Genomic DNA, 57,671 nt, shown 5'->3' with positions numbered 1-57,671 from the left:
ATGAGCCGTGAAGAAAGCCGAAGATGGTCGGCGCATTATGTCTACGATATGTGGCTGCTGTTCTGCATGGAAGCGGAAGCGCTCGCCCAATTCGGCAACGTCGTTAACGATCCGCTGATGAAAGAAGCGAAGGAAATGATCGAGCGCCACGCTTTCCGCGATGTCCAGATGAAAGATATTGTGGAATATATGGGGATCCATCCGGTGCAGTTTACGCGCCGGTTCCAAGCGGTGTACGCCATGCCGCCGTCCCAGTATTTGTACTCGATCCGGATGGAGAAGGCCAAATCGCTGCTCGTGCAGACGAGCTATTCGATCGACCGGATCGCGCGGCAGTGCGGCTACGAGAACGGGTTGTATTTCAGCCGGATGTTTACGAAATATTTCAAAATGAATCCTTCGAAGTACCGGAAAATGCATTCGTTTCCATCGCCGTAAGCAAGCAATATAGCATGTTAACCGCCAGGCGCTGCAGCCCTTTCGATTAGGGCCGCAGCGCTTTTTTGGCGATTTCGGCGATTCGGGGTTTTCCTTCGAAGGATAGCGCTTTTTGAGGTGCGCATGGCGTACGTCGCTAGCTGATATTCTAATGAACCGGACCATGATCCGGCTCATTGAAACGTTGCGCTTCACGTAACTGGAATACATGCCGTTATTTTATCGACTATTCGTCTCTTCGGATCGTTTAACTGGAAAACAGAGTCTGTCGATTAACTGGTGAGTAAAGGAGTGGAAAGTGAAAAGGATACCTTCTGGCGAGTTTTGGATTTAAATTCCAACCGCTAAATCTTTGATAAATCAAGGAGTTTAAAACAAGCTGTCTGAGTAAAAGAAGGTATCTTTTCACTTGGAACGGCGTGCTTTCGCTTCGCTTTCAGTTAATCGACAGTCTCAAACCTGCAGTACATTTTATCGAATTTGCTTGTTGGGCCCGGTTATGACGAATTTAGATGGAGGTTTTCCAGTATGGCTCGGTATTTGCTCTTTCTTGTTGCATATACTGCATGATTTCCATTTAGCGGATCGAAGCGATACTTTACTGCATGATTTCTTAATATTTTTCCGCTCATTTGGGAATATTACTCAAATCACTGCTTGTATGATCTACCGATCCAAGGGGGACTCATGATTCCAACAGTCGAGCAATTGGAACAACAAGCGCGCGAGCTTGCTCTCACTCATATTCCCGGTCGAGCTTCATCCTTATCGGCCGCGTCGGTGTGGCGAACGTTCCGCCGGAATATGGAATCGCTCCGAAATTTCGCGGCTGCGCTCAAGCGGGTAGAACCGTCCGGTCTGCAGCCCGCCGAGCAGTGGCTGCTCGATCATGCCGATTTCATCGAAGCGGAAGCGTTAACCGTCCGAACGCTGCTTACGAAGCGGATGTCCCATGCGCTGCCCCGCCTTCTTCCGGGGACGGAACCGCGCATTATGGCGATATGCTCGGAGTATGCGGAGCGAACGGACGGCGCGATCGACGTAGAAGCATTCGTGCGATACATAAATGCCTATCAGGAAGTAGCCGTTCTCTCGATCGCCGAAGCAGGTGCGATTGCCGCGGTTTTGCGCATGTCCGTAATCGGCCGGCTGGCCGAATTAATGAAAGAAATCCGGGAACGGCGCTCGGCTTACGCCGAAGTGGACAAGCTGCTTGCGCCGTTCGAGGACGGCAAGGCGAAGCCGGACTCCGTCCGGATCAAAGAAGCGCTCGAAGCGGCCGGGCAATCGATGCCGCTGTCGGCCCCGGTTGTCGTGCATTTGGTAAGCCGGTTGAACGAATGGGCCGAGGAAGCGGGTGAAGTCCGCGATTGGCTGCTATGCAAGCTGGATAACGGTGCGGAAAGCTTGAACCGCCTGATCGTCTACGAGCATCAGCTGCAAGCGTCGTACGAATGGATGGCGGGCAACCTGATCCAGTCGCTGCGCGCGCTGTCGCGTTCCCGATGGGATTCGTTGTTCGAGCGGATGTGTGTCGTGGAGCGGACATTGCGCGAGGAGAAGGCGGGCACTTACCCTCTCATGGACCAAAAGAGCCGGGGGACGCTCAGACATCAAGTCGAAAGGTTGTCCCGGAGATACCGTATGCCGGAAAACGTCGTCGCCGAGCAAGCCGTCGAATTGGCCGGACGGGTGTCCGGCGAGAAGACCGATCTCCGGCGGGGCCACTCCGTAAATGGCGGGAACGGCATATCAGCCGGTGAGCTGCCGCCGCGACAAGCTTATGCCGCTTACTATTTGCTCGAACCGGACGGGCACCGGAAGCTGCTCGATTCGCTGCGCGAATGTGGTGATCCGAAGAGAGCGTCGGCACCGGTTCTATCGCGCGCCGAGACGAGAACGTATTTGGCCGTACTGTCGATCGTATACGCGGTGCTGCTGGCTTTGTCGCTATGGGCCGTATATGCCGCGAACGGGACCGTTCTGGGTATTGGCGCTTCTATTGCGGCTGTGGCCGTTCTGGCTATCCCCGTAAGCGAATGGGCCATTGCGGCCGTTCACGGCATGATAGGAAGGCTGTTCGCAGGCTACCCGCTTCTCCGTTACGATTATGCCGGAGGTATTCCCGAAGATGCCGCCACGATTACGGTTATTCCGGTCATCTGGTCGAATCCCCGGGAAGTCGATCGCATGGCGGACAGGCTGGAGCTTCATTATTTGGCCGCGATGGACCGGAATATCGGCTATGCCCTGCTAGGCGATTTCATCGATGCGTCCTCCGAGCACGACGAAGCGGATGAACGGATCATCGGGGCGGCCCGCGGGCGGATCGAGGAACTGAACCGTACATACGGCGATCCCGAAACCGGGAAAGGCCCGTTCTATTTGTTCCAGCGCAGCCGGAAATGGAACGAATCGGAGAAGACGTGGATGGGCTGGGAGCGCAAACGGGGGAAGCTCGTCGAGTTCGTCGAGCTGCTGCGCGGGCGGAACGATACGAGCTATTCGTGCCAAGTCGGCGATTGCGGCTCGCTTTCCCGTTTCCGGTACGTTCTTACGCTGGACGCCGATACGGAGCTGCCGATCGGCGCCGCCCAGCGGATGATCGGAACGATGCATCTTCCTTACAACCGGGCGCGCTTGAACGCCGAGTGTACGCGGGTTGTCGAAGGCTATGGGGTATTGCAGCCGCGGGTCGGCATCAGCTACGAATCGGTCGCCACCTCCAGACTGGCGAAACTGTGGTCGGGCAAACCGGGTATAGACCCGTATTCATTCGCGATATCGGATCCTTACCAGAACGCCTTCGGCCAAGGCATTTTTACGGGGAAAGGCATATTCGACATCGCCGCTTTCGCGCAGGTGCTGAACGACAGAATCCCGGATAATCGCGTGCTCAGCCACGATTTGCTGGAGGGCGGGTTTCTCCGGGGCGGACTTCTGTCCGACATCGAGGTGGTGGACGGTCATCCCGCATCGTTTCTGTCCTACCAGCGGCGCTTGCACCGCTGGGTGCGGGGCGACTGGCAATTGCTATGCTGGCTCGCTCCCCGCGTGTCCGACCGGTGCGGCGAGTCGCAGCCGGTCGACTTGTCGATGCTGACGCGCTGGCAAATCGTCGACAATTTGCGGCGAAGCCTCGTCCAGCCGGCGATTTTCCTGCTGCTCTCGGCAAGCCTGCTCTTCTCCGGAGGCGCCGGCATCGCGCTTATGGCTGCCGGCTTGCTCGTACTCGGCTTGACGGTGATCCGCTCCTTGTGCGCCCCGGTCCGTCTCGTCCGCAACCCGGGAGCGCTTCTGACGGCTCTCGGCCAGGCGCTCGTCCAGTTTGTCGCGTTGCCTTATCAGACGGTCGTGATGGCCGATGCGATCATCCGCACGTTGTTCAGGCTGTCCGTAAGCAAGCGGAAGCTGCTGGAATGGACCAGCTCGGCCGAGGTGGACCGTCGCAGCAAAAGTGCGTCGCAGTCGGCCATGATGGGCGAATGGGCCGGCCGTCTGCTGACGGTTATGTTCGCGGTCGCCGCCGTCTACGCCTATCCAATCTGGCTGCGCGCCGTCGGCTTGACGATTGCCGGTGCATGGCTGCTTGCGCCGTTGGCGGTTCGCTGGCTTAACGGCGAGCCCGCCGTCAGGCCCGCCGGGCTCGCGGAGCCGGAGCGGGATAAGCTTCACCGGCTCGCCTCGCAAATTTGGGCATATTATGAAGATTTCGCCGGCGAAGAAGACAACTGGCTGCCGCCGGACAACGTACAAATGGAGCCGCCGGTCGGCGTCGCCCACCGGACGTCCCCGACGAATATCGGCCTGATGCTCGCCTGTACGGTCGCCGCCCGCGATTTCGGATTTATCGATACGCGCGGGATGCTGGAGCGAATCGGACGGACGATCGGCACGATCGAGAAGATGGAGAAATGGTCCGGACATTTGTACAACTGGTACGATACGCGGACGCTCGAAGCTTTGCCTCCGGCTTACGTATCGACGGTCGACTCGGGCAACTTTATCGCCTATTTGGTCGTGGTGAAGCAGGGTTTGCTGGAATGGGCCCGGAACGATGAACATGACGGGGAAGATTCGGTCCGGCAGCAGGCAGGGGCCGAGGCCGAGGCATTAGCCGACCGCATCGAATCGATCGTGAAGGGAACCGACTTTCGTCCGCTGTATGACGAGGGGGCGGAGCTGTTCAGCCTCGGTTATCATGCCGGCCTGGACCGCAGGGAGGCGATTTTGTACGACCTGCTGGCTTCCGAGGCCAGGCAGGCAAGCTTTCTCGCGATTGCGTTCGGCCAAGTGCCCGTATCGCATTGGTTCAAGCTCGGCAGGGCGATGGTCCGGTCGGTCCGTCAGCCGACGCTGTTGTCCTGGTCGGGTACGATGTTCGAATATTTAATGCCGTCTCTGCTCATGAGGACGTACCGGAACACGGTGTGGGATGCGACTTACCGGGGAGTGGTCGGCAGGCAGATCGAATACGGCCGGCAAAGGGGCGTGCCGTTCGGCATTTCCGAATCCGGCTATTACGCTTTCGATTATCAGATGAACTACCAATACCGTGCATTCGGCGTTCCCGGTCTCGGATTCCAACGCGGACTCGAGAACGATCTCGTTCTCGCCCCCTACGCCGCCATTATGGCGCTGCCGTTCCGGCTGCGGGATTCGCTCGATTCGCTGAACCGGATGGAGGGGATGGACGCGGTAGGGAAATACGGGTTCTACGAGGCGATCGACTGCACCGCCGGCAGAATGCCCGCCGACCGAAGCCATGTCGTCATCCGAAGCTTCATGGCGCACCATCTGGGGATGAGCTTGCTTACGATCGGCAATATGCTGTTGTCCCGCACGATGATCGACCGGTTCCATGCGGACAAACGGGTGCAGGCCGCCGAGCTGCTGCTGCAGGAGAGAATTCCCGAACGGCCGGCGATCGTCAAAGACACCGCGGCGCCCGCGATGGAGCGGACACGGGAGCCGCTTCTCGGGACCCGCATACCGCTGCGAGAGTTTACGAAGCCGTCGGAAGTTCCCGAGGTGTGCGTACTGTCCAACGGTTCTTATACGGCGGTCGTGTCCGATAACGGCGGAGGCTTCAGCCGGTGCGAAGGACTGGCGGTGTCGCGCTGGCACGAGGATCCGGTCGCGGAGCCGCCGGGAAGCTGCATGTACATCCGGGACGTTGCGACGGACGCCGTATGGTCGCCCGCCTTTGAACCGTGCCGCTCCGAGGCGGAAGAGCAACGAGTCCAGTTCGCTTTGGACAAAGCGTCTTTCAAGCGGAAAGGCGGGGAAATCGATACGGAGCTGGAAATATGCGTGCCTCCCGACCGGAACGCGGAGCTGCGCCGTCTCGTTCTCACGAATACGGGCCGGGATACGCGGGTAATCGAGGTGACTTCCTATATGGAAATCGCCCTCGCCCATCCGGCCGCGGACGAATCGCATCCCGCATTCAGCAAGCTGTTCGTCCAAACCGAATATGACGAGCCAAAAGAGTGCCTGCTCGCTTACCGGCGCCCCCGGGATGCGAAGGAGCGGACGAAATGGGCGGTGCACAGCTTGGCGGTCGGCTGCCACACGCTCGGGCCGGCCGAATATGAATCCGACCGCGCTTGCTTTATCGGCCGGGGGCATACGATTGCGAGCCCGGCCGGTCTCGAATGCCGGCTTTCCGGTACGGTAGGCGCCGTGCTTGACCCCGCATTCGTCATGCGTCGGCGCATCTCGATCGGTCCCGGCGAGACGGTGAAGCTGTTCGCGGTGACCGGAGCAGCCGACAGCCGGGAGGAGGCGCTGGAGACGGTCGCCGCCTTATGCGGCGAGCAGCAGGCGGAGCGCGCCTTTCAGCTGGCTTGGACGCACAGCCGAATCGACCTGCGGCATCAGCACATCAGCGCGATGGAGGCGGCGGAATTTCACCGGATGGCGAGCCGGCTGCTGTACCAAACCCCGCTGCGCAAAGAACGGCGGCAGAGCATAATGTCGAATCGGGCCGGCCAATCCGGTCTATGGCCGATGGGCATATCGGGCGATTTGCCGATCGCACTCGTCAAAATACAAGACAAAAGCCAGATGCCGTTTGCGCTGAAGGTGATGACGGGTCATTCGTATTTGCGCAAAAAAGGGATGCCGTTCGATCTTGTTTATTTGGTCGAAACGGCCGGGGGTTACTACCAGGAAGTACAGGACGCGCTGCGGCGTGCCGCCGAGCACGCCATGGAGGGAGCAGCCGCGCCCGGCGGCATCTACCCGATTATGGCGGAGCGGCTGTCGCCGGAGCAGGCGGATTTGCTCGCCGCGGTCGCCCGATTGACGCTTCGTGCGGACGGGCCCAGCTTGAAGGCGCAGCTGGCGGTTCGACCGCTGCGCCGGAAACGGGCCGGCTCGCGGGAGGAGGCGAACGTGCCGGAGGAGCTTCCGACTATCGAGGGGCTTCCGCCGGAGTACAGGCTGCGTCCCGAGCCGGCTGCGGAAGAAGCCCGTTCCGACTACGGCGATGCGGCGGACGACGATTCCGGTTTCTTTACCGCACCGGAATCGCTCGCCCTGTATAACGGCTGGGGAGGCTTCGCCCAGGACGGGCGCGAATACCGGATCGCGATGCGCGGGGGCAAATATTTGCCCGCCCCATGGAGCAACGTGATGGCCAATCCGCATTTCGGAACGCTCGTCACCGAGCTGGGAACGGGCTACACTTGGTGGCGCAACAGCCGCGAGTTCAAGCTGACGCCGTGGTCGAACGACCCGGTGCTTGATACGCCCGGAGAAGCGTGCTATATCCGCGACGAGGCGACCGGCGACATCTGGTCGGGAGCGCCCGCTCCGGAGCTTGGCAAAGGGGCGTACGAGACGGCGCACGGCTTCGGGTATTCGCGTTTTACGCGGCGGTCAAAAGGAATCGGGCAAAGCATGACCGTATTCGTAGACCCAAAAGAGCCGGTGAAGTTCGTCGTTCTGGAGCTCGAGAACTTGGGCGGCTCGCCGCGCAGCCTGTCTGTCGCCTATTACTGCAATTGGGTGCTGGGGGTAAGGCGGCAGGCGAACGCGCCGTACATCGTTTCCGAGTGGGATGCCGCCACAAGCTCGCTGATCTCCCGCAATGCCTATCAAGAAACGTTCCGGGAATCGGTGGCTTTCCTTCATATGCATGCGGGAGAAACGGAGGAGACTACCTTTACCGCAGACCGCGCCGAGTTTATCGGACGCGGAGGCTCGCTGGCGGCGCCCGCCGGGATGCTTCGTCCGAAGCTGTCCAATGCGGAAGGCGCGTTCGCCGACAGCTGCGGCGCGATTCGGCTGAAGCTGCAGCTGCCTCCGCGATCCGTGCGCAAGATATACGTACTTGTCGGCGCGAACGAGTCCAAGGAAGCGGCGCTCGAGTTGGTGCGCCGCTATCATTCCGGGGAAAGCTGCGACAGGGCGCTCACGGAAGCGACGGATTTTTGGAGCGGGACGCTCGGACAGATCGAAGTCGCAACACCGAATCGCGAGCTGAATCTGATGCTGAACGGCTGGCTGCTCTATCAGGCGCTGTCGTGCCGGATGTGGGCGCGCACCGCCTTTTACCAAGCCGGGGGTGCATACGGCTTCCGCGATCAGCTGCAGGATTCGCTGTCCATGCTGCACACGGCGCCGGAATTGACGAGGCGGCAAATTTTGCTGCACGCGGCACATCAGTATAAAGAAGGCGACGTTCAGCATTGGTGGCACGAAGAGACGGGGCGGGGCATCCGTACGCGTTATTCGGACGACCTGCTCTGGCTCCCTTATGCCGTGTCGCGCTATATCGTCCATACCGGCGATTCGACTATTTTGAACGAGATCGCACCTTTCTTGACGAGTGAAGAACTGAACGACGATGAGCACGAGCGGTATGAGCCTACCGTCATCTCGACCGAATCGGCTTCGGTATACGAGCATTGCATCCGGGCCATCGAGCGGGCTTCCCGGTATGGCGAGCACGGCATCCCGCTAATGGGAATAGGCGACTGGAACGACGGGATGAACTCGCTCGGCGACGAGGGCAAAGGCGAGAGCGTCTGGTTAGGTTGGTTTTTATGCGAAGTGCTGCTGAATTTCGCCGTCACGTGCGAACGGAAAGGCGATCCGGAACGGGCGGCTCTGTACCGTTCCCGCATGGAGACGATCGCGGAGGCAGTGAACAAGCACGCTTGGGACGGCGAATGGTACCGCCGCGCTTTTACGGACGAAGGAAAGTGGATCGGCACGGTGAAGGGCGACGAATGCCGAATCGACGCGATCGCCCAGTCCTGGTCGGTTATTTCCGGGGGGGCTCCCCGGGAGCGGGCTCGGCAAGCGATGCAATCGTTCGACCGCGAGCTGGTCGACCGGGCACTCTCGGTCGCGCGGCTGCTCACTCCGCCGTTTGACCGGACGGAGCCGAACCCGGGATATATACAAGGCTACCCGCCGGGAATACGCGAGAACGGCGCCCAATATACGCATGGCGTCATATGGAGCATTATCGCCTGGTGCCTGCTGGGCGAAGGGGATAAAGCTTTGGAGCTGTTTCATATGCTGAATCCGGTCACGCATGCGCAAAGTCCGGCGGACGTACGCAAATACGCCGGGGAGCCTTATGTGATGGCAGCCGACGTGTATACAAGAGACCCGGTAAAGGGCCGCGCCGGATGGACATGGTACACGGGAGCGTCAGGCTGGATGTACCAGGCGGGGATCGAATGGATTCTCGGATTGCGCCGGGAAGCGGACAAGCTGTATGTGCGTCCGAGCGTTCCCGCCGATTGGCCCTCTTACTCGGTTCGGTACCGTTATGGCGGTTCGGTGTACCGGATTGCCGTACATACCGGTAAAGGCAAAGCCGCCGAGGGGAGCGACGGTACGGCCGGACCCGTGACGGTCGACGGCAAGCCGGTCTGGCAAGAGGATACCGGCGGCGTCTATGTTCCGCTCGTCGACGACGGGCAGGAGCACGATGTGGTCATAGGCGTTCCGCCCGTCGTCTCGGGGATGCAGGGCGTGAGGCCGTAGCAAAAAAGATGCTTATGTCCAAGTTGACATGCGGAATAACTGTAAATTCCGGTAAATTTTCATGGTGGAAGCCTCCTAAACCGCGGGTAAGCGGGATAGGGGGCTTTTTCTTTCGTACCTCCTATTTATGCGGAAAATTAGTTGCCGGGAAAGTTACTCATCACCACGTACGCCACAACCCTGCCTTACTCGCCCCTTTACTCGATCCCGACGAAACTAGTAATTCAAGGGAAACCGCTGGCGGAGCGCCTTCCGCCGCCAAATTTGCTATAATAGATCTACCGAATTAGACAGGAGTCGACAATGGGGATCAAGGAGCAATTACTGGCCTACTTGCAAACGTACAACAAAACGATGCTGTGGCTGGAACAACTGGAGCGATTGTTCGAACGTTCGTCCGTGCAGTACCGGGAATTTGCCGAAGCGGTAGCCGAGCTGGAGGCGGACGGATTGCTCCAGGCCGTCCGGTCGTCGGGCCGTAACGCCAAACAGCCGTCGCTCGCTTACCGGTACCGGGTCCATGCTTCGGCGCTTCGCCGCGACCATCGCGACCGCTTGCAGCAGCTGCGCCTGACGCTGCATCCGGCGATCGGCCTCGATGCGTATTTCGCGCTGGGCGAAGCCGCCTTCGAGGCGGACCTGCCCTGGATCGAGCGCATCGACCGCCGCATCAAGTCGCACGGGCTGCCCGCGGAGCCCGCTCCGGCGCCTGAGCGGAGCTTCGAGCTGGCCGGGGACGAGAAGTGGCTGACGGAAGGAAGCGGCAAGGCGCTGCTCGAGCGGATCGGACTGTGGGACAAGCTGCTCGTCCTGCCCGCACCTGACCCGTTGATGATGGCGATCAATCCGGGGCTGCCGGCCGGGAGCACCGTCCCGTACATCGAGCAGCCTTGCCTCCATCTGATCGTGGAAAACAAGACGACCTTTCACGCCCTGCTGCCCGTTTTGGACGAGAGCCCGTTCCATACGCTCATTTACGGCTGCGGCAACAAAATCGTCGGCAATATCGACATGTTCGGCCTTCAATATCCGGTGAAGGAGAGAACGCACGTCTTCTATTACTTCGGCGATATCGACCATACCGGCATTCAAATATGGCATGAAGTCGCGGCGAAATGCGGCGCCATACCCGCGCTGCCCTTCTACCGAAGCTGTCTCGGGAAGCCGTGGGCGGCAGGAAAGACGAACCAGAGAAAGAACGATAACGCGGTGCGGTCGTTTTTAGCCTTTTTTCCGGATGGGGAACGGGAACGGCTCGATGCCTGCTTGCGGGAGGGCGGCTATTATCCGCAGGAAACGTTATCGACGCAAGAGCTTAGAAGCATCTGGAGGAACGGCATATGGAAAGCATGGAAGCCTTTGAACTAAAGCACGTGTTGTCCGGGTTTCAGGAACGCATGGCGAAGATCGCCCTGTTCGACCCGCTGTTCGAGCTGCAGCGCAAAAAACAGACGGACCGAAGCGGCGCCGAGATCGATATGATGGAGCTCGGTCTGCTGACGCTGCTGTTTTTTTTCGAGCAGAAGCTGATGCGCAATACGAAGGCCGGGGTGAAGCAGCTGGCGCGGTTTCTCCACCAAACGGTCGAGGGCCGGCTGGCGCTCGGGCCGGAGGAGGCGGAGGAGCTGGCCCGGAGCATCGTGCAGACGTTCCGACCGGCATCGGGAAAAAAGCGGTCGTTCGCGTTCTATAACTGGGAGACGGGAAGGGAAGAGACGGTATATACGTCCATTCTGAAAGCAAGCTCGTTCGACGCGAAGGAAAACGCGCAATATTATGCGCTGGACGAGGACGGGCTCGAGCTCGTATTCGCCACGAAGGAATTTTACATGGAATTCCAACTGTCGATCCATCAGCTCCTGCTGCGCAAGCAGCTCGAGAAAGGGGAGTTCCAGGGCGCGCTTCGCCAAATCAACGAAATGCGGGTCGACGTGGAGGCGCTGCAGGAGCGCATGCTCAAGCTGGAGCACGAGATCAAGCGCAGCATCGTGTCCGAGGAGACGCTGAAGCGGTACGGCTCCCTGCTGGACGATATATACGTCCGCCTGCATCGGGAGAACGACGAGTTCGAGGAGCTGAGGCAGTTCGTGAAGGAGACGCGGGAACGGCTGCTCGCGGACTCGCTCAAGCCGACGCCCCATAACGCCTACGAGTACATATTGCGTATCGCCAATGAGCTCGAGAAGGTGCACGGAGAGCATACGGCTTTGCTGCAGCGGAGCATGGAGCTGAAAAACCAGGCGCTGCACGCGGCCAAAGAATCGCTGTACTATACCGGGATGGCCTCGTTCAACTTCGAGCAGGATATCGCGAGCCTCGTGATCGGCTCCCCGCTGCCGCTGGAGGCGATGAAAGGCGTGCTTGCGCCTTTTATAGGGCTCGAACGTACCCGGACTTGGTCTCCGCTGACCGTGTTTGCGGAGCAAAACATATCCCGCGACGGCGAAGGAGAAGAGCGGGAGGAAGCGTTCCCCGAGCTGACCGGCGATGATGAGAGAGACGGGTTCGTACGGAGCAGAGGGAAGCTGTTTCTCGCGCTGATGACCGATTTGCTGGAACGGCTCGAACGGGCCGAGTCGGTGGAGCTGACGGAAGTGGTGGAAGCGTATGGCGGCGAAGCGACCGCGCAGCTGCTGGACAGCCGCCCGTTCTACGATTTCTGGCTCATCCTGCACCAGCGCAGCCCGATCGGGTCGGCTATGACGGAGCGCGAGGAGGATGCCGGTCCGTCCGGCATGGAAGAAGCGCTTCGGCTGCTCGGGAGCCGGAGCTTGATCGTGGAGGAGAAGCCGGACGTGATTCGGGTAAGCGACCGGTTCCACATTCAGAATATGAGCGTCACATGGGGAGGGACGGGCAGTGGCTTACGATAACGAGGTCGTCATACGGGCGTTCCGGCTGTATGCGGAATTGTCGCTCGCGGGCGTCGCGGAGAAAGACCGGCTGCAGGAATATATGGCCGACGATGAGGTGCGCGGCCTTGTCGACCAGTTTGCTCGGGAAGTCGACTGCGTGACGCTTTCGGCCGGGGATCAGCTGTATATGATACCGCTCGTCAGGCTGTCGCCGTTTCACGTATCGAACGATTACTTGAAAAAGACGTATTTGCGCGCGCAGGCGGTCAATGCCGATCTGTACTTGCTGTATTTGACCGTCATCACGTTCGTGGGGGCGTTCTACGACAGCTACCAGAGCATGGAGCCGACGCGCAATTTCATTCCGCTGGACGAATGGACCGCGCTTGTCCACGAGCGGATCGAGACGCTGAAGGAGCATGACCCGGAGGAGCTGAAGGCGTACGAGCGCGAGTTTTCGTACAACTGGTCGGCGATTATCGAGAAATGGGACTCGATGGACGATATCAAGGAGACGGCGAAACGGCAAACGGGCAATACGATCAGCCGGCTCAGCTTCATGGATACGGCACGCCGGTTTCTGCTCGACATGCAGCTGGCCGAGGAGGTTGGCGCGGGGGAGCTGACGCTGACCGATAAAGCGAGAATCGTCGTGCAGCGCTACTATATGGAGCTGGAGTACAACCGGGGCATTTTGCAGTTTCTGTACAAGTTCGGCGACGAGAAGAAGGCGATCCGCGAGCGGAAGGAGGAAGAGGAAGCGTATGCCGGCGATAAGTAAAATCCGTTTCACTCACGTGCTGTACGAAGGCGGCAACAAGCGGTATAACGACGAAACGTTCTGGTTCGACGGCCATAACGGAGCGATCCTGCTCGAGAACGGCGGCGGCAAAACGGTTTTTATCCAGACCGCGATTCAGGCGGTGCTGCCCCATGCGGATTTGGCGGGGCGCAAGCTGAAAGATACGCTGCTCTTGGAAAACGGACCCGCGCACATCGCCGTGGAATGGATTCTGAACGACAAGCCGCGCCGCCGGTACGCGGTAACGTGCGTCAGCTTGTTCCAGAGCGGACACGGCGTCGATTCGTACAGGTACGCCTACGAGTACGGGGAGCGCGACGACCATGGCCTCGACCATATTCCGTTCGTCAAACCGTTCATGGGCAAAAACCGTCCGGCCGACAAAGGCGAAATTCAGGAGTACTACGCCTCCATGGCAGGCCGCTATCCGTTGAATGCGCGGCTGTTCGCCACGATCAAGGAGTACAAAACCCATCTGGAGGAGCAGTTTCAGATCATCCCTTCGGAATGGGAGGCGATCGTGAAAATCAACGACACGGAGGGCGGCATCGAGAAATTTTTCGACGATTGCAAAACGACGTCGCAGCTGCTCGACAGGCTGCTCATCCCGACCGTCGAGCAGGCGATGGAGGGCTACGAGGAGGGCTCGTTCGCCAAGCTGTTCGAGACGCACCGCGAAGGGTTCAAAAAATATAAAGAGCTGAAGGAGCAAATCGGCGAAAACCGGACCATTTTGCAAGAAATGGACAAGCTGGTGCGGCTGTATGAACGGCTGTACGAAGCGGAGCAGCGGTACGACGGGCTTCGCCGGGAAGCGAAGTCGTACTGGCGGCTCTCGATCGACCAGCAGTTGAAGGAAGAGGAAGAGAGAGGCCGTGTCGCCGTACGGCTCCGGGATTGGACGGATAGAAGTGCCAAACTCGGCTGGAAGCGGACATCGCTGCAAATCGCCAAGCAGGAGCAGGCCAAGGCCGCTCTGGAAATCAAGCTGCAGACGGTTCAGGAAGAGCGCGACAGGGCGGAAGGGCAGCTCAAACGGGCGGAGAAGCAATATTACTCCTTGCAGTTCGCCGAGTACAGAGAGAAGCTTGCGGCGGCGAAAGGCAGGATGAACGTGCTGGCGCAAAGCTTGGAGCGGCTCGAGCGCTCCGAGGAGGAGCATGTGCTGCAGGAGCGGTGGGAGCGCAACGCCGGCCAGCTGCGCAGCGTATTCGAACGCCAGGAGCGGGAAGACGAGCGGCGTCAGCGTCAGCTCGCGCAAGAGCTCGGGCAGATCGAGGAGCAGGCGCAGTCGGCGGAAGCGGAAAACCGCGGCTTGATTCAGGAGCAGCACGAATGGTCCAAGTCGCTGCATACGAAAGAAGCGGAGAAGAAGACGAAGCACGAGCAGCAGCAGCGGATAGCCCGCTCCATCTTGGCCAATCCGCTGATCGAGAAAGTGGAGGACCAGTTCACGGTATGGGCGCAGGAGCAGCAAAGTCTCGAAGACGGACGGGTGGACTGGAAGAACCGGTTGAAGCGGCTTGAGGAAGAGCGGGAGAGCAAGCAGGAGCGCCGCAAGCAGGCGGAGGAGGAACGGAGCCGGGCGGAGAAGGAGCTCGCGAAGCTGGAGGAACGGGAGGCGCAGCTCGGGCGCGAGCAGCAGGAGCTGAAGCGGGAACTTGCTGCGCTACGGCCGGCGTGGGAGCGGATCTCTTCGGTATATGAGAAGCAGTCGTCGCTTGCGGAGCAGCTCGGCGAAGGCGTCGAGCTGAGGCTTGCGCACAAGCAGAAGCTGCTCGACCGGGAGCGGCTCGCTTACCGGTTCGTGGATGATCACGGCGCCCAGCCGATCTTCTATGCCGATCCGATGGTCGAGAGGATGGCGCGCCAATGGGAACGGCAGTTCTCGCTGCTTCAGCTAGGAACGGAGTATATTGCCGCCCTGGCGGGTGAAGCGGCGAAACTCGGGGGAACCGACCGGTTGTGGGCGGTGACGTTGGTTACGACGGAGCAGGAGAAGCCGGTTTTGCTCGGCAAGCTGCGGACGGCGGGCAAAGAGTTCGCGTTTCCGATCCGCGTGCTAGACGTTCGGGAAGCGGCCGACGCCGTGAAGGGACGGACGCTCGCCGAGGAGGAAGGGGCCGCGGACGGGCATTGGGTCGTACCGGAGCACTGGTCGGCGAGCGAAGAAGCCGGCGCTTTCGAGCGGTGGAAGAAGGAGATGCTGGAGAAGGCGGAGGCGGTCAAGCTCGAGCGCGAGGGCAAGGAGCGCGAGCTTGCGGAGTGGCGGGCGGCGCAGCGCAGGCTGGAAACGTTCATGCGGGACTATCCGCTGTCGGTCGTCCAGTCGATCGAGACGAATCTGAAAGCAAACCGCGAGCTGCTGCTCGCTCTCGTCGACGAGCAGAAACGGCTGGAGCAGGAGCTGAACGCCAACCGGCAGGAAGCGGACAAGCTCCGGATCTATTTGGAGGAAGCGGGGGAGCGCATTGTCCAGCTCGGCATCTGGCTGCGCGACGCCCAAGATTATATGGAGCTCGGGCGGGACATCGGCAAGCTGGAGCAGGAGCTTATGCCGGTACGGGAGCAGCTCGACAGCTTGCAGAAGAGGCAGCAGCGCCGCCAGGAGCATGTAAAGCTGTTGACGGCCGAATTGCAGGACGTACGTCAGGCGCTGCAGGACGTTCGCGTCTCGATGCAGGTGCTGAAGCAGGACGAGCTGTACCGGGAAGTGCAATCGTTCGCCTTCGTCGAGCCGGAGGCCGCCATGGCGGAGCTGAAGGAAGAGCGGAAGTCGCTTGCGCTTGAGCGCCACCGGATCGGCAAGGAACGGTCCGCGCTCGAGTCGGAATGGAGAAGCGAGCAAGAGCGGGCGAACGACTGCGTCCGCGAGATGGAGAAGCTGCGGATGGAACGTCCCGATACCGACGAGGACGCCCCGCTGCCGCCCGATCCCGAGCGCAAGCGCGAATGGTGGGGGAAAATCCGCCGGTTCCGCGAAGAGGCGAATGAGGTCGCGGAGACGTTTGCCCGCGAAGAGAAGGCGCTGAGAGAAGCCGAGGGCATGCTGCTCCTATTGGGCAGACAATACGAGGAGCAGTATCCGGACGAGCCTCGGGCGAGGTTCGAGGAGCCGCTGCAGGAAGCGGATCGCGCGCTGGAGCGGGAACAATCGGAGCTTCGGCGGGAGCAGGAGGAGCTGCACCAGCGGCAGCAGCAGATCGAGCGGCAATTGCGCGAGCTCGATTCCGTGCTCCAGACTTGGAACAAATATACGCTGACTTACCAGCTCGAAGATCCTCGCATCGAACCAACCGTTCTGTCCGCGGACGAGCAAAGCCAATATGCCTACAAGCGCACGGCGCAGACCGAGGCGGCCGTCGGCGCGCTGCGCGTCCAGCACGAGCGGCTCGAGAAGGAGAAGCAGACCGTATGGCAGGGCAAGCAGCGTCTGAAGGAGTTTTGCCTGCAGCACGTTCAGGATATGAAGCTCCGCCAAATGTTCGTTCAAGGGGTCGAAGCCAAAGAAAGCTACGGGGACATTCTCGAATTCCAGCAGACGATGGAGAACCGGATTCAGCGGGCGATCCATATCGCCGAGCAGACGATCCAGACGCACGATCAGGACCTGCAGCATTACATCCAGCATATTCATACCCACCTGAAGCAAATCGTCCAAGAGCTGAAGGAACTGCCTAAGAAGACGAGGGTCCGGACGGAAGACGGCTGGAAAGACATGTACGCGTTCACGATCCCGGAATGGGACGAGCAGACCGGCAAGGAGCGGATTCGCCAGCATATCGAATGGATATTGCGCAGGCTGGAGCACGAGAAGTATACGGGCGAGCAAGGCCAGGAGCAGCAGACGGCGATGCGCAAAGATTTGGAGAAATGGCTCGACTCGCGCCAGCTGATGCAGGTGGTCATGCAGAACGAGAGCGTCGGCATCACGTGCCGCAAAGTATCGAACGATCACCAGGTGACGAAGGCGGCTTATTCGTGGGAGCAGTCCAACCGCTGGTCGGGCGGGGAGAAATGGAGCAAGAACATGACGCTGTTCCTCGGGCTGCTCAACTATGTGGCCGAGCGCAAGCAGTACATCCAAGGCACGATGAAGCGTCACCGGACCGTCATTCTCGACAACCCGTTCGGCAAAGCTTCGAGCGAGCACGTGCTGAGCCCGGTATTTTTCATCGCGGACCAGCTCGGCTTCCAAATCATTGCGCTTACCGCCCATGCCGAAGGGAAGTTTCTGCAGGATTACTTCCCGGTCGTCTACAGCTGCCGGCTGCGTCAAGCCGCCGATTCGGGCAAGCAGATCATGGAAGCGACACAGCGCGTCCAGCACGCCTATTTCCGCGACAATGCTCCGGAGACGCTCGAGCGGCTCGGAGCGCGCGTAAGTCAAATCCAATTGTTTTGATACGATCCGGGGGCCGGCCTTTTCGGACAACAGCTTTTGGTGTACGATGAAGGTAAGAGCAGCGAAACAACTCGAAAGGCGGTGCCTTGTGCCGACGAACGAAAAAGGATTTACGCTATTGGAGGTTCTCGCCGCCGTTGTCATATTGGGCATCGTCATTATCGGATTCGTGAATCTGACCAACTTTAACCTCATTTCGGACAGAAACAGCGGCCGCTATGACGCTGCCTTGAAAATAGCCGAAGAAAAGCTGAACGAAGCCCGGAGCCAGATCAAGACCGGAAATGCCTACACGGCGGCACCGGCAGTCCCGGCTCCCTACACGGCATTTATTCAGGATCAGCCTTACACGGCGGCCGCTGTTACATACAACAACTCACAGTTCGGCAACAGCATGGCTTCCTTGCAAACGGTCGTCTATATGAACGGCGCGCCCCGGCTGTTGACTGTCACAATTTCTTGGAGCGGGTGAGCGGATGAACAATGAGAAAGGATTGACCTTAATCGAGCTATTGGCCGCAGTCGCCGTGTCGGGAATCCTTCTATCCGTCGTCTTCCTGCTTATACACAGCGAGCAGAAGCAGTTTACTTCCCGGATCGCGAGCCACAACGACAGGAATGCGATCAATCGAACGATGAACCTGATTACGGCCGATTTATCCAACTCCTCCAAAATATTCGTGACGGGCAATGAGCTTCGATATAAAGCGGGACCGAAGCTGAAGTCGTTGTATTATACCGACGGACAGCTAATCTCATACGATTTCAGCAACGATGCGAATGCGGCCAATGACGATGCGGATTTTGCGAATGCATCGATCAGCGTGACGGGCAGTCCGCAAAAGTATACCGCTTCCGCCATCATTGCGCAAAACCTGAATCAAGCGCCCAGCTATCGATATAACAACAATCCGATCGCTTCGATATTGCAAAACGGCGAATTGATCCAGATTACGATCGCCTTTGGCGGATCTCCTGCTTCCGTTCAAACGACTTCCGTCAAGCTGATTAGTAATGCCACTACGAAGTAAAGGGGCTGCCGCACCATGAAAACCTATTTGAACAATGAACGCGGAGCGGCCCTTCTCCTATACATCCTGATGGCTTCCCTGATCTTGGTCATTTTCGCGCCGGTCATGTTTATGATGAGTTCTTCCGCAACCTCGGCGAACAAAAGGGATATGCTCGATAAATCGGCTAATCTGATGGCGGTAGGGGTTCTGGAGTCGCTGGTCGCGTATTTGAATGCTTATTCTTCCGGAGACAGGCCCGGCTACTTTTTGGCTTATCCCGGCTGGGGGCAGAAGACGTTTCAATCGCCGGACGGCACAACCATCCAGGTGGAACTGCTGCAGCCGGCCGTCTCGAATAACTCCGCCATCGTGTACGCCAAGGTCAGTGCGACAAGCGGCAATATGACGCGGACCAAATCGTTGGGCTATGCCTTCAACGTCAGCAACGGGACTTCTTCTCAGACGATTGATACGACGAATGTCATTCAGGTTCCTGCCAACTCTACCAGCATTTATACGCAAGCCGGCGCCAATCAGAGCACTTTGCCCGGCGGTATGCAGGCCACGACGAACCAAACCTTGGATGCGGCTATAACCGGTGAACTCTCACAATTGTCCACTTCCGTAACCGGTCAAATCACTTCTTATCAAAATTCGGTCAACACGACTTGTACCAATTGCACAGAAGCCGCTCAAATATCGAATGCAATAGCGAACAGTACTTCCAATCCCGTCATTGTCAAGGCGACAAACGTTAATATCGGAAGCGACACGACATTCGGTTCCCCATCCAAGCCGGTCGTTCTCGTAGTAGACTCACTGGACATCGGAAGCAATCTGACCGTGTATGGCGATATCGTCCTTCTGGGCAATATGAACAGCAGCAATAACTTCAATTTAACGGCAAAGAGCGTGAACGGGCTGTACGGGAACATATTGGTGAAGGGGGCGGCGAACGTACAAAATAACGGAACCCTGAATGCGGAAAATATCTTTTATGCGGACTCGATGAATGTACAAAACAATGCGGATGTAAAAGCGAAACAGATGATTATTAAAAATAGCGTAAGCGTAAGCAACAACGCTGCCCTAATAGCCGATAATCCCGATAATGCAAATCCTACCTTGATTATTGCGGGCAGTGTGACCGCGCAAAATAATAGTTCCATCAGCTCGGAAGGGGACATTTTTGTTGCGGATACGCTTAGCGTAAACAAAGGCACGATCACGGCGTCCGGAAGCATTGCGGCGGAGGTAGCCCAGATCGGCGACTCGACCGTCAGCATAGGCGGCGGTTATACGACACTGCAAATCGTCACGACAAGCACCGGTGGAGGCGGTACGACAACGGGTTCGACTTGGGGAGGCAGTCCCTTGTAAATAAAAAATAGCCTTCTTGGCTATAGACACTACGCCGGGCAGCGGCGGCAGTGCTATACCGAGAAGGCTTGTTTGTTTCCGCAGCTATTGCCCGGCTGCGGATTTCAGCAATTCGTAATATTGCTGATCGGTTAAAATCGGCACTTTCGGAGCTTCCGGCAAGGGAACGGATAGCGGAGGCAGATCCGCCAGTTTTCCGGAATATTGCGGCGCCGCATAGATCGCAAATTCCATTTTGGCTTGAAGCAGCAGCGGCTCGTTTTCCTTTTGCAGCTTCGGAATCGGCGTCTGGAATCCGTTCAGTTCCCCGGCTGACGGAGCCATGTCCCATTTCTTCACATTGACGATTCTGTCCAATTGATACAGCCGATTGAAAAAGTCCACGATTTGCGTATAGGTGCCCTGCACGCTCATATTGCCCTTGAGCTCCTGAAGCTTGCTTGATGCCGTGGAAGACGGCGCCGGATTATTGGCCGGCGGCTGGGCGGCTGCCGTTCCGTTATTGTTCGGTACAGCGGAGGGAACTGTCATTTGCCCGATTTTGGTTTGTCCCATTACGATAGAAGTCAAATCGTCCGTCTCCCGCTTCTCTTCGCCAAACGTCAGCTTGGTCAAAGTAACGCCGGTTTTGAGCTCGATTTCCTTCATCTGAATAATAAACCGGGACAGCTCTTCTTTGGTAGGCACCTGCTTCACCAGCAGCCCGATCTCGTTCGCGGAAGCTTTGGGCGGAATGGGAGTGCGTTCGATCGAGCTGACCAGCCTGTCGAATTTGGCGTACTCCAATGAATATTCGACCTGCTTGCGAACGACGGGCAGCAAGCTGTATGAGAATAATAAAATATTGAACAGCAGGCCGCATGCCGTCACGATAAGAAGAATCGGTAACGGCTGGCGCAGACGGCTTATCCATTGCATCACGGTTTGCTTGTCCATGATGGAATCCCCTACTTCGGTTGTGATAGTTTTGTGAGCGATATCTCGATCGTAACGGAATAGGCGTACAAGGTCTGATCGCCGACCGATGCGGATTTCGATATTTTTTCTATTTTCGCGACGGATAGTTTATCGACAAGAGGGACCCGCTGCAGCAGAGTCGTATAATCGGCTATATGATCAAGCGAATCGGTTTCCATAGCGACCGTAAGCTTCTCATGATCGTCGAATCCCATTGACGTGATTCGGGATGTCTTCGGCAAGCTGCTTGCCAGCGCTTCGAATACCGGAATCCAGTATCGGCGTGAAGCTTTCAGCTTGTTGACCTCTTCGGAGAGCGCGTTGAAGTCCGCAGTCGCACTGTCCACGATTCTTAATGCCTGCAGCTGTTTTATTTGTTCTTGGATTTCGGCTGTTTTGCCGGACTTATTGTCAATATTGGCTTCGTAACGGATTACGAAAAATCCGATGAGCAGCGCGATGAGAACGGACAATGCGACAGATGCGGCCAGCAGCGGAACGAACGCTCTCTCCGCAAACGGCTTTCGGGGGAGAAGGTTAATGGTTTTCACGATGTCAGCCCTCTTAGAGCCAAGCCGATCGGTACTGCAAAATTCGTAAAGCAGTCCTGACTGCCGCTGTGATGAACCCCCATCATATCTGCATGGAGCGGGGTTATTCGCAGAGGGAGCCGTTCTCGCAGCGAATCGATAATAGCATCCAACCGGCTCACGTCTCCCGAGATCACGACGCGCTTAAACTCCTGATTACGGTTATTTAAGGTGTACCGGTAAAAATTCATGAGCCTCTCCAATTCGTGGGTCAACTGCTGGCACGATTGATTGAAATCGTCGTCGTTATCGGGATATTCCGACGGATCGGTAGCCGAGAAATCGAGCGGCACGCTTCTCGTAATTTTAAGCTGCTTGTCATGAAAAATGCTGAGATCCGTAGCGGCGTCGTTAATGTCCACGAGCAAAATCGTTTCTCTCTCGTCGATAATAGGGAAATATTCGATGACCCGAAACAGCGATAACGCTTTGATTTCTATACTGGAAGGGCTTAAGCCCGCCGATTCGACGACGGACCTATATTCATCGACGATTTCTTTCGGTGCGGCTACAAGCATGACGTCGCATTGCAGCATTTCCTCCGTTTGCAGTGAAACGAACTCTTCGAACAAACCGGTACCGTCCGCCCCGCCGCCGTGTCGCCCCGCCGCCGCTTCCTGAAAGATCGAATCTTTCTCGTGTTCCGCTTTCGATGATTTCTTGGACGAGCGGGCTTTTTTGTCCGCCCCGGCATGATCGGAATCGGTTAATTTGCAAAAATCGTAATAAGGCTGCTCGAACGGCAGATGGATCGAATGCTTCATCTCGAATTCGACTACTTTGCGCAATTCTTTATCCGGAATGTCCGGCAGCTTCAGAAAACGCACCATGACCAACTGGCTGGGAACGATCATGTGCACCTTGCGCTTCCGGATATTCATTTTCTCCAGCATGTCCCGAAGCGTATCGGCAACGAGCGCCGTATCTTTTATTTTACCGTCGTCGATCGTTTGACGGGGCAATCGTTCGATCATACATTTATTTAAATAAGGACGTTTTTTCGAAGTCAAGGTAATTTCTACAACCTTAATGGAACAATCGGTCATTTCAATACCGATCGTGGAGGAGCCCGGATTCAGCATTTGTCGGAATTGTGTCAGTACGTTCTTCATCTGCTTCAGCCTCACCCCGCCTTTACTATTTAGGATACGAACAACCGAACATAGAAGTCAATGAGCCCTGTTCCCCATAAATAGGATAGGAGAGAGCCGAGCGCTAGAAACGGACCGAAAGGGATGGCGGTGCGTCTCTTGAATTTGCGGAATACAATCAAAATCAGGCCGTATAAGGTGCCGAGTAAAGCGGATACGAACAAAGCCAGCAGCGTAAGCGGAAGTCCGAGTATGAGCCCGATGAAGGCGAACAGCTTAATATCCCCTCCGCCCATGCCTCCTTTGCTGACAACGGCGAGAAGCAGCAGAATGCCGCCACCGACGACAAAAGCGGCCAAGTAACTCCATAGCGGCAACGGGTGGACGAATAATCGGATCAGAACGGCCGCCCCGAACCCGAAAAAAACGACCTTATCCGGAATGATCATGGCCCTCAAATCCGTCTGAACGATAACGATCAGGATGGAAGCCAGTAGCAGTCCGGCCAGCAGCTCCGGCTGGTAGCCGATCTTCCAAGCCGTAACGCCGAATGTAACAGCTGCAGCCAACTCGCCGATAGGATAAGCCGCAGAGATACGTTCTCTGCAATATCTGCATTTTCCCATCAGCAGCAAGTAGCTGAATACGGGAATGAGATCGATCGGATACAGCCTGTGCTGACAGTTGACGCAATGGGAAGGAGGATAGGAGATGGATTCGCCTTTAAGTAGGCGAATGGCTACGACATTGAGAAAGCTGCCTATGATAAGACCGAAGAATGCGGCGGTAAAGGCGGTTAGAAGCGTAAGATCCGTCATGCCAACCTCTTAGCGGGATAAGATTTAACGAAGGTAACCCGTTGGAGTTACCTTCGTTAATCGGATTATAGCATTAGTTGAAGGTTATAGCTGTTGCAGCAGGAGAAGTCCAGCCTCCGTTGCCATACTGAACAGGAATCGCATTATAGTTATCCGTTCCTGTCGTGTTCGATTGGCGTCTAGGAATGTTTCTCAAATATCCTTGTGCTTGCAGGGTCGTAGCCGTTACGGTATCCGGCGTTCCAGCAGTATAGCCTGCAACTGCTCCACCACCGGCCAGAAGTCCATTTCCATCCGGATCGACAGTCGTTAAATAAAGAATTGCCGCTTCGCGTACCAAAGTATCGGTTTCTGCATCGGCATTTCTTTTCGAGTTTTCGACAATACCTCCGATGGATGGAATTGCAATTGCCGCGATAATGCCCAAAATGACGATAACGGCGAGCAATTCGACCAGCGTCAAGCCTTTCTGATTTTTAAGCAGCTTCCATTTTTTCATAAACGTGTCCATTCCCCTCTGTCAGTGATTATATAGTAATGAATCATTACTACCGCCTATTAATGAAGGTTCTGCATCAGCTTGAACGTCGGCAGCATGAGCGCCGTGACGATCCCACCGACGATACCCGAAATAAATAAAATCATGAAAGGCTCCAGCAGCGATTTCAACCGGTCCGCCATCGCATCGACATCCGCTTCATAGAAATCGGCGACCTTCTCCAGCATACTGTCCAGCGCGCCGGCCCTTTCGCCGATCGCCAGCATCTGTACGACCATCGGAGGAAATAACCAGCTGCCGCGAAAAGGCTCCGCGATGGAGCTGCCGTTCCGCAATCCTTCGCGGGATTGCAGGATCAGCTTGCCGATCACTTCGTTGCCGACTACCGAGGAGACGATCGTCATCGTCTGAAGCATCGGAATCGCCGCCGAATGCAGGGAGCTGAATGTGCGGCAGAACCGTGCGATCGATTGTTTATGAGCAAGCTTCCCGAACACCGGAATGCGCAGCCGGAGCAAATCCCAATAGTATGTACCTAACTTCGACTTCTTCATGGAGCCGATCAGAAGTCCCGGAGCCGCCGCGAATAAAGGAATCAAGTACCAGTAGGCAAGCATCCAATCGCTAATGGCAATAATGATCCGGGTAGGGAGGGGAAGCTCCAGCCCCATCGCCTGGAAATTCGCGATGTATCTCGGGATGACGAAGGTCATCATCAAGCTGACGACAAGAATCGTTACAAATCCCATCACGATCGGATAGATCATCGCGGACTTGACCTTCTCTTTGGTGTTATGCTCTTTCTCGTAGAAGGAGGCCAACCGGGTCAGCATATCGTCGAGGTTCCCGCTCGCTTCTCCCGCGCGGATCATACTCACGAATACGACCGAGAACACGGTCGGATATTGCGCCGCCGCGGCGGAAAATTGCGTACCCCGCTGCATGTCTTCGGATATGCGTGCCAATATTTTTTTGAATTCCTTGCTCGAGCTTTGCTCTCCGAGCACGCGTACTGCTTCGACCATGCTGATGCCGGCTTTGTACATAGTGGCAAGCTGTCGGCAAAACACGGTAAAATGCTCGTTTTTGACCTTCGGCCCGCCGAAGGCGATCTCCTTATGCAGGATGCTTTTGCTCGGATCGAATAAGTGCAGAACCCAAAGTCCTCGGCTTTTCAATTCTTCGACCGCCTGCTGAAACGATTGGGCTTCCAGAGCGCCTTTGGAATATTTGCCGTAATCGTCGACGGCTTTATACATAAACTTGGGCACAGGCATCAGCTCCGTACGTGCGATTGGATGATCTAAGCTGCCTACGGCGGGTGAGCGGGAATATGTTTATTGCAGGTCGGCAAAGCCGAACATCGCTTCCTTCGCCGCCTCTACTGTGACAAGACGTCGCTGCAGCAGCTCGCGAAGCGACATTTCCATCGTCTGCATGCCTTGCGCCTTGCCGGTCTGCATCGCCGAGCGGATTTGGTGCACCTTCTCGGAGCGGATCAGGTTGGCGATCGCCGGCGTATTGACCATAACCTCGATCGCCGCCACCCGTCCGCTGCCGTCGGCCGTCGGGAGCAGGCGCTGCGCCATGACGCCCAGCAGCACGGATGCGAGCTGAACGCGGATTTGCTGCTGCGACTCCGGAGGGAAGACGTCGATGATGCGGTCGATCGTTTGGGGCGCGTCCGCGGTATGAAGCGTACCGAAGACGAGGTGTCCCGTTTCCGCTGCCGTAATCGCGATGCCGATCGTTTCGAGATCGCGCAGCTCGCCGACGAGAATCACGTCCGGGTCTTGACGAAGCGCGGCTCTCAGTCCGGTCGAGAACGATGCCGTATCGACTCCGACTTCCCGCTGGTTTACGATGCAGGACTTATGGCCGTGCACGAACTCGATCGGATCTTCCAGCGTGATGATGTGGTCGTTGCGAGTACGATTGACGTAATCGAGAATGGCAGCGAGCGTGGTCGATTTACCACTTCCGGTCGGGCCTGTAACAAGCAGCAAGCCTTGCGGCTTCCTGGCGAATTCCTCGGCGATCGGAGGCAAACCGAGCATCTCCATAGCGGGTATTCGTTCGGGAATAAGACGTACGGTAAGGCTGGCGTTTCCTTTTTGCAGGAAGGCATTGACACGATAACGGGATACATCCGGGATACCGTAAGAGAAGTCGAGGTCTCCCTTCTCCATGAAGCTCTCGAACTGCTCGGTTGTCATCAGTTCCTTCGCCATGTCCAGAGTCGAGGAAGGAGTCAGCGTCTCGGCTCCGACAGGCTTCAAGCTGCCGTGAATTCGCAGCATCGGGGGAGAATGCACCGTAATATGGATGTCCGAAGCTTTGTGCTGAACGGCATATTTCATCAGTTCGATCATATCCATCTTCTACCATCAACCTCTCCCGGAGCATCATGGACATAACTGCAGGAAATGTGCATTTATTCATTATTATACAAGGAATATATGGAAAGTATATACTCCAAATAGTCTTTTAGAACTAATTATATGTGTAGATTTTGTTTCTATTTGTCAAATATCGCTGCCTACAACGCGAAAAACCTCGGAAAATGTCGTCAACCCGGCAGCCACCTTGGCAAGTCCGTCCTGCATCATCGGAATCATTCCGTTTTGAATTGCGTATGATCTGTACTCGCTATCCGAACGGCGCTGCAATATCATCGACCGTAACGTGTCATCCACGAGCAAAATCTCATGTATCGCCAGCCTCCCCTTGTATCCGCTTCTCGCGCAATCGCCGCAGCCGGTTCCCTTCCTCAGCTTTTGCGCATGCAAACCGTGTTGACGAAGCAGCTTGGATTCCTCTTCCAACGGGGTGTATTCGGACGAGCAGCGCGGACAGATGCGCCGTACTAACCGCTGTGCGACGATACAGTGGACCGATGAGGATACGAGAAACGGTTGAACGCCCATATCGATCAGTCGGGTGACGGCATTCACGGCGCTGTTCGTGTGAAGCGTACTGAGCACCAAGTGGCCGGTCATCGCCGCCCGTACCGCAATTTCAGCCGTCTCGCTGTCGCGGATCTCGCCGATCATGACGATATTGGGGTCCTGGCGCAGAATGGTCCGAAGCCCGCGGGCGAAAGTAACCCCCGTAGCCGGATTGACCTGCACCTGATTAATGCCCTTCAACTGGTACTCGACGGGATCTTCTACGGTAATGATATTGACTTCGTCATGATTGAGCCGGGCCAGCGCGGAATACAGCGTAGTCGTTTTCCCGCTGCCCGTCGGTCCGGTAATGAGTACGACTCCGTGAGCGTTTTGAATGCCTTTATAAAACAGCTGCTGATTGTGCTCCGACAAGCCGAGCTTTTCGATTTCCGTTAACGTGCTGCCCAAATCGAGAATACGCATAACGACCTTCTCGCCATGGATCGTCGGAAGCGTGGAAATGCGGATGTCGATTTTGCGGTATTGAATTTCGATCTCGACCCGGCCGTCCTGAGGAAGCCGCCGTTCCGCCACGTTCAGATTGCCCATCACTTTAATCCGCGCGATAATGACGCTCTGCATATGGGGCGGCAGCGTCCGCTCGGTGCGCATCATGCCGTCCACCCGGTAACGGATGCGCAGACAGTCTTCCTGCGGGTCGAAATGAATATCGCTCGCGCCCATTTGCACGGCTTGGGTAATGATTTGGTTGACCGTCTTGACGACGGGCGAATCTTCTTCCTCCGGCTGCGGCTTCGACTCTTCCTGGCTGCGGGTTTGCAAGATTTGGCTGATCTGCTCCACGGACTCCTGCAGTCCGTAGTAACGCCGGATCGCCCGTTTAAGCTCCTCCCGTGCCGCTATGGTCGGTTCGATGCGGTAGCCGGTACTCATCCGCAGCTCGTCGATGGCGAAATAATCGAGCGGATCCGCCATGGCCAATATAAGCTTGTTGCCCTCGGTCCGGATCGGCAGCACCTGATGCTGTTCGGCCAGCCGCTGCGGGATAATGTTGATCACTTTTTGTTCGATCACTTGCTTGTACAGCTGAACATGAGGAATTCCGAGCTGAAATTCCAGCGTTTCTATCAACTGCTGCTCGGTGATGAAGCTGCGCGCAATGAGAAATTCTCCGAGCCTCATCTTCGTTTCCTGCTGCTCCGTTAGAGCCGTCTGCAGCTGCTCCTCCGTCAAAAGCCCGGCTTCCACGAGCAAGTCGCCTAATCTCTTATGTATGGCCATACGATCGCACATCCCCCCGGATTACTATTCTTTCGACTAGTCCAAGTGAAGGAACGAAAAAAAGACCTTTTCTTCAATAGAAAGGTCGGTCGGTTGCACTACTCGCTCCTTGCTGTCCAAGTGCCCAGTTACAGACAGCCGATCATCGCTTCCGCTTAAAGGAGTAAACTTTACTCCTCGCCAGCTATATTAAATCATAGATGTTCGGGTGCGGTCAACAGCAGAAAATTCCAGAACGGTTTCCCGTATTGACTTGATTCCTATATTGAATTACTATGAATCTATCACTCGAGTGACGAATCTTGATTAAAGTGTGCAATCATGCTTATTTCGAACCAGGAGAAGAAGGCCGAGTACCGGTTCCTCACCTATGAGTTAATAGTTCGAGAATCGACGCCTCCGGTTCAACGTTAACGAAAACCGCCGGCAGCCGATTTCAAGACTTCCAATCATCACTCGTGTGGCAAAATTCTGCATCGGAGGATTGCTATGAGTAACAAGCAGGAGCTGTCTTTGTCGGATTTTTCGCTCGACGGCGAGTATGGCAGCCAAGGGGCGGCGCTGGAGCATATCGGCGTCAACCATTTTCGCATGATATTGGGCACGGCTCCGAATCAACCGAAGTGGACGAACAAACCGCAGTTTATCATACGCCGGCATGCCAAAGGAAATCGGCTGCGGTTGGACGTAGTTGCTCCGGTGGCCGGAGGCGGACAATACCCGATGAACGAATACCGCTACTCGTGGTCGCACGACAACGAGCATTGGCAGCCGATAGGCTGGGAGACGGACAGCGCGGAACGAAATTATTTTCTGTTCCCCGAATTTACAGAAAATGCCGTTTATTTCGGTCATCAAGTGCCTCTGTCGTACGAGTTGCTGGAGCGATTGATCGGGGAGTGGAGAGTCCATCCGCTCGTTGCCGTCCACCCGCTGGGCCTGTCTCTCGGCGGCCGAACGGTGTACCGGCTGGAGATTACGGCACCGGCTGGTCCATATGCCCGCTCCGAACGGTGGGCGCATTATATGATCAATACGCATCCCGGGGAACATAATGCCCAATGGCGCATGATCGGCATGATCGATTGGCTGCTGCGCGACCCGCAGGCCGGATCGTTTCTGGAACGGACGGTTTGCCATTTTGTAATCATGATGTGCCCGGACGGTCCGTCCAACGGATGGTATCGGGTGAACGGGCAAGGAGTGGATATGAACCGGAGCTACTCGCTTCCCGCGGCGGACCATCGGCTGCAAGCGCATGAAGCTTATCTATGTCAGCGCGACCTGGAACGGCTGATCGCTTCCGATACTCCCATGACGACGATTTGGAATATGCATACGTGGGGGGGAGCGGTGGAGCCGATCTTGTATCCGGGGCCGGAGTTTTCGGGTCCGCTCGGAGAGTGGACGGCGCTGCGGGATGGGATCGGGAAGCATGACCCGGAGCATCTTGTCAAAACGCTGCGTCTTGCGAAGGAACCGCTCGGAATGGCGGAAGGCTGGAACGGCGGTCCGCAGCGGCAATTCGGAGTAACCGGGGTGCTGTGCGAGGGCGGGGGGAGTCTGCTGACGAAAGCGGAAAACGCCGCAGCCGGAGAAGCGATCATTCGCGGTATTGCCGATTATTACCGCTGCAAGAAAGGTTGACGGCCGGAACGCGCCGAACACCCCTTTGCTCCTGACGGAATGAAGGGGTGTTCGGTCTTAATCACGCTTTGCCTTGGCCGGTATAAATCAGTACCGCATCACGGAGGAAGGCGGCTACGCCGCTCTGATCCTTGTCGTAATAAGCGGTGAACCTTTCGTCGTCCACGTACATTTGGGCCACGCCCGCGTGTGCTTCCTTGCTGTAGCTGTCCCAGTAGAAGCTGAGCCATTGACGGTGCAAGTCCGCCGCCTTTTGCGCGAGCTCTCCCGCCGGATCGCCGGTCGCGAAAGCTTCGGCAAGCGTCGAGTGGATGTCGAGGGCGAGCTGCTCGAGCTCGGCGTATTGTTTCTCGGTCATGCCTTTTATTTTGCTGTTCGCTTTGTCGACTTGCTCATCGCCATATTTTTTGCGGATTTCCTCGCCATATTTGTTCTCGTTGTCATCGATCAATTTTTGCTTGAAGCCTTCGAACTTTTGCTTGTCGGTCATCGTTTTACTCCCCTCTCTTGCGGCCAACGTCAGCTCGACATTGGCTATCAGCGCATCCAATTGCTCCCGTTTCTCCAGAAGCTTCCTGTGATGCTCCCTCAGTGCCAGGCCGGCATCGAACGATGGCGAGGCGAGCAATTCCTTGATCTCCTCCAAACCGACCCCGAGCTCCCGGTAGAATAAAATTTGCTGCAGCCGGTCGACCTCCCGCTGCCCGTAGATGCGATATCCCGAGGAATTGATTCTCGCCGGCTTGAGAATGCCAATCTGATCGTAATATCGCAGCGTCCGGGTGCTTATTCCCGCCAGTTGCCCCAGCTTTTGTACGGTATATTCCATGTTCGCTCCTCCTGACAAATTCATCGTACACCTTTACGCCGCGTCAATGTCAAACGCAATTTTTGGCTCTGGCAAAAATAAATCCCTTCCGCCATCGTCGGCGAAAGGGCAGTGCCATTCACTAAGTATTTTTCTTTAAGCTCATGGTGGCCGATAAGGCAGCGTGATCGGAAGGCCAGAGAGCGGTAGGGGTTCTATCGCTTTGTTTATTTCCGGTCAACGCGGCCTTGACGGGTTCCCAACCGTTTTTGAACAATATTAAGTCTATTCTTCTGTTCAAAGTGGAGACGGCATTCAACAGATCGGAGTCCTGGCAGCAAGTATATCCGCGTCCTTTACCCGCTTTCTTCCAGACATCCATGAATCCGGCTTTGATAAACTTGTTATATGTCGGTTCGCCTTTGCCGCCAGCATTTGAATTGAAGTCCCCCAGCAAGATCAGCGGCAAATTCGTATTGGCCGGTCCTTTCAGCAATTCATTTCCTTGAGCGACCTGCACCGTGGGGGAAAGCGGATCGAGATGAGTGTTGATCATCCGAAACATACGTTTATGAGCCAGCACGTCGATAGACGACCATCCTCGTACGATCTTAAACGGCCGCCCTGCAATTTGTACAGTCAAATTGGATTTGAAGTTGGCTTCTTGCCGCCGGAGAACGGTCAAGCCCGATCCTTTTCTGATCAATATAACGTCCCTGTCCAACAATCGCACCGCATCTCCGTTGCTGGTCGGCAGCCGGATTGAAACATTTTTGTTTTTTGCGGCCACTTCGTAGTGCAATCCCCGTTTTCTTAACTCGCTTAACAGCAATCGGACGAAGTCATAGGTGACGACAGGCAAACCGGGGACACTGAGCTGCACCCGGTCCGCTTCCTGCAAGCCGATGAGATCCGGTTTTTTCGAAGCGATCAGCCGGGCGATCGTTCCAGCCCGAAGAGGAAAATCGGTTGCGAGAAATTGCCGGAATACTTCGGTCACCGACTGGGGGATTAGTTCCGGCGTTGCCGTGAAAAACGGTGTAAAATCCGTGCCTACGTATAAGTTCCACGTCATAAATGAAATGGGGTTACGTGCCATCGCAACTAACCTCCTCATTCTCTCAACATTTGACGCTGCATCCCGGCAATTCCATTATAATGAGAGTAGTCGCAATTTGGTTCCGATGGAATGGGGGAGCATCGATGAAAGCACGGCATCCTTATCGCCTCTTCACCGAGTATTATTATAAATGGAAAGGGTTGAACGCCAGCACGACGTTCCATTCGCATCCGCAGTACGAGGTGTATTATTTCCACGACGGCAGATGCCATTTCATGCTCGGGGATCAAATTATCGAGCTTGAGCCCGGAGATATGATTATTATGAACGGCATGACCCAGCACTGTCCGAAGGTGGACAAGCCGGCGGAGTATGTGCGTACGATGTTTTCGTTCGAGCCTTGTTTGGTCCAGCTATTCAGCGAGGAGATGCGGGCCTTCAATCCGCTGCAGCCGTTCGAGACGCTCGGCAACTATCATCTGCGTCTTGATCCGGAAGCGAAGGCGGAATGCGAGGAACTGCTGCACCGAATCAACAAGTTTTACTACAAAGACGATGTTGTCCGGTATCACCGGTTTTTGATGGCGTTTTACGATTTGCTCCTGTTCATTAACGAGCAATGCTGGAAGCCGATGGAGGACAGCCGGCGGACTGTGACGGACCGCGAGCGGTATGTGCGGAAAATGATCGCGTTTATCGAGAACCGGTATATGGACGACGTTCAATTGGACGGGATGGCGAACGAGCTGCACATGAGCCGGTATCATATGATGAAAATATTCCGGGACGTTACCGGAATGACCGTTTTCGATTATTTGTACAGAAGGAGGATCAATCAGGCGAAGCTGCTCTTCTTCTATAAGAAGGAGAACTCCGTAACCGACGTTTGTTTCCGGGTAGGGTTCAAGCATCTCCCGCATTTCAGCCGGTTGTTCAAGCATCATGTCGGCGTCCCGCCGGATCAGTACCGGAAAATGATTCACGGAACCGGAGGGGGAGGGTCGTTCCCGATATAAAGCGGCCTCCACCGCAAGACCGGCAAACGGTTGAACGCAAAGCACGCATCGGCAGTTAAAGCGCCGGCCGCTTTCCGCACCATCAGTTAAAGAGACGCAAGTCAAAATATGCTACAGTAGTACATGTAAGCGCTTATATCGACGGAGGGCCCTTCGATTATTTTTCTAGAGGTGTGCGCTTTGAAAAACATGCTGTTGGCGGCAATCCTAATCTTATCCTTGCTCTCGGGCCCGCCGGCCTATGCGGATACGGGTACGGCGCAAGGACCGGTGCTTGTGCTGGAGAACGGAACGATGCTCCCGGTCGGTTATGTAGATCGGGATAGGCTGCCGGACCAAATCGGGATCTACACATATCGGTACGGCAAATCGACCCCGTCTTTCCAGTCCGGCACGGCGGAATTTATCGTAATCGGCGACGTTGTCGTAGAGAAAAACACGAACGGAACGGGAGGGACGCCAATCCCGTCGGGCAGCTATGTCTTGTCCGTATCCGGCGTGGCGCTGGCATCGCTCGGCGGTATGACGACGGGGCAGACGGTGAAGGTGCTGAATGCCCAGATCGAGGTGCGGCCGGAGAAATACGCCGTCGTGCGGGGAGCCATTGTCAAGATCGATAAACGGAATGCGACGCGCGGTACGGGGGAAGTGATCTTATTCGATCCGTCGCACGGGCCGACGACGAAGCAGAACGGATGGGGGATGGAAATTACGATTGTAGGCGGAGTCGTTTCCCGCGTAGTCGGGCTCGTCCCCGATCCGGTCAAGCCGGGCAATTATGTGCCTAACGATTCGCCCATTCCGCAGGACGGCTATGTTCTCTCGATCCAGACGCGCAGCCCTTACTTTACTCAATTGAACGGCAAAGTAAAAGCGGGAGATCCCGCCGAAATCGCGCTGGATCCGCTGCAATACCGCGTCATGAAAATCGGATATGACGGCATCAACTCCAAAGTGCGCGGCGCCGACACGCTGATCGTATACGACCGGACCTACGGGGAACGTACCGGAACGAACCCTTACGGAAACGAGGTTGTTGTGAACGGGGAAGGAATGGCCGTCTCGAACGGAGGCAACAATCGGAGTATTCCCGATACGGGCATCGTCTTGTCAGGCGTCGGGGTAAAAGGGACTTGGCTGAAGGACAACGTGCCGGTCGGTTCCAGAATCCGCATCGATTCGGCGAACAAGCAGGTCGTCGCGATGTATACGCCCCAATCCGTCCTGGACAAGGCGAGCTATTATGCCGTCAAGCTGCGGCAGCAATTGCAGCAGTCCAAGTCCGAGTTCCGGGACGTGCCTTATACCCGCGTAGAGCAGCAGATTACCGTAGCCGAATCGATTTACGGACAGGCCGTCCAGCTGCGTGCAGCCGGTTCCGTGCAGGAGCTGGCCGGGGTGCTGCAGCAGCTCGACCGGGCGATATCGGATGCGGATTTCATGCACGAGGAATCCCGCGTGATGGAGACGCGCGGCATTTGGATCAGGCCGAAAGAAACGACACGGGAGCAAGTGCGCGACAATTTGCTGAAAGTGAAGTCGGCCCGGTTCAATACCGTTTACCTAGAGACATGGTGGAACGGCCGGACCATTTATCCAACGCATGTTCCGGACGCCGCCAAGAACCCGATCTATAACGGCTTCGACGTCCTGCAAGCGTACATCGAGGAAGGCCGAAGTCTCGGTCTCGGCATTCATGCCTGGGTGGAAAACTTCCGCGGCGGGGACGAGACGCCGGGTCCCGCTCTCGCCGCTCATCCGGATTGGGGCATCATGAGCCGTCAAGGACAGCCGTACGAAATCACGGACAATGTCAAAAAGTATTATCTCAATCCTGCTTTGCCCGCGGTGAGAGATCATTTGTCCGCCATTTACAACGAGTTGATAACCAAATACGATATAGCCGGACTGCATCTCGACTTTACCCGTTATCCGCATTCCCGCGACTATTCGAACGATTTCGGCTATGACCCGTATACAAGAGGGCTGTTTCAGCAAAAGCACGGAGCCGACCCGCTTGCCTTGAAGCAGGGTGATGCGTTATGGGACACATGGCTTCGTTTTCGCACCGAAATGATCAATGGCTGGGTCGACCGGGTCGTATCGGAATCGCGTGCGGCGAAGCCGCAGCTATTCTTGTCGGCCGCGGTATGGCCGAATTACGATACGGCGCCCGCATTGTTCGCGCAAGAGGCGAAGACGTGGGCGGCCCATAACGCCATCGACCAGTTCGTTCACATGTCCTATGTGAGGGATGCTTCGCTTCTGGTCGGCGATCTGAATAAATCACTCGACATCGCGGGCGGCAAAGCGTTCGTCGCGTCCGGAATCGGCGCCTATATGAATTTGCAGCCGACGATGATCGCCGAACAAATCCGCGAAGTGAACCGTGCCGGCGGCAACGGCACATCGATGTTCGAGTTCACGGGAACGTTCGGAGGCGGTTACGATCGCGTGCTTGCGCTCGGGGCATATCGGAACGAAGCCGTCCCGCCGGATTACCGCAAGACCGGGCCTTTGATCGTATGGATTCGCGACATGATCCGTAAAATCGACGAAATCTACGTCCCCCTGCAAGGAATGAGCGGACCCGATGCCGCGAAATATGAAGCGCATTTGAATGTGATCGTCAAAACGCTGGAAGCGCGTGAATCGTTCACTCCGCTGACGGCGAGCGCCGCGAAGCAGCAGCTGGAGGTACTGCAAACGCTGCTGGCCCATGACCGTTCCGTTCATGCGCAGGTCAAGAGCAGAATGACGGCCGATATGGAGTATGGACTGCAAGTATTGAAGCTGTACGACGTGAAAACGAGGTAAAAGTACGCCCTCCGCACAGGCACGGACAGGCCGCCGATAACAAGGCGACCCGTCGGTGCCTTGTGAGGTTTTTTTCATGGAACGTGGCATGAGTTCGACAACGGATTTGGTAAATATGCTACTATATGCAATGGGACATTAGTAGAATCAGAGAACCAAGACATCCATGAGGAAGGAAGTGCTTGCCGGCGATGGAGCCTTACGACCGTATTGTAGAATTAGCCTTTCAGAAATCGAAGCTGCGCGATCAGCTCAATGACGATGAGGCGAATGAGACGCTTCGGCAATTTTATAAACAAATTGAGGAATGGGACGGATCGGTCGATCGATTGTCGTTCATCGGAGACTATCTTGTCGGAACGCATATGAATAAAATCATTGCAAAGGGGATGGCCCAGGCGAGTCCGGAAGGGTTTGTCCGTATTATGACCCAGGAGCGGACCATCCTGGAGAAGGTTGCGGAGCTGCTGCGGCTTCGCAAGTCAGGTCCCGTCGATGAGCGGCTGACGAACCGGATCAAGGATGTGCAGCTCGAGCGTGCCGTCAAAATTCACCCGAGCCTGGAAGGACCGGCACCGGACCAGTATATTCACCGTTTTTTGTGCTGCTTGTTCATGGAGATCATGACGCCGGTGGCGAATAAGAGTGATCTGAAGAAAATCGCCCGGATTCTCGACATAGGCGACGCAAACGTATCGTTCGTAAACCTGCAGGTCAGAGTCCGCGGTAAGGTGGAAGGTGCGCTGCAAAGGCTGCAGCTGCACGAAGAAGTGAATACGAAGGATGTATTCCGAAGAGCCGTGATTGCTTATCATATTCTCGAAGCGCACAAAGAACTTCAAGCCAAGTAACGCAAATCTTCAAGTAGAGTACAAATCATCCTTCTTTTCTCCGTACAGGCACAGATAGGCCGCCGCCCACATACAATGTAACGATCCTTGATATCGCCATTGCGATCGTTTCGATTATGCGGGAGGTGACCGGTCGGTGCCTGGTTTATTTGCAGCCGTCGCTTTATTTATCAAGCAATTGATGCTGCTCGTGTCGTATGTCAAAAACAATGCGTTTCCTCAGCCGTTAACCGAGGAGGAGGAAGAGAAGCATCTCCGTCTCATGGCCGGAGGAAACCAGCATTCGCGCAATTTGCTGATTGAACATAACTTGAGGCTCGTCGCCCATATCGTCAAAAAGTTCGACAATACCGGCGAAGACCTCGAAGATCTGATCTCGATCGGAACGATCGGATTGATCAAGGCGATCGAATCGTTCTCGCCCGACAAAGGGACGAAGCTCGCCACGTTCGCGGCGAGATGCATCGAGAACGAGATAATAATGTCTTTAGAGGTGCGTTAAATATTGGTTTTTGTTTTTTAAAGCCACATCAGAGCATGTGGCTTATTGAGTTATGGGGGATAAGGAACAGTATGAGATAATTCAAATATTGAGTATTTATTTTGACATTTTAGTTTGACGACTCGATGATATAAACTTGAAATGCCCAGAAGACCTTAAAATCGTAATTTACAAAGGATGGGAGCTTAGTTTTCAAGCGTTTAAGTCGTACAGTCGTAATTATATGTTGCAAACAAGAAAATACTAAAAAATAATATTAACTTATGAGGTGCGGAAAAATGAAGGATGAGAAATCAAAAAATCAAATGTACAGACAATATTTCATGGGTGTCCTTGAGGAACTAAAAAAGATGGGTTATTCTGAGGCAGATGCGGAAATGATTTTCAATCGTTATTCTGATGGTATCATAGGTATATGGGGGTTTTATCTAAATACTTATGATTTTGCTAAAGAAATCGATGAGTTATATAGGGCAGTTATACGTGAATTTGATCCTAATAACCCTGATCACATTTATATAGGCCATCTCCGAGAACGCATTCGGAAGAATGAAATAATAGGAAATTCGTTAACATTTACAATAAGTGAAGAAATCATGAAAAGAATTAATCAGTGGGATCAGTGTAAAGCAGTTGATGTAAGTGGTGCAAAATTTGCTTATACGTTTGTTCCTTCGAGCTTAGGCACGTATATTATTGTGAAATGCGATGTGTGTGAACGTGAGTTGCATTTTTCTGATGATATAAATTAGGTGAATAGACAGGCTAAACAAATATCATTAAACTTTTCGTTGGAACTATTTAAAATTTCGCGTTTAGCCTGCATCAATAAACCGAAGAATTAATATTCGAATCCATCAGCAAACTGAGAAAGATAGTGAAGTGTGGTTTTGAGATCGCGATGTCGTAGTTGACGTTGGATGACCGAAATGTCGACTCCAGCTAGTTGCATCATATATGCCATTGTATAGCGTAACCAATGACAGGTAATCGGTCGAACTCCTGCTTTATTGCTAACCTCCCTTAAAATTTTATTTAGACTATTTCTGTTCAGAGTCCGTTTTTTCAAGAAAAAAACATGTTCACTTCCACTTTTTTGCCACTCCTCATGGAATGGGCGGGACAAGAAGAATTTGAGTTCCTCACATAACTTTTGACTTAACATGACTGTGTTCGCTTTGGTCTTTGTACCGCGCTCAACGTAGATGATTTGACGATCGAGATCAATTTGTGAGATAGTCAATTCCCTTAATTCTTTATTACGCAAGCCAGTATTAAGTAGCAAAAGTATTATTATGTAATACTGCCTTGTGAAAGGATCTAACTTTAAAGCTGCCTCTAATAGTAGTGTACATTCTTCTTCTGAAAGGGATTTATCTTTATATTTAATATTGTGGTATGGATTTTTATAATATTGAACCGGATTTCGGTCAATCAATTTCAAACTCTTAAGGAGTTTAAAAAAGCTCTTGAGCGCAGATATACTTGTGGATAGGGCATAGTCTGTGCACCCTTTATCCTTTAAAAATTCGATAAACGAGTCAATATATATTTGATTTATTGGAGAATACTTATCGACATCTTGATAGTATATAAATTTGTTAAAGTCTAGATTACCAGAGTAACCTTTACTCAACAGAAACTCTTCTAGTTTCCGCAAGGAACTAATATAGTTCTGCTTTGTTTTTTCTCTGAGTGTGCAATGTTGTTCCCACATTTTATAATAATTTGAATTAAGTAAAATGTTCATTTTTAGCTGCCTCCTATTTCAATCCATTCGCGAATGGATGTCTTTCCACTGCTTTTTTTAGTTGTTCATCGAATAGTTTTAAATATACTGTCGTTGTCTCGATGCTTTCATGTCCAAGTAGTTTAGAAATAGTGTAAATGTCAATCCCGGCTTCTAATGCATAGACTGCGTAACAATGCCGGAAAGAATGAACTGAGTATTGATCTTTCTCTTTCTCAGATAAGGTAGTTGCTTTTTTAATTATTTTTTTAACAAAATATTGTATGTTCCGAGAAGTCATAGAGCTTTTACCACCATTCGTGGAGAATACATACAAGTCATTCAATTGTTCTTCTGTCAAAGAAGATACTCGGGATTGAAATGTAAATTTCACATAATTCCTTAAAATGCATAGACCTAACAAATTTATGCTGCGTTTTACTTTTGCGCCTTTCTTTCCTTTACCAACAACTTTAATAGATTGATTCTCTGTATCAATATCGCCGATTTTTAATAGTCGAAGTTCTTTCAGACGAATCCCGGAGCTTAGAAAAGTCATAATGATTGTGAAGTTCCTGAAACCGTTTCCGGGGCCAGCGGCTAGATGCACGATTTCTCGTAGTTGATCAATTTTAAATGCCTTAGGAATATCACTATCATCAGTCTTTATTTCAAGCAAGAGTTTTATCTCGTCTATTTTTTCTTCAAAAAAATGCTTTAACGAAATGCGTAAGAATGTCCTTAAGAAAGATGCCTTTTTTGCCCTGGTATTTGAACGCGGTTCATATTGATTGAGATATGCCATAATATTCATTGGTTCCGCTAATTGCCTAAGTGTTGCAAGAGAAGTAGGAGTTGGACTTGAAAAATTAACGTACTGGGATAGTTCAGATTCATATGTTGTTCTTGTGTCAGGACTAAAACTAATAAAACGAGGACAGCTTAGAAAATACTCCTTTACCGTTTGCCCTGGTATATCTTCAGTTACATTTCTTTTCTCGGACGGATCAACCATAATTCCAAGTTCTCCGAGGATTTCCTGTAATTCATCTAATCCATACTGGGCAACAAGTTGTTGAATATTTATACGAAGACCTTGTAATGGGGATGTGGGCAGTTCGATAGGCATCTTTGTATCCTCCTAATTTAGACAAATATTATATGCTTTGAATTGAATTTTCGAAGATCTCGTTGTACAATGACCACATACCTTTTATTTACTTATTTCTCGCAACTCCCGCCATGCGGCCGAGGGAGTCTTTCTAAGAAATTAATTACCTAGATACGGGAATATTCCGTCTAAATCCGCCTTCGAGAAGGTGCACAAGCTTTAGTTTAGATACTAAAGTGGATGTACACCTTCACGAAGGCTTTTGTATTTTAAGTTAATAAGTTGATCTTATTAGCTGATCTGCGAAGTTCTTCTTGACTTCGATGAATGTATAATCCTGCAGTTGCGGCATTCTTATGTCTCCCCAATTTTCTCAATACTTGTGGTGGGCAGTCCTTTCTGTATGAGAGTCGTGTTAGCATTGTATGCCTAAGTAAATGTAATCCACTTGGAATATTCCAACCGGCCATCAAAGAAAATATTTTTACATATTCATAAAGGGATCGAGCAAATTTTTCGGGCGTTGATGAGAAAATATGTCCTGAAGTTGAGTCAGTCGCTAGTGATTCTAGACTTTGATAAACTTTTGTAGGTATCGGCAGTGAGTGTGACCTATCTCCTTTCCCTGTTACTGTAATGACACCAGTGTGTAAATTAATATTTTCCCAAAGAGTGTTTGATACTTCAGTTCTTCTTATCCCCAAGTACAGCATCATTTCAAAAGCTAAAGTGTATTTGAGAGGATCGGGAGAGTATATCTGGATAATCTTAAAGAGTTCATCAATTTGTAGGTCTGTGGGAATATCGCGATAGTGGTAACGTTCATAAGTTATTCCTGGAATATCTGAAGACACGTCAGTTAAAAGACGGCCAAGTTGGAATAAACTTCGGAAAAGTGATTTCACATAATCCAGGATACCGACTGCATAAGCCGGTTCCATTATTCCATTCTCTATTTTTCCCTCAAGATGGAATCGAAAATTTGTAAGATGCTCATCAGTTATAAGCCAGAGGGGTACCTCATTAATTGAAAATGAGGAAAATACAGCAAATGTTTCACACAGCCATGTGAGGAACCAATAAAAAGCTCTTTTTCGGAATTGCAAAGTAGTTGTCTTGTAACCTTTAAAAGTTCCTAGGTGTAGATCAATTAGTGGGTGATTAAGCTGCCAATCATGGGGTGCGTATGTTCTTTTTTTAGGGAACACTATTTCCAACCCTGGATGATATAGATTGGCAAGTTTGGTTAGTTTGTTCACATCGGGGTCGTCGCCTAATGAATCAGATTGCATCACTTGTAGAATAAGATCTTTTTTCAATAATTCGTTATCAGTTATTTTCTGAGTTGGGATATTAAATGTCACGGAGAAACAATCCAAAAATTTATTGAAGCTTTTATAATCTCGATAATATTCAAAAGGGGATCGTAAAGATTGTTTTGCGCTGAAAAAATCAATAATTCTTTGTGCTTGAAGATTGCCTTCTATTCGATTTTTGAAAATCCATGGAATGATATGACCTGGGCCAAGATAAGTTGCTGTGTTTTTTTGGGATGTTTGGTCTAACGCATATAGCGTATTTAACATATTGGTTACACTCGCCTTCGTTATTTTTTTTACATCGATATAAGTACTGGTAATAGTGTGAACTTGATTTCGCAGGTTTAGACCTTCTTCGGAAGAAAGTTTCGTGGAAGGGCATTTCCACGAAACTTCTTTCACATTTTCATTCCAAAAGAAGTTTGGATAGTGCTGTGTTGCTGGGGCTATAGGGTACTTGTTTTGATTGTGATTTGAATGATCAAACATTTGCTCAGCTCCTTGAAAATTTTATACAAACGGAAGCTTTTCTCTAACAACTAGACCAAAAACCATTGCGAAGGGGGTGGGGGTTATCGGCGTATATGTAAGTTTCTATATAACCAGTATTTCATGTAAATACCAACCTTATATGCTGCTCCACAAATGGTGTAGTTTTCGACCTGATACTAGTTTTATCAGAAGAAAAAGCTGAAATCTCACTCAAAACTGCACCATTTATGGTTTTTAAATGATGCATCAGCACATTCATAGTATCTTTGAGCCAGGTGATTGTCTTGGACAAACTCAAAGACCTACGTGAGCATGTTGATAAATTTATTGCAGATCAAATAACTGAAGAAGAATATATAAATAAACATGATTCTGCCAAGGGGAAAGAAAACGCTTGGTACGAAATAAAAGATGTATTCAAGATTAAAGAAAAATGGAGTAAGTTTGTTCGGAAAACCTGTCACCCGGGAAATCGCAGGAAATTTTTGGCTGAATCTGTTGGCATAACATACAATGAATTGAGGAGATTAACGGGGTGGGGCAACTCAACTGTGGGTGATCTACTTCGCACTTCAAACTTAATGCAAAATACAAGGCAAATTGGAACCGAGTTTTTAGCACAATTCGGTATTATGACAAGAGCAACGTATAAATTAATTAATCTTAAGAATGTTGATCTCGAGTACGATGATACACTTTTCAAACTTATTGAGCATACTGTGATAAACGAAATAGAGTTTATTCAAATAATTATTAGTCCTTTAAGTAAAAAGCAGCATATAAGTGGATACGTTGTGAGGACTCCTAATAAGCAACTTCACATTCGATTGGAAATTGTCGATGGTGTCGTGATAATCGATCTTACGAATGCAGATTTAGATTTGTTCAGGGTTCTCTCAGATCTCTTAACAGAAAATACTCCGTTTAACTGGAGTTATTTACATCTTCCCACTATTTATCATAATAAAGAGTCTTTTCTGATATTTGTTGGGAATGCAAATGATAATCAGATGAACAAAATGCTTAATGAAGATTTTATCTGGGCTGATAAGTGGTATCCAATTAATCAAGCAATGAAGAAATCTGATGTTTCAAAAAGTCTAAAGGACCTAAAATGAGATAAAAAAAACGAAAAAGGAAGCCTCCGTTTGAAAGTGAGGCTTCCTTTTTCGTTTTTTTGTTTTTTCCTTATATAAGCATCCATTTACAACTGAATTATAACTACCAGGAGGACGCCTCTATGCAAGTTAAATTAATTATTAGTACAGATAGAAACACAAAGGCTGCCTGCTACAATTATCTTATAGAAAAGTATAAAAAAGAGAAGGGCCGACATATAGAAAATCACAATAAACTGAAAAACGTTGATTATAAGAAATAAACCCTTTTTATTTTCTTTTAAAAAAAGGAGAGATATCTTGCGCAAGTTAACTAAAAATGCCATATGTTGCCTAACATGTGGAGACATCATTGAGTCAAAGACAGTACATGATTTTCAAACATGCAGATGTGGTAAAGTTTTAGTTGACGGTGATTGTGGTTACGCGAAACGCATTTCTCCTCCGGGAGTACCGTCTGAATGGTATGAGGATCTATATGAATGGAAGGAACTGTAGTGTAACTTTTGATTTTGCTTGGTGATCGAATTCCTAATCTATAAAGGGCATTTGCCATTATTTTTGCAAATGCCTTTTTATAATACAAACATAAATTTTCTGAGAAAGACAGCTAGTGGAAATAGAGATCGATGATTCAATAATCGATGATACTTAGATGCCAAGCGAACGTGCATTCTCTGACACGTAGTAGACTTAAGCTTTTGATAAATTATATATCAGAAGTCAATTAGAAAGGAAGATACGTGTGAACCCACCCATTTCAATTAACCCACGCATTGAATAAACAGTATTGGCCGACAGGAGGACGAGAAAGCGTTCTTGCTGCTCGATTCAACTCGAGGGGGCTCAAATGATTTTATCATTAGTGATGGATCGAAGTGGATCTATGTTGGGAGCACCGATAGAGTTCAGTAAGAAGGCTTGCCAGTTCGTAACAGATCAAATGAACAAAGAGGATCAACTCAGCGTGGTTGCCTTTGATGATGAGGTAGAGACAGTATTTGCCCCACAGCATATTACTCATAAGGATTTCATGGAACAAAAGACTGAAAGCATTCAAACTGGTGGATGTACGAATTTGATGCTGCAGGGGATCCAGTATGTCGTTCATAGGCAATCTACCGGCAGCGTCAACAGGGTTTATTACTGTCGGATGGGCACGTAAATGAAGGTATTACAGATCGTGGGAAACTACAGTCCATAGCCAAGGAATTTCATAGTATGGGAATTGGCGTAACGACTATGGGAGTAGGTGATGGGTTCGATGAAGAACTTATGGAAGGAATTGCTGATCAAGGTGGTGGGAACTTCTATTTTATTGAGAAACCGGAGGACATCCCGGGGATATTCTCAAAAGAACTAGACGGTCTTTTATCGGTCGTGGCTCAAAATATAAAGTTAACGATACGACCTTCGGCTACAACACAAATTAAACACATTTACGGCTACAAAGCTCAAGAAAATAATGATGGGTTGAAACTGTCGCTAGGAGATGTATTTGATCAAGAAGTTAAATCAGTCTTAATAGAATTCTCATTTTTCCCGCATCCATTTGGTGAGCATAAAATCTTGGATATCGGTTGGGAATACGTTGATGTGACAGAAGGGGCAAAGCTTTGTTCGCTGCATTATACAATTAATGCGCACTTTACTAATGAACTTAATTTGATCGAGCAATCATCAAACCCTCATGTTGAGAAAAAAATCAAAATAACAGAATCAGCAATTGCAATTGAGCACGCTTAAACTGCATTCGACCAGGGGGATGAGAAGACCGGGAGAAAGCTTCTCCAGCAGCAGGCAGATGAGATGTTAGTGGCGGCTGTTAAATCTGAGGATGCTGAGTTACGTGAGGTAGCTCAATTGTTGTACAGCCATTTAGATAATTTCACTTATTCGAGTAAAACAAGAAAGGCTCTTCATAAACAGAAGTATAAGCAATTGAAAAGAAAGAGGTAGGCAGGACTCTCCTAACAGCAGGTCGAAATTACTATATCTAGTAGTTTAGATCAAAAGAACTATACGGGAGTGAAAGCCACGTGAAAGAGCGATTAATTCGGTTAATGCGAATAATTAATTTGATACAATCCAAACCTGGCATTCTGGCAAGGGAGTTAGCAGAACGCTGTGAAACATCCGAGAGAAATATCTACCGTGATATTATAGCGCTGCATGCGATGAATATTCCGATATCCAATTATGGTCATAGTAGAGGCTATGCTTTTATTAGTAATTTCTCCATGTATCCATTGGATTGGACGGAACAGGAAGCTTTGGCATTTTCGATGTTGCCCACTGTACTAGATCAAATAAAGTCATTGCTCCCAGAAGGTTTTGACTCTGCCTTGGAAAAGGTCATGGGTGTTCATAAGAAAGAAAAGTCGAAGCGTGTCGATATTCTACAGCATGTCACAGATATCATTCAAATGGGAACACCCGCCTATCGTGATGAAGAAGGAGGAGCTTCGTTCCTTTATGATATCATTAAAGCAAGTTTATCTCAGAATACGATAAGAACCGTTTATTATACGCAAAGTCGTGATGAGGAGTCCGAGAGAGACATCGATCCTTATTATTTAGTACCTCGTGACCATCGATTCTACTTAATTGGATATTGTCATTCTGCAGGTGATATTCGGACATTCCGAATTAGTCGTTTTCGAGATGTTAACCTGCTGGATGAAACATTTGATAGAGGTGAATTTAATCTAAAGGCCTATATGAAGAACACTTGGTCCATAGAGCGAGGGAGAGAGCAGATTCGATTTAAAGTGAGATTTCATGCTAGTATTGCGCGTTATGTGAAGGAAGAGGAGCTCTTTGTGAAACCGAAATTAACGCCTCAGAAGGATGGAAGTCTACTCTTTGAAGTAACAGTTAATCATGACCGAGAATTTATGAATTGGTTAAATCAATACGGCCCTGAAGCGGAGATTCTTGAGCCCAAAGCTTATCGGGATGTCATGAGGCAGAAGCTAGATCGTTGGAGAGCCTTATACGAGTAAAAAGGAGCAAAAATAGCATGCCTATGCCATCAACCTTTATTCGTAATTTGCATGAGAGCTTTGAAGCTTTTCCATTGTCTAAGAAAGTACTTCTTGCGCCACGTTTTGCTGACGGGCAGCAGTGGCTGCATCAAGTCTGCCGTGACTATGGTCACGTTTTGAATGTTGAAGTACAGACGATAGAAAGTTTGGCTTTAAGGCAATCCTCACTTCAGCTTTTTCAGCAAAAGAAAACAGTTATTCGTTCCCAGCAGTCATTCTGGATCATTCAGAAGATTATGTTGGACCTGACTAAGAGTGAAGCTCCCTATTTATCCCAAGCGAAGATTACGCCAGGTATGGTTTCTTGTTTTCATCGTTCCATTGAGGACTTACGACAAGCATTTGTCCATGCCAAAGATTTAGAGCTGTCTCATTTCGTTGATCATCGGAAGGGAGTGTTTGTAAGAGAAGTTCTTCGTAGATATGAAATAATTCTTGAGTCGTATAACTTCGTAGATCAAATGATACAAGCTGATCTGGTAGTTGCCGATCAAGATGGTACGATCTATATCATGCCAGAGAATAGTTTACTGACCAAATCCCAGCAGACGATCGTTAATAAAATAGCTGGTGAACGACTAGTGAAGCCAATGCATGGCTTACCATTAACGGCATCCGAATCTGACTTCCCTGCAGAAAAGGTACAGATATTCCATGCAACGGGTACATTGGCCGAAATTCGCGAAGTAATGAGGCGGATATTATCGCAAGAGGTTCCACTTGATCGGATCGAAATCATTGCATCCAACTATGACCCATACGCGAGTGCAATTCAAACGCTGACCTCTGAGTTGGATATTTCGTGTACCTTTGGGAATGGGTTGCCGATTCAATATGCTAGAATGGGTCGTACATTATTAAAACTGCTTCATTGGCTCGACAATGATTTTCAAGTTACCGATATCATTGGTTTACTACGCGAAGGTGGATTATCTTTTCGAAATGAGGATGAGAGTATCGGGGCATCTGAGTGGATTCGTTCAATAGAAGCTCTCCATATTGGTTGGGGCAAGGAACGTTATTTAGAATTACTTGAATCAACTATAAATAAAGGAGCCGAAGAAGCGAAACCGATACTAGTCAACCTTAGGAAAGTATTCCAGGGAATATTCGCGAAATGGCCGAATGATGACGCATGGAGTCCAACGTTTATCCTGTCGTGGTTACAGAAGATCATTACAAAGTATGGAACGATTCAGAACGAAGATGATGCGCTTATTGTCAAAGAAATGGATGAGCTGGTTGCTTCATTAACTTCAGTAGATGCGATTACGTTTTCGGAAATGAAAAAAGACGTTGCTCTGCAATATGTAGAGCAGTTCCTAGCAGGAATTCGCGTGAAAGTTACTCCGTTTCCAACTCCTGGCGCAATTAACATTTCTTCCCTATCGAATGGTGGCTTAACTGGAAGGTCATTTACGTACATGGTCGGCATGGATGAACATAACTGGTCTGTATCATCCAGACAGGATCCAGTTCTGTTGGATGAAGAAAGACAAAACATTAGCGCTAATCTTACACTGACTTCGGAGCGAGGCAGACAATTAAAAATAGATCGACTTAGAAAGCTAGCGAATATCACGGGGAATGTAACGTTAAGCTATTCTTCCTATCAGATAACAGAAGGGAAGCAAGTGAGTCCTGCGTTTGAAGTTCTTCAGATATTCCGTAATAAAACATTTTTGTCGGATGCAGATTACTCCGTTTTGGGAAATGCATTGGCAGTCCTGTGAGTTATCAATTAAATACACTAACTAATGCAGAGACAACTCCCCTTGATGGTTTGGATGTATGGACGGTTGCATTTCTAAATAATCGTGGTCGGTTGCTTGACGGGCGGGATGTGTTGAATAAGGAGTACACTTATCTCAGTAATGGTAGTGATGCTGTGATGAAACGCATCTCAAACACGATAACAGCACACGATGGCTTCATACAATCAGAAGCATTAGCCGCAGACATCGGGCAACGCGCTTTTAGCGCAAGCCAGCTGGAACGTTATGCTGAATGCCCAATGAGGTTTTACTTCGGATACGTACTTGGAATATGGTCAAAAAATGAAGTTACCTATGATCGAAAGCGTTGGTTAGAACCCGTGGAGCGCGGGAACTTACTACATCGTATTTTCTATGAGTATTTGAAACAAATCACGTCGGATGGCTCACTGCAAGCGAATCATGACCGAAATCTTCTGCAGTACATAGCTGAAGAACAATTGGCAAACTACAAGCGATTAATTCCTGCACCAAGTCAGCATATCTTGCTTAAGGAGTCTGGTGAGATCCGTCAAGATGTGGAGTGGTTTTATAACGAAGAATTGATAAAGACGACACGCCCTTGTTATTTTGAGCAAGAACTTACGATTGATGGAGAACCTATGCAGCTTAAACTGACAGACGGCTCCACGATCACAATAAAAGGATTTATTGATCGTATTGATCAAATTGAGCCCCATTCCTATCGAATTATTGATTATAAGACAGGTAATCCGAACAAATATCGCGAGAATGGGCACTTTGCTGGTGGAACACAGCTACAGCATGCGCTCTATGCGCTAGCGGCGGAACAGTGGTTGAGGGACACGGGCAGAGATAAGGATGCCCGAGTTACGGAGTCAGCGTACTATTTTCCGACAGCGAGAGGGGTTGGTCGTGAAGTGGTGCGCCTGCAAGATAAGCGTGAGTTATTAACTGGCGTTGTGAGAAATCTATTGATCTCCATGGAACAGGGCGTGTATATACCGACAGAGGATGCGAAGCGTTGCCGTTATTGTGATTATGCGACGGTCTGTGTGAATCATTCTGCATTTATGGCAGATAAAAAGAAGCATCCAGACAATGCCATGAATATGAAAGAATTCTTGGAGGTGGAAGCCATTGACTAGACCTAATGATTGGGAAGCTAGAAATCGTATCGTAGACGATCTTGAAACAAACTTATTAGTTGAAGCGGGAGCGGGGTCAGGTAAAACGACGAGTCTCGTTGGTCGAATGGTTTCTCTGATTCGAACCGGACAAGCACAGATTGGGCGCATCGCGGCGATCACCTTTACAAAAAAAGCGGCGGATGAGCTTCGGGAGCGTTTTCGGTTAGCATTGGAAAAGTCGCTAAGTAATGCAGATGATCCAGTAGAAAAAGAGCGGTATGCAGCTGCAATGGAGGGGCTCGATCAGAATTTTATTGGCACCATTCATGCTTTCTGTGGCATGCTGCTTCGTGAGCGCCCTGTAGAGGCGGGTTTGGACCCTGTCTTTAGAGAGCTGGATGAGCAATCGGGAGAGGAATTCCAAAGCCTTTGCTGGGACGATTACTTGCTGCAGCTTGAAGAGCTTGGACGGATAAATGAGTTGGAGGAACTTCAGCAGTATGGCATCAATGTGAATACACTCAAAGCTGTGTATGACAGGGTATCCCTGTTTAATGATGTGAACATAGAAGCAACTGAAGTGCCTCGTCCTGATTTCGATTTGATTCGCTTGTCCTTGCCACCTTTAATGTCAGAAGCATGGCCCTATATGCCGACTTATGAGCCTGAAAAAGGTTGGGATGCTTTGCAAAAGGTCCTGCGCTTAATTAAGCAAAAGGAGCGCAATTGGAGTTGGGAGAATGACCTTCACGTACTGTCCATGGCGATGGATTTCGATAAGAAGCTGGACGTCACGCAAAATAAATGGACAGATAAAGCGAAGGCGAAGGAACTTCGTGATCGATTTCAAGACTGGCAGATAACCGTTTTATTTCCCTTCCTTAGAGCTTGGCGAGAGTATCTGTATCCGAAGCTGATCCATTTTGTTGCTCCAGCCGTCGCCTATGCACAGCAAAGAAGAACAGAGTCAGGGGTTGTCAGCTTTCAGGATTTACTAGAAAAGGCGACATCCATACTACGTGAATCCGTTAGTGTGCGAGGTTATTTTGCAAGCAGATTTCAGCGGCTGCTGGTAGACGAGTTCCAGGATACCGATCCGATTCAAGCGGAGATGATGTTTCTTTTAACCGGAAGCTCTGAAAACACGAGTGAAAAAGATTGGCGTAAGCTGCAGCCACGTCCAGGTTCCTTATTCATAGTCGGCGATCCGAAGCAATCTATTTATCGATTCAGACGTGCGGATATTTCCATTTATAATGAAGTAAAACGAAGAATCACAGAGACTGGAGATATACTACAGCTCTATGCCAATTTTCGATCTGTGCAAGCCATTGGTGATTATGTAAATTATCAGTTTGAGTCTAAATTTCCTAAGGTAGCAAATGAACAGCAAGCTGCTTTTGTTCAGATGCAGACACAATCACCGAATCCAGCAGCAAAGAAAAAGGCAACACATGGCATCCGTATCTTAACCTACCCGAAAATGGCAGGAGGGAAGGCCGCTGTTGCTAACGAAGATGCCAAACAGGTATCGGCTTATATCGCTTGGGCTTGTGGCAGGAACGGACTGAATGTTCAGGAGCGAGATGCAAAAGGCGAATACCAGGAACGAAGAGCGGTACCGAGTGATTTTCTTATTTTGCTAAAAACGAGAGAGTTCATTAGTCTGTATGCTGAAGCATTGGATCGTTGTGGAATCTCGGCAGATACAGCTGGTAGCGCGGCCATTTACCCGGAGATGTATAGTTTGGCGCAGTTGTCTGCCTGTTTAGCAGATCATTCTAATAAGATAGCACTCCTATCCGTGCTACGAGGTGAGCTGTTTGGCATCAGTGATCAGGAGCTCTACGATTACAAAAAGACGGGGCATCCCTTTCATTACCTGGCCTTACCCGATAATGGAGTTGAATTACGGGAAGCGATGCCAGTATACACAGTACTTGAGAAGTTACGCAAATACTATGCTTGGACTCGTAAGCTACCGGCAGTAACAGCATTAATCCGCATCACAGAGGATATGGGCTTGCTCGCTCATGCTTCCCAGAAAGAAGCAGGGTCGACACGTGCCGGGACGTTAATCAAGCTATTGCAGCAGTTGCAGGATGAGATTAACAGTGCAGCTGGGTGGGGGGCTTTGGCCGACACATTAGCGGCATGGTGCCAAGGAAAAGGTGTAGAAACCTCTAGTCTATATGCGGGGCGAAACGAATCCGTGCGAATAATGAATCTACATAAGGCCAAAGGGCTTGAAGCACCAGTTGTTTTTCTCGCGTGCCCTTGTGGTGAATCGGATCACGATGCAACAGAATATGTTGATCGGACAGTCGAGCCGGCTGTTGGTTATTTTATCATATCGCAGCAGAAATATGAGTTCGTGAAAGAAACCTTAGCTCAACCTGTGGGTTGGGATGCCATGAACCTCAAAGAGCGAGAGTTTATGAACGCTGAAAAGGATCGGCTACTTTACGTGGCCGCCACTCGTGCTAAGCAAATGCTTGTTATAAGCCAGTATCCCGATCAACCAGCGAAATGCCCATGGAGTCCTCTCCTTCTAGGAATGGAGATGGTTCCGGAGCTTGAGGTTCCTGCCTATAAGGAGCAGGAACGTACGGAATTTAAAGGGCAGCTAGACATAGCGGGGATCATGACTGATCGAGATGCGAAAGTTGCGCAACTGGGACAGTCCACGTATGCGAGATTATCAGTCACCGGTCTGACCAAGAGCTCGGGTGAAATACCCGAATGGTCGTCCGAGGGGCGTGGCATGGCTTATGGCAGCCTCGTGCATATGGGCATAGAAGCTGCCGGTAAAGGCATGGTAGGCGAGCAACTTGGTTCCTACATGGAAATGCTGGCAGATCAACTCAATGTGGAAGATGATTTCGTAGCAGAAGCCTTACTTACAGTGGTTGGTTTCACGAATAGTGATCTATGGCAACGAGCGCTTCGAGCGAAAACACGTATGCATGAAGTCAGGCTTTTATTCAAGAAAAGCTCGGAGGAAATTGCTGTTAAGACTGACTCCTCCCCAGAAGTTGCGGCTTCAAAGGAGGATGGGATATTTGCAGACTCTGTAAGTACTGTCTATGTCGAGGGTATCATCGACTTCTTATTTGAAGAAGAGGACGGATGGGTGATCGTTGACTTCAAGACGGACCACTTCGAAGAAGGAAAGGAAGAAACATTTGTTCGGTTCTATCGGCCGCAGGTGATGACCTATGCACGGGAGTGGGAGCAGACATTTGGATTTAGGGTAAAGGAAGCAGGGCTTTATTTTGTAGGGCATAAGAAGTATGTTGAATTGAATAATGGATATGTTGCTTAGCTAACCAAGAAGTTAGGAATGTTCATCAATTTCGATCATAATTTATGGAGACGCCCATGAATATTTTTGAGAGTAAAGAGAAATTCGATGAAGGTCTGAACACCGTCCAAAGCACCTTTGACCAGTTGGAAATATGGTGCAGAGAAGTAAAGTCTGAAAATGAGATTTTATGGGAAGTTATTCTTGAAAGCTGCAACGAAGCCTTATGGGAGAAACTTCTCCGTGCGCTTGCTGATTACAATAGAGTAGATAGTGCTGCCTTCATTATCAAGAAGATTCGAGAATTGCTTGAACATAACAAATACTCGCTGGCCATTGTTGGTCTTAATCTCCTTTCGGATATCCTGAATAATGAAGAACCCTCAGAATTCGTTCAGATGTCGATTTCACCTATTCTTGATCGGATGTTTTCAATGAACTTATCCGAACTAGATGAAATGGACAGGTTACTCATTGACATCACGAGATGGATGAAGAGGGCAGCCCAATCAAAATTACGTGACAGTGTTCATGAATATCTGCACGAGAATCACGTTAAATTGAATCAAATGATAGCAGATACGAATTCTCCTGATCACATTATAATTTATTTGCAAACCTTATTGTCCTTCGACTTGTATTATCCGTTGAGAGATTTGATGGAGTATCTTATAAGTGAAGAGTGGCCTTTTCTGGATGCTAAGATTCAGGAAGAGCAGTTTGCTCACTTCTTATGGATAGCCTTTTATCTCTCTATGGACGATGTCTTAATAGAAGTTTCCAAGGAAAGTGGACGTTTCATCGAAAATGTTCAAAGTCCTGAAAGTCTACTTTATAAGAAGTATTATGATGTCAAGAATAATCGAGAGCATGATAGTCAAACATTGGGAAATATTGCTGCTTTGATGACTCAGAGCCGAATATTTGAAGATCACGAAAAAGCGAAGCTATGGGAAGAGATCATAAGATTCCTACAAAAACGAACGGAAACATCAGTTACCCTTGAGTTACCTATCAATAGTAACAAAGTAAGCAGTATCTGGCAGATAAAGAATAAAACAGATCACTGTCCTCATTGCAGTAAAAGTAAATTGGTGAAGGAAAGCTTCGCAGTTGACGGATTTATGAAACACTCAGATCAAGCGCAGAAAGAAGTTGTTTTTGAACTGCTTACATGCAACCACTGTCATAGGATTTTCGCATATGACAGCATGAAGCTCAAGTTAAACCGCGCGCTTGAACCTTACCGATGCAAAGTGAATTTAGATCCAATTAACTACCCGCATAAACAGGCGGTGAATAAACCGATGAAAACTCCACCAAAGTCAGTGGTGATAACGCCGCCGGCTCCAAATTATTTTGCGTGGCCAAGTACAGAAGCGAAGGAATCGGAAGGACAATCGGATAGGGAAGGTAACTTTAGAGAGGAAACCGATCTACATCGTCAGGGTTACAGAATTACTGGCCTCAATCGAACTCAGCGCTGGGACGTATTGGTTCGTAAAGCGATTCCCAAAATGACTCTAAAAGAGATCGTTTTTACAATTGCACGCAATGTTCGTCTACGTAAGTCCCAGGCAGGCGGTAAAACAAAATTTGCTTACGCTATTGCTGAGTGGGAGCATGACCTGAAACGTCTCAAACAAGAATATTACAAATCAAATTTTACATGGCCTCAATATTAAGGGGAAGTATGTCATCATGGACAGAAAGTTGATGGTAGTATTTCGAATCCTAGGACTTGTAAATGAGCTTGATAATGAGAAGTTGATTTCCTTTTGGTTCATTAACGATAAGATTGAAGTCGTTATTTGGAGGGTCTTGACTCCAATCGAGTTAAAATTGGAGAGGCCACTATTGTAATATTCATAGAAATAAACCACATGATGAAGTGATCATCGTTCCCTTAAATAACCAAGGACTGCTTTCAGACGGCTGTCATTGGTTGTATATATGAATTTTGATTTGAAATGATAGTGCAGAACAAAAAATGCAAAGGATGCTATTGGATTTGGCAGCCTTTGCATTTTATCTTTTTACTGTATGTTATTAGGTTAGTGTTCGAGATATTTCTCAATCGTCGTTTTGTACATGAAAGGCAGTGGATCTGCAGCTTCTTTATTGAAGGTTGTAAGACAATTTCGCATGATATGAAGCTTTTTGCACAAGGCTTTTCTTCTTTCGCTTTCGGGCTCTCCTAATGCAATCATCTCTCTTGCATTCGGCTTAGCGATCCATGTATCCGGATACTCTTCTTTCATTAATTGATTCTCAAGCTTCATGGAATCGCTTTTCGCTGCCATACTGTAGAACAAAGACTCGCTGACATCCCAATAGAATCCTGACTGAAGTGTAATTTCGATTGCTCTAGTTTTTCTGTTTACCCCAATTACATCAGCATTAGGGACTTCATCGCTGTCGTTGTAACGGAAAAAATGTAAATTGTCGCTTGTAAAATCAAACGGTTTATTATTATGCGAAAGTAAATCATTCCTTAAAAAGGGGAATACAGAAAAACGAAGGCTATAATCAAACACCGTGAATATTTCCTTGTCCGGGCTTATGATGCCTTCAATTGCTCTTTTACAATTCGTTCCTATGATTTGCTGAGTGGCAGTACTTCTGCTCGTCTTGCTTCGCAAAAAGATAAGGAAGTCGGTAGTCTCCAGCCAAATAGTGGAGGTTTCCCCGATGTCAGAATCATTTAGTAGAGTAAATAATGGCGGCTTCCCATACTCAATGCGCGTCATAACGACATGGCGGATGTTCTTGCGGATACCTTCAACTGAAAATACGCCGAGCCATATTTCATTCTCACTCCAACCATTCTCAAATAATTTCTTCGGGTAGAAACCATTATGTTTGAATAGATCCATCACAGCACTACGTAAACGGAAATCGGGGTTGCTTTGATCAATGTTATTTATGAATTGAGTTAATATACCGGCATTAAGGAATTCCTGTCGTATCAAATCTTTTGGATCCCCGACGCGAAGTGCACGATCCAATATATGGTAGGGTGGAATGTGAATAAGCGCCATGCGGTTCGTATTACGTTCTCGAAGAGTTGTCTGTATTTCGGTTGTGCGTTCCATCTTTGTTTCTTGGCCCACGATTGGTACTACACGGCCATAACGAGTACTTTCTTCCGTATTCATCGCCGCGGTAATGTTACCTTGTGGCTGAAACCGGAAATGGACGGATAAATGATGCTGAGCTAGAATGAAATCCACGAGTATATGAGTGTCATCAATTGAAACACTCGCAATGAAAGGATCTTTAGTCCTTTTGGTACGGTTTGCAAATTCCTTTAATGAACTAACGACCGAAAAGTGAGAGTTGACGTTTGCTGAGTGATAATGAATGCTTACGCTTTTTTTCTTTGCTTCTGCATTTGCGAGCAGCAGCTCACTTTGAATTGTTTCTGTCCAATCCTTAACGGAGTAGGTTTTATAATCTTTTAGTAAATGCATTTGAATCCAGTAGGAAGCAGCGTTGTTAAAGAGCAATTTCTCCTCATGATCCCATATGTCAATGTGGCATTCTGTGATCTCTCGAAACGGGGAGTAGGGGAGTGTTTCTCTGTTGAGCCGCAGCTTCGTTGCTGAATTACCTCTATGCGTTTCAATTATTTTCATTTTGAAATGATCAGCGAAAGTTAAAAAAGCTTTGTGTCTTTCTTGTAAACCGATTCCTGCTTGAATAGGCATCGTGGAGGCATCCAAATATTGTGTGTTATAAATAATAAACAAACGGTACTCAGCATCATGATCATTCTTCATATGATCGTATGGCAACGCAAGGAAAGATTCGAAGGAAACCTTGCCATTCTCTCTATCAAATCGTCGAATCATCTCATACTCGGTCTCCGTCCTTAAATTAAATGCCCCTCCTTTCTTTGTGAGCTTTGTCTCTGCCATGATCGAGCAATTATGGTCTTCATAACGTGAGGGCATCTGAATGAGTATGCTTGCACTTCCGTTATATTGTAAATCATTTTGAACATCCCAATATGCGTAACGTTTTAAGGAAACCGTAAAATTGATAAAGAAAGAACCGGGATGAAATGGTTTCGTTATCAAGGATGTCTGCAATTCATAGGAAATGGGAAGCTCTATGAAATAATTGTTTTTCTTCTTAATAAATCGCGTCAGTAAAGAATCACCAAACACGCGTTTTGCTATTTTCTCTGCCTTCCGAGCAGAACCTAAATAACATTCGACCCAGACAGGCTCAGAAACGACACTTGTGCTTGCTATATCTTTTATTACATGGTGGAAACGAAGCGGTTTATTGCCATTCATTCCGTCTATTATATGGTCTTGACGGCAAAATAAGCGGTGAAGTAGGCTCGGTAAAAAACCATAGGCGCGATGCTGAATCATCTCCTCGCTAATCGAAATTTGGATCCATTCCCAATCTTCCAAGTCCAGATCGCCAAGAGGCTCCTTCAGCTCATTTAAATGCCAATCACGTAGTGTTCTAATTATATGCTGCAGTGGAACCATTTCTTCAGCAAAAACTCGAAATCGCTTATCACGGTTTGAGTACTCACTGAAAAAAATCACGCCATGGTCTAACATAATCATTTTGCGAAGCGAAGACCAGCGAACGTTTTGGAATTCTTGATTCCATTGGTTATCGTTCAGTTTCATCAATCGTTCTTCGATCCTCTTGCAATACTCCACTGGAAAAACAAGCATATAACATTCTGGAAGTTCCAACTGATCCAGTGATACTTCCATTTGATAAGGTTGAAGTGCTTGAGATTGGTTATTGTGCTGTAACCAATCTGCATAACGATTTTGTATGGAATGAGGAGTAACGAACACTTCGATAGGACTAGTCATGGGATTCTCCTTTCAGTTCTCTTATTTGTTAGATAGCAGCAATTGTGAATATTGATACTCCTGAATATTGAAAAGACTGTTTAAAAAAGGACCATATAGTGAAGTGTAGACATTGTTATGCTGTAGCTTTTCGAGGTTCATTTTCCATATCTCAATCATGCTTATTTCAGATTGTGAAGAGGGCACATTCGAGCTTCCTCCTTCAATGCTTAACTCTGTATGGTCTTCTTGCAAGAAACTTTGATCACTTCTGATTCCTGTCATTTTCGCATCACATATGATGAGCCTTGCCGTTGTATCCCCCCTAAGAAGCCTTCCGATAACCTGTTGCACTTTAACAAAAGTCATCCAGCATAAATCGCTTAATTCTCTCTCCGTCAAAAGGATTGCATATAAAGGCTTACCGGCAAGACCGCGCATGAATCCTTGGGTTTTCTGTCTTAAGCGTCTTATATAATTTTCAAATTGGAATCCTTGTTGGAGCAATTCATCTCTATATTGCTTCTCTTTTTGGTGCATTAAAATGAAGTGATTTATTGGATCATCGACGTTGTAATAAGGACGGATAAACAAACAGATAGAACCAAAATAGGAGCGGTGCGTCCTGCCAGGCACACGTTGAACGATATTATACCCTCGTGCTATTACATCAATAGGAGCTATGACGATGTCATATCCATAATCAGGAATGTCCTCTATTTCTGTACGCAAGATGGTCGGAAATGGATAGCTTGATTCTGCAGATTCGGGAGGTCGTACTACACAACAAAATCGCTTGTCCCATGCATGCGCCTGATTCATAGCCTCAGCCACCGCTAATCCATCTTCATAACTGGCAACCACGATTAGTACTTTCCTTGGCTCACCGTTGTTTTCATGGTGAGATAATTCGTTTTCAAATAAGGGAAGGTGGTAATTTGTAATTTTTTGAAGCGCTCTTTTTCGTTCCTGGTTATACTCCCTCTATGAATAAATGCATATCTCCAATTTCCTCTTGTTTTCTTACGATTTCGTTGAGGGGGAGTTTTAATAGACACAGCCTCACAGGAACAAAATTGTACAGAAGGGGATTTTTGGTTTCCTA

Annotated in this window: 39 protein-coding genes, 1 pseudogene and 1 riboswitch (1 of these 41 running past the window's edge); of the genes and pseudogenes, 24 read left to right on the top strand and 16 right to left on the bottom strand. The window is 50.4% G+C overall.

The genetic code is table 11. The features are described 5' to 3' along the window. The 9 genes from FE783_RS00195 to FE783_RS00155 form a co-directional block, all read left to right on the top strand. Positions 1–438, top strand: the 3' portion of a protein-coding gene (locus FE783_RS00195; RefSeq protein WP_158301533.1) for a helix-turn-helix domain-containing protein. 375 nt of this gene lie to the left of the window's left edge; the window shows 438 of its 813 coding nt (coding positions 376–813); its start codon lies off the left edge, out of view; its stop codon occupies positions 436–438. A 687-nt stretch (positions 439–1,125) separates the two neighbouring features. Beyond that, complete coding sequence (locus FE783_RS00190; RefSeq protein ID WP_138877295.1) at positions 1,126–9,447, top strand: glycoside hydrolase family 94 protein; 8,322 nt, start codon at positions 1,126–1,128, stop codon at positions 9,445–9,447. A gap of 303 nt (positions 9,448–9,750) precedes the next feature. Beyond that, the gene (locus FE783_RS00185) at positions 9,751–10,815 is read left to right on the top strand and encodes a Wadjet anti-phage system protein JetD domain-containing protein (protein WP_138877294.1); all 1,065 of its coding nucleotides are present in this window, start codon (positions 9,751–9,753) and stop codon (positions 10,813–10,815) included. Next, a complete protein-coding gene (locus FE783_RS00180) occupies positions 10,788–12,320 on the top strand; it encodes a replicative DNA helicase (RefSeq protein ID WP_138877293.1) in 1,533 nt (510 codons plus the stop codon). Before FE783_RS00185 ends, FE783_RS00180 begins: the two co-directional genes overlap by 28 nt. Beyond that, the gene (locus tag FE783_RS00175) at positions 12,307–13,083 is read left to right on the top strand and encodes a DUF6063 family protein (protein WP_138877292.1); all 777 of its coding nucleotides are present in this window, start codon (positions 12,307–12,309) and stop codon (positions 13,081–13,083) included. The genes FE783_RS00180 and FE783_RS00175 overlap by 14 nt, the downstream gene beginning before the upstream one ends. After that, a complete protein-coding gene (locus FE783_RS00170) occupies positions 13,067–17,509 on the top strand; it encodes a coiled-coil domain-containing protein (RefSeq protein WP_138877291.1) in 4,443 nt (1,480 codons plus the stop codon). The genes FE783_RS00175 and FE783_RS00170 overlap by 17 nt, the downstream gene beginning before the upstream one ends. An 88-nt stretch (positions 17,510–17,597) precedes the next feature. Continuing rightward, positions 17,598–17,981 carry a type IV pilus modification PilV family protein gene (locus tag FE783_RS00165; RefSeq protein WP_158301532.1) on the top strand — a complete coding sequence of 128 codons (384 nt, stop codon included), beginning with the start codon at positions 17,598–17,600 and terminating at the stop codon, positions 17,979–17,981. Positions 17,982–17,985: 4 nt separating this feature from the next. Further along, positions 17,986–18,540, top strand: a complete 555-nt coding sequence (locus FE783_RS00160) for a PulJ/GspJ family protein (RefSeq protein WP_138877289.1) — start codon at positions 17,986–17,988, stop codon at positions 18,538–18,540. 15 nt (positions 18,541–18,555) lie between these two features. Then, on the top strand, positions 18,556–19,902 hold the full coding sequence (locus FE783_RS00155) for an autotransporter outer membrane beta-barrel domain-containing protein (protein WP_138877288.1): 1,347 nt from the start codon (positions 18,556–18,558) through the stop codon (positions 19,900–19,902). A gap of 84 nt (positions 19,903–19,986) precedes the next feature. Here FE783_RS00155 and pilO read toward each other — a convergent pair whose 3' ends face one another. The 8 genes from pilO to FE783_RS00115 form a co-directional block, all read right to left on the bottom strand. Continuing rightward, positions 19,987–20,838: a type 4a pilus biogenesis protein PilO gene (pilO, locus tag FE783_RS00150; RefSeq protein ID WP_138877287.1), complete on the bottom strand. Its 852-nt coding sequence runs from the start codon at positions 20,836–20,838 to the stop codon at positions 19,987–19,989. Positions 20,839–20,849: 11 nt separating this feature from the next. Beyond that, on the bottom strand, positions 20,850–21,410 hold the full coding sequence (locus FE783_RS00145) for a PilN domain-containing protein (RefSeq protein ID WP_138877286.1): 561 nt from the start codon (positions 21,408–21,410) through the stop codon (positions 20,850–20,852). Next, the gene (gene pilM, locus FE783_RS00140; protein ID WP_138877285.1) at positions 21,407–22,561 is read right to left on the bottom strand and encodes a type IV pilus biogenesis protein PilM; all 1,155 of its coding nucleotides are present in this window, start codon (positions 22,559–22,561) and stop codon (positions 21,407–21,409) included. The genes FE783_RS00145 and pilM overlap by 4 nt, the downstream gene beginning before the upstream one ends. A gap of 29 nt (positions 22,562–22,590) precedes the next feature. Further along, complete coding sequence (locus tag FE783_RS00135; protein WP_138877284.1) at positions 22,591–23,358, bottom strand: prepilin peptidase; 768 nt, start codon at positions 23,356–23,358, stop codon at positions 22,591–22,593. 73 nt (positions 23,359–23,431) lie between these two features. Continuing rightward, on the bottom strand, positions 23,432–23,857 hold the full coding sequence (locus FE783_RS00130) for a prepilin-type N-terminal cleavage/methylation domain-containing protein (RefSeq protein WP_138877283.1): 426 nt from the start codon (positions 23,855–23,857) through the stop codon (positions 23,432–23,434). A 59-nt stretch (positions 23,858–23,916) separates the two neighbouring features. Then, positions 23,917–25,134 (bottom strand): type II secretion system F family protein, encoded by a 1,218-nt coding sequence (locus tag FE783_RS00125; protein WP_420799696.1) that lies wholly within the window; start codon positions 25,132–25,134, stop codon positions 23,917–23,919. Positions 25,135–25,194: 60 nt separating this feature from the next. Then, positions 25,195–26,235 carry a type IV pilus twitching motility protein PilT gene (locus FE783_RS00120; protein ID WP_138877281.1) on the bottom strand — a complete coding sequence of 347 codons (1,041 nt, stop codon included), beginning with the start codon at positions 26,233–26,235 and terminating at the stop codon, positions 25,195–25,197. 147 nt (positions 26,236–26,382) lie between these two features. Beyond that, positions 26,383–28,050, bottom strand: a complete 1,668-nt coding sequence (locus FE783_RS00115) for a GspE/PulE family protein (RefSeq protein WP_138877280.1) — start codon at positions 28,048–28,050, stop codon at positions 26,383–26,385. A 78-nt stretch (positions 28,051–28,128) separates the two neighbouring features. Further along, positions 28,129–28,210, bottom strand: a riboswitch (cyclic di-GMP riboswitch). Positions 28,211–28,539: 329 nt separating this feature from the next. Between FE783_RS00115 and FE783_RS00110 the strand changes: the two genes are divergently transcribed. Further along, the gene (locus tag FE783_RS00110) at positions 28,540–29,697 is read left to right on the top strand and encodes a M14 family zinc carboxypeptidase (RefSeq protein WP_138877279.1); all 1,158 of its coding nucleotides are present in this window, start codon (positions 28,540–28,542) and stop codon (positions 29,695–29,697) included. A 61-nt stretch (positions 29,698–29,758) separates the two neighbouring features. Here FE783_RS00110 and FE783_RS00105 read toward each other — a convergent pair whose 3' ends face one another. Then, positions 29,759–30,526, bottom strand: coding sequence for a MerR family transcriptional regulator (locus FE783_RS00105; RefSeq protein WP_138877278.1), 768 nt, complete (start codon positions 30,524–30,526; stop codon positions 29,759–29,761). Positions 30,527–30,647: 121 nt separating this feature from the next. Next, positions 30,648–31,604, bottom strand: a complete 957-nt coding sequence (locus FE783_RS00100) for an endonuclease/exonuclease/phosphatase family protein (RefSeq protein WP_238402809.1) — start codon at positions 31,602–31,604, stop codon at positions 30,648–30,650. A gap of 104 nt (positions 31,605–31,708) precedes the next feature. Here FE783_RS00100 and FE783_RS00095 point away from each other — a divergent pair, with 104 nt between their 5' ends. From FE783_RS00095 to FE783_RS00075, 5 genes and pseudogenes are all read left to right on the top strand, one after another. After that, entirely contained in the window at positions 31,709–32,581 is an 873-nt protein-coding gene (locus tag FE783_RS00095) for an AraC family transcriptional regulator (RefSeq protein WP_158301531.1), read from the top strand. Between the two features lie 189 nt (positions 32,582–32,770). Beyond that, positions 32,771–35,398 (top strand): glycoside hydrolase family 10-like protein, encoded by a 2,628-nt coding sequence (locus tag FE783_RS00090; protein ID WP_238402828.1) that lies wholly within the window; start codon positions 32,771–32,773, stop codon positions 35,396–35,398. A gap of 182 nt (positions 35,399–35,580) precedes the next feature. Then, positions 35,581–36,249 (top strand): hypothetical protein, encoded by a 669-nt coding sequence (locus tag FE783_RS00085; RefSeq protein ID WP_138877275.1) that lies wholly within the window; start codon positions 35,581–35,583, stop codon positions 36,247–36,249. 136 nt (positions 36,250–36,385) lie between these two features. After that, positions 36,386–36,739, top strand: a pseudogene (locus tag FE783_RS00080) (sigma-70 family RNA polymerase sigma factor); the annotation flags it as partial. Positions 36,740–37,029: 290 nt separating this feature from the next. Beyond that, on the top strand, positions 37,030–37,503 hold the full coding sequence (locus FE783_RS00075) for a hypothetical protein (protein ID WP_138877274.1): 474 nt from the start codon (positions 37,030–37,032) through the stop codon (positions 37,501–37,503). Positions 37,504–37,592: 89 nt separating this feature from the next. On the opposite strand, the gene FE783_RS00070 is transcribed toward FE783_RS00075, so the two are convergent. The 3 genes from FE783_RS00070 to FE783_RS00060 form a co-directional block, all read right to left on the bottom strand. Beyond that, complete coding sequence (locus FE783_RS00070; protein ID WP_138877273.1) at positions 37,593–38,501, bottom strand: tyrosine-type recombinase/integrase; 909 nt, start codon at positions 38,499–38,501, stop codon at positions 37,593–37,595. A gap of 13 nt (positions 38,502–38,514) precedes the next feature. Next, positions 38,515–39,609 (bottom strand): tyrosine-type recombinase/integrase, encoded by a 1,095-nt coding sequence (locus FE783_RS00065; protein WP_138877272.1) that lies wholly within the window; start codon positions 39,607–39,609, stop codon positions 38,515–38,517. A 251-nt stretch (positions 39,610–39,860) separates the two neighbouring features. Then, complete coding sequence (locus FE783_RS00060; protein ID WP_138877271.1) at positions 39,861–41,399, bottom strand: tyrosine-type recombinase/integrase; 1,539 nt, start codon at positions 41,397–41,399, stop codon at positions 39,861–39,863. 287 nt (positions 41,400–41,686) lie between these two features. Between FE783_RS00060 and FE783_RS00055 the strand changes: the two genes are divergently transcribed. The 9 genes from FE783_RS00055 to FE783_RS00015 all read left to right on the top strand — a co-directional run bounded on the left by FE783_RS00055 (position 41,687) and on the right by FE783_RS00015 (position 53,422). Continuing rightward, the gene (locus FE783_RS00055) at positions 41,687–42,520 is read left to right on the top strand and encodes a hypothetical protein (protein ID WP_138877270.1); all 834 of its coding nucleotides are present in this window, start codon (positions 41,687–41,689) and stop codon (positions 42,518–42,520) included. 246 nt (positions 42,521–42,766) lie between these two features. Next, on the top strand, positions 42,767–43,018 hold the full coding sequence (locus tag FE783_RS38890; RefSeq protein WP_420799695.1) for a DUF7695 domain-containing protein: 252 nt from the start codon (positions 42,767–42,769) through the stop codon (positions 43,016–43,018). Positions 43,019–43,370: 352 nt separating this feature from the next. Then, positions 43,371–43,685 carry a VWA domain-containing protein gene (locus FE783_RS38625; protein WP_138877268.1) on the top strand — a complete coding sequence of 105 codons (315 nt, stop codon included), beginning with the start codon at positions 43,371–43,373 and terminating at the stop codon, positions 43,683–43,685. A 56-nt stretch (positions 43,686–43,741) separates the two neighbouring features. Further along, complete coding sequence (locus tag FE783_RS38620; RefSeq protein WP_338015755.1) at positions 43,742–44,266, top strand: vWA domain-containing protein; 525 nt, start codon at positions 43,742–43,744, stop codon at positions 44,264–44,266. Between the two features lie 293 nt (positions 44,267–44,559). Then, positions 44,560–45,525: a helix-turn-helix transcriptional regulator gene (locus FE783_RS00035; RefSeq protein ID WP_138877266.1), complete on the top strand. Its 966-nt coding sequence runs from the start codon at positions 44,560–44,562 to the stop codon at positions 45,523–45,525. Between the two features lie 17 nt (positions 45,526–45,542). Then, complete coding sequence (locus tag FE783_RS00030; protein WP_138877265.1) at positions 45,543–47,300, top strand: PD-(D/E)XK nuclease family protein; 1,758 nt, start codon at positions 45,543–45,545, stop codon at positions 47,298–47,300. Continuing rightward, complete coding sequence (locus FE783_RS00025; RefSeq protein WP_138877264.1) at positions 47,297–48,451, top strand: PD-(D/E)XK nuclease family protein; 1,155 nt, start codon at positions 47,297–47,299, stop codon at positions 48,449–48,451. Before FE783_RS00030 ends, FE783_RS00025 begins: the two co-directional genes overlap by 4 nt. Beyond that, the gene (locus tag FE783_RS00020; RefSeq protein WP_138877263.1) at positions 48,444–51,758 is read left to right on the top strand and encodes a UvrD-helicase domain-containing protein; all 3,315 of its coding nucleotides are present in this window, start codon (positions 48,444–48,446) and stop codon (positions 51,756–51,758) included. Before FE783_RS00025 ends, FE783_RS00020 begins: the two co-directional genes overlap by 8 nt. 56 nt (positions 51,759–51,814) lie before the next feature. Further along, a complete protein-coding gene (locus FE783_RS00015; RefSeq protein WP_138877262.1) occupies positions 51,815–53,422 on the top strand; it encodes a hypothetical protein in 1,608 nt (535 codons plus the stop codon). A 369-nt stretch (positions 53,423–53,791) separates the two neighbouring features. Here the strand turns inward: FE783_RS00015 and FE783_RS00010 are convergent, their stop codons facing one another. The 3 genes from FE783_RS00010 to FE783_RS38130 form a co-directional block, all read right to left on the bottom strand. Further along, a complete protein-coding gene (locus FE783_RS00010) occupies positions 53,792–56,587 on the bottom strand; it encodes a DUF3893 domain-containing protein (protein ID WP_138877261.1) in 2,796 nt (931 codons plus the stop codon). 21 nt (positions 56,588–56,608) lie between these two features. Beyond that, positions 56,609–57,430 (bottom strand): hypothetical protein, encoded by an 822-nt coding sequence (locus FE783_RS00005; RefSeq protein ID WP_138877260.1) that lies wholly within the window; start codon positions 57,428–57,430, stop codon positions 56,609–56,611. 2 nt (positions 57,431–57,432) lie between these two features. Further along, the coding region (locus tag FE783_RS38130; RefSeq protein ID WP_238402808.1) for a hypothetical protein at positions 57,433–57,671 on the bottom strand (239 nt) is incomplete at its 5' end.

Source organism: Paenibacillus mesophilus (genome assembly GCF_005938385.1).
Classification (GTDB): Bacteria; Bacillota; Bacilli; order Paenibacillales; family NBRC-103111; genus Paenibacillus_AB; species Paenibacillus_AB mesophilus.
Note: the sequence above shows the minus strand (reverse complement) of the source record. Positions and strands in the feature narration are given on the sequence as shown.

Excerpts from the sequence above, each read along its gene's own strand:
- FE783_RS00190 (WP_138877295.1), top strand. The coding sequence starts at position 1,126 with ATGATTCCAACAGTCGAGCAATTGGAACAACAAGCGCGCGAGCTTGCT.
- FE783_RS00185 (WP_138877294.1), top strand. The coding sequence starts at position 9,751 with ATGGGGATCAAGGAGCAATTACTGGCCTACTTGCAAACGTACAACAAA.
- FE783_RS00180 (WP_138877293.1), top strand. The coding sequence starts at position 10,788 with ATGGAAAGCATGGAAGCCTTTGAACTAAAGCACGTGTTGTCCGGGTTT.
- FE783_RS00170 (WP_138877291.1), top strand. The coding sequence starts at position 13,067 with ATGCCGGCGATAAGTAAAATCCGTTTCACTCACGTGCTGTACGAAGGC.
- FE783_RS00160 (WP_138877289.1), top strand. The coding sequence starts at position 17,986 with ATGAACAATGAGAAAGGATTGACCTTAATCGAGCTATTGGCCGCAGTC.
- FE783_RS00155 (WP_138877288.1), top strand. The coding sequence starts at position 18,556 with ATGAAAACCTATTTGAACAATGAACGCGGAGCGGCCCTTCTCCTATAC.
- pilO (WP_138877287.1), bottom strand. The coding sequence starts at position 20,838 with ATGGACAAGCAAACCGTGATGCAATGGATAAGCCGTCTGCGCCAGCCG.
- pilM (WP_138877285.1), bottom strand. The coding sequence starts at position 22,561 with ATGAAGAACGTACTGACACAATTCCGACAAATGCTGAATCCGGGCTCC.
- FE783_RS00135 (WP_138877284.1), bottom strand. The coding sequence starts at position 23,358 with ATGACGGATCTTACGCTTCTAACCGCCTTTACCGCCGCATTCTTCGGT.
- FE783_RS00130 (WP_138877283.1), bottom strand. The coding sequence starts at position 23,857 with ATGAAAAAATGGAAGCTGCTTAAAAATCAGAAAGGCTTGACGCTGGTC.
- FE783_RS00125 (WP_420799696.1), bottom strand. The coding sequence starts at position 25,134 with ATGCCTGTGCCCAAGTTTATGTATAAAGCCGTCGACGATTACGGCAAA.
- FE783_RS00120 (WP_138877281.1), bottom strand. The coding sequence starts at position 26,235 with ATGGATATGATCGAACTGATGAAATATGCCGTTCAGCACAAAGCTTCG.
- FE783_RS00115 (WP_138877280.1), bottom strand. The coding sequence starts at position 28,050 with ATGGCCATACATAAGAGATTAGGCGACTTGCTCGTGGAAGCCGGGCTT.
- FE783_RS00110 (WP_138877279.1), top strand. The coding sequence starts at position 28,540 with ATGAGTAACAAGCAGGAGCTGTCTTTGTCGGATTTTTCGCTCGACGGC.
- FE783_RS00105 (WP_138877278.1), bottom strand. The coding sequence starts at position 30,526 with ATGGAATATACCGTACAAAAGCTGGGGCAACTGGCGGGAATAAGCACC.
- FE783_RS00100 (WP_238402809.1), bottom strand. The coding sequence starts at position 31,604 with ATGGCACGTAACCCCATTTCATTTATGACGTGGAACTTATACGTAGGC.
- FE783_RS00095 (WP_158301531.1), top strand. The coding sequence starts at position 31,709 with ATGAAAGCACGGCATCCTTATCGCCTCTTCACCGAGTATTATTATAAA.
- FE783_RS00090 (WP_238402828.1), top strand. The coding sequence starts at position 32,771 with ATGCTGTTGGCGGCAATCCTAATCTTATCCTTGCTCTCGGGCCCGCCG.
- FE783_RS00075 (WP_138877274.1), top strand. The coding sequence starts at position 37,030 with ATGAAGGATGAGAAATCAAAAAATCAAATGTACAGACAATATTTCATG.
- FE783_RS00070 (WP_138877273.1), bottom strand. The coding sequence starts at position 38,501 with ATGAACATTTTACTTAATTCAAATTATTATAAAATGTGGGAACAACAT.
- FE783_RS00065 (WP_138877272.1), bottom strand. The coding sequence starts at position 39,609 with ATGCCTATCGAACTGCCCACATCCCCATTACAAGGTCTTCGTATAAAT.
- FE783_RS00060 (WP_138877271.1), bottom strand. The coding sequence starts at position 41,399 with ATGTTTGATCATTCAAATCACAATCAAAACAAGTACCCTATAGCCCCA.
- FE783_RS38625 (WP_138877268.1), top strand. The coding sequence starts at position 43,371 with ATGATTTTATCATTAGTGATGGATCGAAGTGGATCTATGTTGGGAGCA.
- FE783_RS38620 (WP_338015755.1), top strand. The coding sequence starts at position 43,742 with ATGGGAATTGGCGTAACGACTATGGGAGTAGGTGATGGGTTCGATGAA.
- FE783_RS00030 (WP_138877265.1), top strand. The coding sequence starts at position 45,543 with ATGCCTATGCCATCAACCTTTATTCGTAATTTGCATGAGAGCTTTGAA.
- FE783_RS00015 (WP_138877262.1), top strand. The coding sequence starts at position 51,815 with ATGAATATTTTTGAGAGTAAAGAGAAATTCGATGAAGGTCTGAACACC.
- FE783_RS00010 (WP_138877261.1), bottom strand. The coding sequence starts at position 56,587 with ATGACTAGTCCTATCGAAGTGTTCGTTACTCCTCATTCCATACAAAAT.